Raw genomic sequence first — 57,671 nt, forward strand, 5'->3', positions numbered from 1 at the left:
AGAAATACATCGATTACTACAACAATGAACGAATTGTATCAAAACTGAAAATGAGCCCGGTACAATACCGAACTCATTCTCAAGTAATTTAATATTTAATTTTGTCTAAACTTTGGGGTTCACTTCACTTTTATAAAACCGTCCTGCTCTTTATCTTCAACGCCTTACTAAGCGGCGGAATAATTATCCCTGCGGCTGTTCCGGTAAGCGCTCCTGTCACAATCGACAGCAAAAGGTAAAGCCACACAAACGAGAAAACTCGGATATCCGACATAAGCAATGCCGCAACGGCAAGCTGCGCTGTATTATGTGCCGCTGCGCTTGCAACAGAAACGCCTACAAAGCCGAAATGCCTGCAACGAAAAAGCAAAAGCATAACGCAAAGGCTCACAAGGCCTCCTGAAAGGCTCATAAGGCCCGCAGTAACACCTCTTGTCACAAAAATAAACATAGCCTTCACAATCACAACCAAAAACGCACCGCCGGAGCCTGTTACGGGTATTGCGATTATTACTGCAAGATTTGCAAGACCCAAGCGGCATCCGGGCACAAGGAACACGGGTGCAGGCAGCATTGATTCAAGCATTGAAAGTACAACTGCAACAGCGCACAAAAGTGCACAGCGTGTTATAAAATAGGCTTTGCTGTTGTTCATCTCGTCACCCCACTGCCGCATCAATATTTTCCGAACCACCCGTAAGCGATACAGAAATTTTACCCGGCAGGCAGATTATACTCTGCCCTGCTGCGCTTATTTTACCTGTCTTTTCGCAAAGCTTATCAGGGCAACCGGCATTTTTTACTCTTACGCCGTCATGCTCAACCACAAGGGTAAGTCTTATATCGTTTTCGCCTACAATTTCGTACTCACCGACTTTATCAAGCGAATACTCTGCATAAACTCTGCCGCCAAGCTTTACGGATACATTTTCATGAGAGGTTTTATTATTGACAATAAACAGTATGGAAACAAGAGCAAGCAATGCGACAAAGAGTATTATGATTATATCCGACGTGGCAAACACAGGCGTTTTATCAAACTTTTTCAAATGCTCTCACCCCATTGGCAATGTCGTCCGTTTACTGAATTGCAGTGACTTTTGCCTGTGGCAAAGTCAGTAACATTACCTCTATTTAGAATTTAAGTTTATCACATATGGATAGAAAAGACAAGAAGCGAACAGCAATCAACAGCCGCCTTTGGTTAGCTCAAAAGCGGCTTGCCCGACATTGGCATAACACATTTGAGTGCTGTAAAAGATAAAAACGAAAACCAACGCTTGAAACGCTGTATCAAATCTGCGTTGCGCTTGATTTGAAGATAAGGAAGATTGTAGCTATAATTGAGAAAAGAATTTGAAAATTCGGCAAAAAAATATTTCCGGCGGGTAAACGTCGGAAATATATAATTTTATTATTTGTCCTGCTGTGATTTTTGCCTTTTGATTACCTTAAGGCGAGAAAACTCTTCTCTTTCCTTTTCCTCAAGCGCATCGGTAATAAACTTAACTGCCGCTTCAAACTTTGGTATCATAATATTTTTCAGTGCATTTGCACGTTTTTGGGTTTTCTTAATTGAGTCGGCAAGTCTGTAAACACTGTTCTCAACCTCGGCAAGCTCTGTTGTGAACACCTTAACCTCGTTGAACTTAAGGTATGCGTCGTCAAGCGGTGAGCTTGTGTTGAAAAGGCCATAATGCAAACCGGGTTTACTTTCCTCCTGCATTGATACTATTGGAATTTCAACGCCCATAACGCTGCGGTACGAAAGCTTAAGACTATTCTCAAGCGGAACACTGCGTGCAATTTCATCGCAAAAGCCGGAGAGAATGTTAGCTCTCTGTAAGGCAAGGTAGGCTTCACTGTAAGCATCGTCTATCTTGCCCTGTATTTCATTAGCCCTGTCAATCAGGGTCATCATTTCACGAATAAGAATATTGCGTTTTTTATCGAGCAACTCATAACCCATTTTTGCAAGTGCAAGGGTCTTTTTCGTACTCATTAAATTACCCTTTGTTGCAGTAACCTGTGAACCCACAATATTCACCACCTTAGATTAAGATATTTATTGCTTAAAGTCCTCCGGTGAGGTTTCATTATAATACTCGTCGAGAATAGCGTCGTCAACACGGTCAAGCTCTGCTCTTGGAAGTGTGCCGAGCAGCTTCCAGCCTAAGTCAAGGCTTTCATCAATTGAACGGTTGGTTGAAAATCCCTGATTTACAAAATATGTTTCAAACAATTTACCAAACTGCATATACTTTTTATCAGTAGGCGACAGTTCTTCCTCACCTATAACAGAAGCAAGGCTTCGTGCGTCATTCACCTTTGCGACAGAAGCGAAAAGCTGGTTCTGAAGCGCCGGATGGTCTGCTCTTGTAAAGCCTTCGCCGATGCCGTCCTTCATAAGACGTGAAAGTGACGGCAGAACAGAAACAGGCGGATAAAGCCCCTGACCCTGCAATGCTCTGTCGAGAACTATCTGACCCTCTGTAATATATCCTGTAAGGTCAGGTATCGGGTGAGTAATATCATCGTTTGGCATTGTAAGAATAGGAATTTGGGTTACAGAACCGGTTGAACCTTTAACCATTCCCGCACGCTCATATAAAGATGCAAGGTCGGAATAGAGATAACCCGGATAGCCCTTTCTGCCCGGAATCTCGCCCTTTGATGAGCTGAACTCACGCAAAGCCTCAGCGTATGAGGTGATGTCTGTCATAATAACGAGAACGTGCATATTAAGAGTAAATGCGAGGTACTCGGCTGCTGTAAGCGCACAGCGAGGAGTAAGGGTTCTCTCGATGATAGGGTCGTTTGAAAGGTTTAAAAACATTACAACCCTCTGCAAAACTCCGCTTTCCTCAAAGCTGCGGCGGAAGTAATCCGCTACGTCATTCTTTACACCCATTGCGGCAAATACAACGCAGAAGCCCTGTCCCGCTTCATCGGCAATCTTTGCCTGACGTACTATCTGAACCGCAAGCTCATTGTGACTCATACCTGAGCCTGAGAATATAGGAAGCTTCTGACCTCTGATAAGTGTCATAAGCGTGTCTATTGTTGAAATACCGGTGTTTATATAATTCTGCGGATAAACTCTTGAAACAGGGTTTATAGGCGTGCCGTTTATGTCTGCCTTTTTATCGGGAAAAATATCACCAAGCCCATCAATCGGTCTGCCCACACCGTCAAACACTCTGCCGATAATCTCAGGCGAGAGTGCAATTTCCATTGGGTGACCGGTAAGTCTTGTTCTTGTGTTTTCAAGTGAAAGCCCTCTTGTGCCTTCAAAAACCTGCACAACAATGCGCTGACCGTCCATCTGAACAATTCTTCCCTGACGTCGTGTGCCGTTGTCAAGACGAATTTCTACAATCTCATCAAAGGACGCATCCTGAACGCCGTCTATAACTATAAGAGAGCCATTGATTTCCTTTACGCCAACATAATCTATAATCAATTCAAAAACCTTCTTTCTCTCTTAAGCCTGTGCTGCCTGTGCAAGCTTCTCTCTGATTTCAGCTCTGTACTGATCAAACATTTCAAGCTTGTTGTTAGGTATATCGTACTTCATCTTTGTCAGCTTATCGAAAAGTCCTGTTTCAAGCACTCTTGAAATAGGAATTCCAGCGCCAACAAGATGCTTTGCCTTTTTGTGCAGATAGAGAATAGTCTTCATCATCTGCTTCTGCTTTTCAAGCGGAACGTATGTGTCCTCCGGATGGAAGGCGTTCTGCTGCAAAAAGCCAACTCTGATTACACGGCAGGTTTCGATAACAAGCTTTTGATCATCCGGCAGAACATCTGAGCCGATAAGCTTAACAATCTCCATAAGCGAGCTTTCCTCCTGAAGGAGTGCGCTTATTCTTCCCCTGTATTTTATAAAGTCCTCACCCACATTTTTTACAAACCATGGGTCAAGGTCTGTGAAGTATTCACTGTAGCTTGAAAGCCAGTTGATAGCCGGATAATGTCTTGAATAAGCCAAATCCTTGTCAAGCGCCCAGAAGCAACGTGTGAAACGCTTTGTATTCTGCGTTACAGGCTCACTCATATCACCGCCCTGTGGTGATACGGCACCTATCATTGTTACAGAACCTTGTGCTCCGCAAAGTGTATCTGCAAGGCATGCTCTTTCGTAGAACTCAGAAAGTCTTGACGGAAGATAAGCCGGGAAGCCTTCCTCGGCAGGCATTTCCTCAAGACGTCCGCTGATTTCACGCAGAGCCTCTGCCCAACGTGAGGTTGAGTCTGCCATAATAGCACAGTTGTAACCCATATCACGATAATACTCGGCAAGTGTAACACCTGTGTAAATTGAAGCCTCACGAGCCGCAACAGGCATATTGGATGTATTTGCTATAAGCACTGTTCTGTCTGTCATAGGTCTGTTTGACTTCGGGTCAATAAGCTCCGAGAACTCCTGCAAAACCTGACTCATTTCGTTGCCACGCTCACCGCAGCCTACATATATAATAATATCTGCGTCACACCATTTTGCAAGCTGATGCTGAGTCATTGTTTTACCTGTGCCGAAGCCGCCCGGTATTGCTGCTGTGCCGCCCTTTGCTATTGGGAACAGCGTGTCGATAACTCTCTGACCTGTTACAAGCGGAATAGATGCGGACAATCTGTTTTTAACGGGACGTGGGGTACGGATAGGCCACTTTTGGCAGAGCGTAAGCTCCATTTCCTTACCGTTTTCGTCCTTTACAGTTACTATTGTATCGTGAAGGGTATATTCGCCGTCCGGTTTAACGCTTATTACCTCGCACTCCTTAACAAGAGGAGGAACAAGCAGACGGTGCTCAATTATCGGTGTTTCGGGGAGTGTTGCGTAAATTTGTCCGCCAAAGAGCTTGTCGCCCGGCTTAACCTTTATTGTAACATTCCACTTTTTATTAGGGTCAAGCGAAGGTACGCTTGCACCTCTTGAAATAAATGCACCCGAGCTTTTTTCAATTTCCGACAACGGTCTTTCAATGCCGTCAAATATGTTGTCTATTATTCCGGGACCGAGAGTTACGTTCATTGGCGCACCTGTGCCAACTATCGGGTCACCCGGCTTTAAGCCCGAGGTTTCCTCATAAACCTGTACGGTTGTGGTGTTGTCTGTTATTCCGATGATTTCGCCGACAAGCCTTTCCTCGCCGACATAAACCATTTCCATCATCGAAAAGTCCTTGGCATTTTTCACGGTAACAACAGGGCCGTTAATGCCGTATATTACATTCTTATTTGCCATCAAATTCAACCTCCGCCACATCAAAATTTGTTCACCGGGAACAAGGGCTAAATCTTAAGGTTGGAGTTTTGCAAGAACCAGCCCTTTTGGTTTTCAAGCTTTGTATCGAGGGTAAAATCAACAACAATGCCTCTGTTACCGCACTGTGCCTTGAAACCACCGATTATAATGTCTGAAGCAGCGGTAAAGCTGCAATTATTTCCAAATATAGTTGAAAGCTCACCCTCAAGCGCCATATCGTCGCTTTTGAGATAAACGGTGAGTTCCTCGCTGCCAAAGAAGTCGGCAGCCTGCTGAGCATCGTTTTTGAGAGCAGCCTTATATTCGGCTGTTTTTGTGTAATCCAAAAGCTTATCCTTGGACTTTTCAAAAATTTCTCTCACCATTTCTTCACGTCTTTTATACAGTGCACGCTTGCCTTCGTCTTCCTTTTTGGCGAGCTCGCCTGCAATACCGGCACGCATTGATGCCATTTCTCTTTGAATTAACGCATGAGCATCTCTTATGCCCTCGTCCTCAGCCTTCTTAAGCTCCTCAGCCTTAAATTTTTCAACCTCTGAACGAATCATATGTTTCTGCTCGTCAGCAAATTTTTGTATAGCGTTTAAGAAGTTACCTGTTTTTGTATCAGGCGACATACTAACCATTCCTCTCCGAATAGTTTTGAGTAATAATCTTGTAAGAGGCAAGGGGTTAAAGCTTAACCCCTATTGCCTCCTGAACATATCTTGTGATTGAGTCCTTTGTTCTTCCATTACCGTGACGGTCGGGAATTTCAACAATCAAAGGACGCTGCCTGTTAAGCTTTAAATCATAAATAAGCTCCGGACAAAGGGAAACAAGCCGTTCTGTCATCAATATAACGGCAACGTCCTCCATCTCCATTGCCTCGGTCAAAGCCTTGCGAACCTCGTCATCACTGTGGATAACAATGCCGTCAATGCCTGCAAGGCGCATACCGATTTGAGTATCTACATTGTCACTGATTAAGTAAAAACGCATTTATCTCACCAAAGCTTTCGTCTAATTCCGCTGCGAAGCGAATTAAGCAAAGAGAATAAGGATTGAAATAAGTACACCGTAAATAGCGATACCTTCTGCAAGAGCAACGAAGATAAGAGCCTTACCGAACGCCTTAGGATCCTCTGAAGTTGCGCCGATAGCAGCAGGAGCAGCACCGCAAACAGCAATACCGCCGCCTATACCGGAAAGGCCTGTAACAAGACCAGCGCCGATATACTGCAAGCCCTTGTAGCTTGCTTCGGCTGCGGCAGCAGCGTCATTGCCGGCAGCCGAGGCTGCAACCGGGAAAGCAACGCAAAGCACAAGCATAGCTGCAAAAGATAAGAGCTGTCTTAATACAGCGCTCTTTCTGCTACGACGGTGCTTGATAACCGAACGGTATGACATATACATTGAGATAATCAAGAAAAGTACCGGTAAAGTAAGAAGTATTAACTGCATAATAAATTCCTCCTGAAATTAAAATATTCTGCTCCGCTTTGCGGAGTTGTTGACATTTTATTATTTTTTATTCAGCCTTACAGGGTTAAAGGCTCTGCCGCCGCCGATGTAGTAGCGGCTGAACAGCTCGTAATATTCAAGCCTTAATACCTGAATTGTAACAAGAGTTGCCTCAAGCACAATAACAAAGGCATTGCCGAATACCACCATAATTATATACGGTATTGAACCAGGCTCGCCGAGCAACCCTGCAAGCGTAAAGAATACAAGCATCATTCCGGCGTGAACAAGTGCAAAGGTGCCGATACGCAGATATGACATTGTGTTTGTAACGTAGCTTAAAAGCGTTTCAAACAGCTCAAAGAAGCTCTGCACCAAATACTCGCCCCATTTTTCGGGCTTCCAATTTTTCTCGCCGTTTACAAGCTTTGTGAACATCTCGTTGAGATAGATAAAGATAAGCGGCACAACTATTAGGAACAGAACATACCAAATGTTCATAACGGGTATTCCAAACAGTGTGCAAAGTAAACCCGCAACAAGCGATGCGTAAAAGATTATTCCGCAGATTCCGCTCGGATGGAAAATTGCCCGTCCGAAATCACGCCGTTTTAACGACGAATAGACATTTAAAAGCATTGCAACTAACACAAGGAAAACACCTATTCCGGCGGCGACTACAACAAGCATTGTTGCGCTTTCAAGCACAGGTACAGGCTTGCCGCTTAGTCCGATTGCGTGATACAGCGGATCCAGAACATCTTCAAAGCCGAATACCGAGCCATATACAAATCCGAACAGCGTTGCCGACACTCCGCACGGCATCAGGATTTTTCCTATATCCATCTTCTTTAGCTTCCACATCAGATAGCCTGCTATAATAAGGACTATACCTTGCCCCACATCACCGAACATTATGCCGAACAGTATTGTGAAAGTGAGCGACACAAAGAAGGTCGGGTCAGGCTCGTTATAGCACGGCAGACCGTACATATCAACGAAATATTCATACGGCTTTGATAATAAGTTATTTTTAAGCTTTATCGGCGGCGAGTGCTTTAGCTCGTCCTTGCCGTCCGTAAGAGAACACTCTATACTGTCAATGCTCTCAAGCTTTGATACAAGTTCATCTGCACAGCTTGAGGGAACCCAGCCGACAAGAATAAAGCTTTTGTGGTAATACATTGCATTTTTCTTGATACTTGAATAAAGCTCAAGCTCCGAAATTTTGCTGAAATATCGGTTTATATCTGTTTTGTTATACTTGTAGTAGCTGTCAAGCTTGCTTTGGGCAACATCAAGATCTTTAAGCAGTGCGTCAAGGTGCGACCCCAGAATTTTCATACTCTGTTCGGGAGTTCCGTGGAAACCGTCTATATCGCAATGCTCAAAATACAAACCCGAGAAAATCCTGTCTATATCCTCTCTCTTGTCAATCGGAGTAACATAAACACCCCAATAGTGCGTTTCATCCTCTGTACAAATAAAGAACGATATATACGGATCATCCCTGTAATTTTCAAGCTTTTTGTAGCTGTCATGCGGCAATCTGCCGAAATTTGCCTTAATGAATTCGCAAGAGAAAATTTTGTCGAAATCCATATCCATTCCAACAAAATGAGATGCTTCTTCAATGCTGCGCTTGCATTGATCAATCCTTTGGTTTAATTCAGCCTTATCTGCAATGAGCCTTTCAAGCTCATGACTCATAGCTTCTATTCTGTCGAGCACCTGCTCGTTGCTGTCCAAAACATCGCTTACATCCACTATGTCCGGCTCAATACCGGCAAAACTTAGAGTTTCAGTAAACTCCGACAGCGGATCGGTGTAAGGGTTTTTGTCAGTTACAGGCATAAAGCCCCTTGTATCGGAATAGAAATTCAGCGGGTCATCAGGTTGAAACTGCCCGGAACTTCCGCAGATGTCGATAACCTTTTCCAGCTCCGACCTCAGACCGATTATACCAATTGATTTTATTGGAGAAACAGCCATCTGGTTACCTCCTTAAATTATTGATATATCAAAAGTTTTTTTATTGTATCAGGGTCAACCTTGTATCGTACACCCTCGATAATATTGATAATGTTAGTAAGCTCGGTTTGGACAAGGCTGAAGTAGCTCATCATTACAACAGTCGGCACGGTTGAAAACCGTATCTGCCGCTTTGCATAGCTGAAATCACCTCGTCTGTCAATCTCACCGGCGTAGCTATATTCCATTTTAGCAATTCTTTTGCCTATGCTCGACTGAGCAGCCGCTGCGAAAAGCTCCTTGGGCGAGGTTGCTTCGCACATTTGCCTCAGCACTGCTTCTCTTATAGAGCCGTGCGGCAAAAGCTGCGCTCTGATTTCCTCAGGTTCAAGGTGGTAATACTTCTGAAGTCTCAACACTCTGACAAAATTCATCAAATCAATATGAGTTGTAAAAAGCTCCGTAAGTCCTCTTTTTTCTTCGCCTTTTGTGTGGTTATTGATGATTTCAAAGAGCCGGTTGTATAAATCAGAGTAAAGTGCATTTTCAATTGCAGGAACATTAAGCTCACCGTTGTTTGTCGGGCGAAACGGCTCAAGCAGCTTTTTGTATCTTGTCTTTTCAACAGCCGCTAAAAATTCGCTGTAATTTCTCGCCTTCGCCATAGCCTGCAAGTCTATCTTGGTATGGGCGCTAAACTGCAAAGGCAAATCAAAAACATATCTTTCCGTATTACCGGAGCCTAAGAGCATTACAAAATGTGAAAGCTGCTCAACCTCCGCCCTATTTATAAGAAACTGTGAAAAAGACTCGCCTGTTGCTATTTCGTAATGTGACACTGAGGCATAATCATGAATAAGCTGCTGTTTAAGCACAGCCTCAAGCTGACCCCTGTGTACGTCACGCTCGTTCATATTATTGAGCAACGACGAATAGCTTGTGTGGGTCTTAAGGTAAGACATAACCTCGCCAACGCTTGAACATGCAAGCAGGGTCTGATAGTCCTTTTCCTTAAGTCGCCTGCCGTATTTGCATCTTGCCTTTGCTATAATAGCATTTGCTGCATATTTTGTAAAAATCATTGCTCAGGCTCCCTTCTTAAAAATATGCATAAGCTTAAGCTTACGAGTTGATTACAGCAGTAACAATGCCATCAACCCATTTATCACAATTTTCCGAGAAGGTTTTTTCAAGTCTTTCAAGAGATTCCTTTTGTTTGAGCTTAAACTTTTCAAGCTCTTCGTCCGCCGCCTTGCGTTCCGTAATTTCGTTTTTGGCGATACGCTTTCTCGCTTTTTCGATATAGTTGTTGTAAACGTCCTCCTTAGCCTTGGCTATGTCTGCCTCAGAGTTGACCTTTTCCCGGTTAGCCTCCTCAGTAAGCTCACGTGCCTTTTCGTCCATTTCAACAATCTTTGCAAGCATATCCTCCATATGAACACCTCCGTACGGGATTAAATAAATAAATGCGAGGAACGCAGTCCTCGCATTTCGTCATTGAAACGTAAAGATAACAACAGCAAAAACTATACATATTAATATGTATATGTGTTAGCGTTGTCGCTATTATAGCACTCAGAAAGAATTTTTTCAAGGTATATTTAGCATATCTTAAAAAATTTTTAAACTTTATTTACATAGAACAAATGAATGTGTGTATGCACATTAAGTTTTTACAAAACAATCAGTTTTTAAGGCTCTGCAGCGGAGCAGGAATTCTGCCGCCTCTTGAAATAAATTTTGCAGGTGAGGCTGTGTTAAGCTCCATAACGGGGCCACCGCCCAAAAGTCCGCCAAACTCAAGCCAATCTCCTGCTTTTTTGCCGATAGCAGGGATAACTCTTACAGCAGTTGTCTTGGAATTTACCATACCGATTGCCGCCTCGTCTGCGATAATAGCAGAGATAACCTCGGCTGTTGTGTCGCCTGGAATATTTATCATATCAAGACCTACCGAACATACAGCCGTCATAGCCTCAAGCTTTGTTAGTGTAAGGCAGCCGCTCTTTGCAGCCGAAATCATACCTGCGTCCTCTGTTACGGGAATAAACGCACCGGAAAGACCGCCAACGTGTGAAGAAGCCATTACACCGCCCTTCTTAACCGCATCGTTAAGCAGAGCAAGAGCCGCTGTTGTTCCGTGTGCGCCGCACTGCTCAAGACCCATTTCCTCAAGGATATGGGCAACGCTGTCGCCAACAGCCGGAGTAGGAGCAAGCGATAAATCTACAATGCCAAACGGAACGCAAAGACGCTTTGAAGCCTCCTGAGCTACAAGCTGACCTGTTCTTGTAATCTTGAACGCTGTCTTTTTGATAAGATTTGCAACCTCTGTAATATCACAGTCGCCGCACTTTGACAAAACTGCACGCACAACGCCCGGTCCTGATACGCCAACGTTAATCTCGCAGTCAGGCTCGCCGGGACCATGGAAGGCACCCGCCATAAACGGGTTATCCTCGGGTGCATTACAGAAAACAACAAGCTTTGCAGCTCCAATGCACTCTCTGTCCTTTGTCAGCTCGGCTGTTTCTTTAACAACTCTGCCCATTTTTGCAACGGCGTCCATATTAATGCCCGCCTTTGTGCTGCCTATATTAACAGACGAGCAAACGTGCTCTGTTTCGGCAAGCGCACGGGGAATACTCTCAATAAGACCATAATCGCCCTTTGCAAAGCCCTTTTGCACAAGTGCAGAGTAACCGCCGATAAAGTTTACGCCGACTGTCTGAGCGGCTTTTTCAAGAGCATGGGCAAACTTAACAGGGTCGCTTGTAGGACAAGCGGCAGCAAGCATTGCAACCGGGGTTACAGAAATACGCTTATTGATAATCGGAATACCGTACTCCTTTGAAATGTCCTCGCCCGTTTTTACAAGGTCCTTGGCATAGCGGCAGATTTTGTCATACACCTTATCGCAAGCCTTATCAATATTCTCATCAACGCAATCGAGCAGCGAAATACCCATTGTAATTGTTCTTACGTCAAGGTTTTCGTTGTCAATCATATTGATTGTTTCAAGTATATCATGTGTATTAATCATATAAATAATGCCTCCAAAAATTAAATCCTGTGCATTGAGTTGAAGATGTCTTCATGCATAATGTGAATCTTAAGTCCCATCTCATCACCCAAAGAGGAAAGGCTGTCAGCCAGTTTGTCAAACGGAATGCTCGACTTGTCGATGTCAACAAGCATTATCATTGCAAACATATCCTGCAATACGGACTGAGTTACCTCCTGAATATTAACGCCGTAATCAGCGCAGGCACATGACACCTTTGCAAGGATTCCTACTGTGTCCTTGCCGATAACAGTAATAAACGCACGCATATAAATTTCCTCCTGAATTATAGTTTTACATCTTATTATCTTATTTTTCGCTCCGCCTGTCAATAGCGCAGGCGGATTTTGTAAAATAAGTAAATTTTTATTGGTCTGATACGAAAAAACTGAATAAAGAATAGAAAATCCTTGAAAAAGAATCGGCAAGAGGATATAATTTTATAAAATGTCATATCACCATATAAGGCAATGTCATCAAATAAGCGACGTTATAATGCAATTTTAGACCTAACTTACAGCATTTGAAATATTTGCTTTGCAAATATGAATTTTGCCTTTTGGCAATGTAATGGCGGGTTTTACCCAAACACAGATTAAATTATATTTCTTATGTTTACAACATTACAAAATAAGGAGGCGGGCCAATGAAAAACAGAATTATCGTTGACAGCCATACACACAGCAATAATTCCTTTGACGCAGAAAACAGCGTTTCGGAAATGCTTAACAGAGCAAATGAAATAGGGCTTGACTATCTAACGATAACCGACCATTTCGAGTCTGCGTTCTATTTTGAGCCGGACGATGAGTTCGGCGATTTAAGGGTTCTTTTACCGCAATCTGTAAATGACGTAAAAAATCAGCAGAAAATCAATACGGGCAAAACAGAGCTTTTATGTGGAATAGAGCTTGGTGAACCGCTGCACAATATAAAGGCAACCGATGAGGTGCTCGGTCTTACAAACTTTGACTTTGTGCTGTGCTCAACGCATAATCTTAGAGATATGGGAGATTTCTTTTGGCTTGACTATAAGAGCAACGAGATACCATCGCTTATAAAAAAATATTTCCGTGAGCTTTGTGAATGTGTGCAGTGGGGCGGTTTTGACAGTCTTGCACACATTACATACCCTATGAGATATATTTGCGACAGGAGCAAAATTGCGGTTAACTTCTCTGACTACAAAAATGAGATTGACGAGTTACTCTCGCTGCTTGCAGAAAGAGACAAGGCGCTTGAATTTAACACCTGCCGCAACTGTGAGCTGTCGCTGAAAACAATAGACAGCTGCCGAGATATACCGTATTTAAAGCGTTATAAGGAGCTTTGCGGCAGATATGTTACTCTTGGCAGTGACGCACACAAAATTCAAGACCTCGGAAAGGGAATTGACGGGGCAATTGATATTTTATGTGAGCTTGGGTACAGTGAAATTACGGTATTCAAACAAAGAAAACCAATGCTTATCCCGATAAAATAAACTTGATTTCTTTATGCATATTTTCCCCATTCTTACAAACAATGAATATGGGTGAAATTTATGGAATTAATTAAAATCGCACTTGCCTCTCTCGCATCGCTTGCCGCACTGTTTATCCTGACAAAATTTATGGGCAACCGTCAGATATCACAGCTGACAATGTTTGACTATATCAACGGAATAACCATAGGCTCTATTGCCGCCGAAATGGCAACCTCTCTTGAGGATGACATATTAAAACCGCTTACTGCTATGGTAATTTATACTGTTGTAGTTGTGCTGATTTCTTTGGCTTCGTCAAAATGGTCAGGAGTAAAGCGTTTCTTCGGCGGACGTTCTCTTGTCATAATGAGCAACGGCAAAATCTTCAAAAACAACCTTAAGAAAGCAAAGCTTGATTTGAATGAATTTTTGATTCAGTGCAGAGTAAACGGCTATTTCAACCTTGATGATATTGAAACCGCCGTATTTGAAAGCAACGGCAGAATTACATTTCTGCCAAAAGCCTGCAAGCGTCCTGTCCGTCCTGAGGATGTTCATTTGTTTCCAAATAAGGCCGGCTATTACGCAACTATTATTTCCGACGGTGAGGTATTATTCAAGAATCTTCACGCCGCAGGTAAAAACGAGATTTGGCTTAAAAAAGAGCTTAAGCGCTTAGGCTACAACAAATATTCAGAGGTTTTCTACGCCGCAAGCGACGGAATTGAGCTTATGGCTTACGGATATGACCAAACGGAAAACCAAAACGATATATTTCAATAATTTTACGAGGTGCAAAATGATTATAATGTCAGTTGACTTGGGACTTGCAAGAACAGGTCTTGCTGTATGCGATAAAACCGAGCTTCTCTCCTCACCGCTGTGTGTGATTGAGGAGCGTGACTTGGATATATTAGCGGATAAAGTTGCTTTGAAATCGCAGGAGTGCCGAGCCGAACTGATAGTTGTGGGACTGCCGAAAAATATGGACGGCAGCGAAGGAGAATCGGCACAAAGAGCGAGGGAATTTGCAAAAGCCCTGTCGGTAAAGACGGGGCTAAAGTGCGATATGCAGGACGAAAGAGGCACAACAATAACGGCGCACAATTACCTGAACATTACTGACACAAGAGGCAAAAAGCGCAAGAGCGTTATAGACAGCGTTGCGGCAACAATAATACTTGAGGATTATCTGGCATACCGAAAAAACCACCGTACATAATCTTCACGTGAAAAAACTCATTTTAAACAACTGCGAGTGATCCGTATAAACCGTAAATTACGCATTGTTTCCATGTATTGAAGTGATTTTAAGCAAAAAGTAAACCGCATAGACAAGCTCTTAAAAACAGCTTATCTATGCGGCATTTTGGCGGAGAGACGGGGATTCGAACCCCGGGTACGGTTATTACCGTACACATGATTTCCAATCATGCTCCTTCGGCCAGCTCGGACATCTCTCCAATTATTAATTTTCTGCGCTCACAAGCACTTTGGTATTATACAATATTCGCTGTAAAAAATCAAGTAAAATTTTAGAATTTACAAAAAATTGCCGTAAAAATCCGAAAGCACTGTGGCTCTCGGATTTTTACTTTTATCTAATTTATCAAATAATCAAATTGTGGGAATTATCCCTCAATTTTAAACTCCTTCTTAGACACGCCGCAAATTGGACACTTCCAATCGTCCGGAAGCTGGTCAAACGGTATCTTCTGCTCTGAGTCCTTATATTCAAAGCGGCAAATCGGACAAACATATTTCAGCTGCGGGCTGTTATCTGTCTTTGCATCACTGTCCTGATATGTCGGAGCATTTTTCGGCGCTCTGCCCTTAATAACACGGTGGTAATAATCATAGGTCATCGGAACGCCAGCGACGTTATCACTTCCTGCTTTAACCTCAGCAATAAAGACAGTGTGGGTCAGGGTTTCAACAGTATTTACGACCTTGCACAAAAACCAACAGCAAATATTTTCACGCAATACCGGCACATTCTCACGCAGTAGCTTGTAATTTACATTAGCAAGCTTGTCCGCATTTCTGCCGGAATTAAAGCCGAGAGCACCGATAACCGTTCCGGAGGTATCCTCAGACAAAACGGATACCGAGAACTTTCCGGTTGCTTTAATGCGTTCGTTTGAGTAATTTTCGTGATTCACACTCACAGCAATCATCATAGGCGAGGAAGTTATCTGAATAACAGTGTTCGCAATGCAGGCTGACGGGCGGTTTTCGCCCTCAACTCCGATAGCATACATACCGTATGACAGGGTTTGAAATATTTTCGGATTCATGATTCAACACCTCTTGAGCCTTTGTGCAGCTTAGATTTATCAAAGCTGTGCAAATAGTATAACATATTTTAGCTTTGCTATGCAATAGCTTTTTATATATTATATTACAAAAAAGCCAAAACAGTTGTCGAATTTTTGTATTATGTCAGCAAAATTTTACTTGTCATCTTTATTTTTTTTGAAGCTTGTCAGCGGAACCACCTTTCCGTCCGGCATAACAGCGTCAGTGTTTTCAAGCTGTGAGCGCAGGCTTGACTTCATCTCGTCAATATATAGCCTGTAAAGCTTCTTTTGCTCTGATTGCTCCTCCTCGGTAAGTCCGACTGTCTTTTTCTTTTTAGCAAGCTCGTTTATTCTTTTCAACGATGCGTCATCCATATTAATTCTCCTTTTAATCAATATTGCTCATATAAAAAACTTATATACCGCTGCATATTTCACAAATCTTGATAGGTATTTATTTCATTGAAAAAAGCGCCCTGCGGCGCTTTTTCTGGTGGAGACGGAGAGGATTGAACTCTTGACCTCTGCGTTGCGAACGCAGCGCTCTCCCAGCTGAGCTACGCCCCCACAGCTTAATTTACATTTTATCACAATATAGACAGCAATTCAACAAAAATGTCGAAAAACAAATTAAGCCGTTAAACACGTTATTATTCACCAAAGGCTCGACTCAAAAACGTGTGCAAAAAATCTGGAAAGATTTCTCTCCACGCATTTTCGTTATGTTCATTTTCCGTAAGCACAACCTCGTTGAGCTTATCATACGGATAATTAAGCTCAATTAGCAAATCATACAACATTTCAACGCTTTCAAATATCATCTGCTCCTCCTCACCGACAGCACCGCTGTAAATATAGATATACGGCGATTCTTCAGTAAGCTTTAGCGCAAGATATCTTTCCCAGTCCTGCCTTGAATAGAGTAAAAATGCAGGAGAAAGTGCGCCGACAGCAGAAAAAAGGTCGCTGTGCTCCATTCCCTCAAAAAATGCCTGGAGTCCCCCCGATGAACAGCCACAAACAGCATTGAAGCGCTTATCACAGCTTACAGGAAAATTGGACTGAACATATGGCATAACTGTGTTTATCAAAAAGCTGTCAAAGCCTTCGCCCTCAGGCTTGAATATTTCGTTTAAAAGCTCTGTGTGAAGTACAGTCCCTATGCTGTCCGGCGTAAGCTCGCTGTCACGGTAGATATTTCCGTTGTCTATTCCGACAATAGCAGCACCCGTAATTCCGCATTTTACCTTGTTTTCAACCGCACCAATAACATCTAAGCAGCCGTACACAGTTGCGTTATTGTCAAAAAGATTCTGACCGTCTGTCATATAAATTACAGGTAAAACATCACCGTCATTATGCTGAGGAACATACACCCATATTTTTCTCTCGCCCCTGCCTTGATACGGCAGCATAGCTTCAGTTAAAATTGCATTTACCATTACTTATCACCCAATTTAATTAAAGCACAAAAAGGAAGTATATGCAATAAGGAAATAAGCTTTTAGACTGAAAAAGAAAATATTAAATTTTTGCTGTAAAATTGTTGACATTATAACAGGAGTTTGATATAATGTTATGGCAACAAAACGACAAGGACCATTAGCTCAGTTGGTTAGAGCAACCGGCTCATAACCGGTCGGTCCGGGGTTCGAGTCCCTGATGGTCCACCAGAAAAGCCGATGCATACGCATCGGCTTTTTTCAATGAAAAACGCTCTCGGAATTTGAAAAATTCACCATATAATATGTATTAACTTACGTTACGAAATACAAGTTGGCGTATTTGGGCTTGCTCTGTTTCACTTTTTCCTTCTTTCACGGCATTATGTAAAATTCTCGCAATATATAAACACTTATACATATATTAGTATAATAATCCTTGCCTGAATTGAACACAAAACCTCGGATTTTATCGACTTGTTTGGTGAAGTATATGAATTGTTTTCTGTGATTTAATATGGTAAAATAAATCTATTCGATTATATTCTAAACATAGTCGGAAATATACGAAACCGGAGAAATAATATGATTGCTAATTCAACACAGCTTGTTCAGGCTGCTCAGCGTGGCGACACAAAAGCCGTAAGCAGCCTATACAAGCAAAGCTTCAAGTCGGCATACCTTACCGCAAAGTCAATTGTTCAAAATCAAGCCGACGCCGATTCGCTTGTAAAGGAAAGCTACCTTCAGGCATTTTACAACATTAACACAATTCCCGATGTAAGCGCCTTTGACAAATGGTTCAACACAATTGTTGACAAAAAAGCGAAAGAATACTTACTCAAAACCAACTCTAACATCTTTCCTCAAAGCATAAGTTCGGCGGCCTCATCCTGGAGCGACGAGTCTGCACCTAAGCTTTCTGTTACTCCTAACCTTGCCACTGCTGCTATGAACACAATTTACGCACTGCCGGCAAACCAAAAACTCATACTTATTATGTATTACAACCAGGGGCTTAACACCGCTGAAATTGCCGACACACTTTCAATCTCAGTTGACGAGGTAAAGGGCACTCTCTACAATGCAAGGCAGGCTATTGAGCAAGATTTATCTGTAATTACACCGCCGAACATACCTGTTTCGTCAGTCATTTACTCATCCTTTGTTCAGGCATCAAACACCTGTATTGCTCCCAAGGAACAGGTTAAGGATATTATAAACACATTAACAGGCGGCAGCGTTGCTGTTCCCCCTGTTGCTCCTAATCCTACTCCCGTTCAGAATCCTACTCCCGCTCAGCCTAATATGCAGAGTGTTCAGCCGAACATACAGCACGATACGGTTAACAACGGTATGTCTCCGGACGCCGCTGCCGTAAAAAGCGGAATCTCAAAAGGAGCAAAGCTTGCTTTAATTATTGGCGGTGCGGCTGCTCTGGTTATTGCGGTAATAGTTATTATACTCGTTATTATGTTCTCCAACCAGAAAAACGGTGAGGTTATTGCAACACAGCCTACAGCAATAGCGGAAACACTGCCGGAAGAAGAAACCGAAGCAGAAACACAGGCACAGGAGGATTCAAATGTTTCAAGCAATGAAATATTTGACAGCAGTTATGCACTTCCGTCTGACTACGAGCTGAATTTGGCAAGCTTTGACAAGAAGAACGGATTTGATTCAGGCTTAGGTCTTGACGAGGTTGATACAATCAAGGAATTCGAGAAGCTGCCGGAGATAAAGGATATTGTAGATGACAAGGATTCTTATGTATCATACAATGTTGAGCAAAACAATATCTTCTTAACCCGACGTATATTTAACAGTTACATAGACGACGGCGTTTCCTATTCTGTTTTCATTAGCACAGATGAAAAAGGCAACAAAGCTCCTACAAGCCTTAGTATGATATTCAATTCACTCTCCGATGACGTGGATTTATCCGTTTTACGTTCAACTGCAAAGAAGCTTTTAGAGCTTACAAAGCTTGATTCAACGGCTATTGATGCCCTGCTTTATTCAGACAGAGAGGACTCCGATTCAATAACAGCGTCAAACGATCTTGGAAGCTACTATCTCCTCAACGAGATTGACGAGGACGAACTGAACATAAGCATTTACTTCTATCCGGAATATTCAAGCGACACACCGGAGGGAATTAAGCCGAAATACTTTGAAGACGATTTTTCAAAATATTATGACTTAAACAAGGTGTTCAACAACTCAGATGTTGACTTTAACGACGATTTATCAAAGCAGGGACTTTCAAAGCTCAGCTCTGTTGACTACGCTAAGAAGATTTCAAACGAGAATTACTATCCGACAGTATCCTACACAAAGGATCAAAACGGTAAGCTCAAAGAGGTTAGCTTATACGCATCAGACAGTTTTACATTCGACTCGGATAACGCAAAACTTGACAGCGCAGATGTAACCGTATCCTACTTAGATAGCACATTGACCGGTACAACCGGAGATATTACGCTGAAATACAGCTACACCTCTTTTGACAAAAGCATACTTAGCGACTGTGCAAAGCTTGCCGCTGAGCAGCTTAAGTTCTTTGACAAGGATATATCCGTAAGTGAAAAAGACCTTACGCTCTCAAATTCAGATGACAGCAAAGACCTTGACGTTAAAACTAAACTTAGCAAGGACGGCAAGGCAGAGCTTGAAATACTCGATGACGGTGAAAGTATAAGCTACACACTCTCATGGGATTCAGAGGATTCAGAGGATTAATAATTTAATACGCATAATATGCAATTTTAAAAGCCATACCCACAGCCTTAGGTATGGCTTTTAGTCTAACTGAGAAATTCTGAGAAATTCATGGCAACTCCTGTTGTCTTGATAGGATATTTATTTAAGCTTATTATACCATTTATTTAAATTTTTACAGAATTATTATCTTTATTGAAATTTAATCTATTGACTTTTTCTTATAAGGATATTAAAGTTATCTTATTATGATATTTTATTTCGCTAACAGGAGGATAAGACAATGAAAAACACAAGAAAATATAAGTCAAGAATCACTTCATCGTTTAAAGCCATAGTGTCGTTTGCGCTTGCTTTTGCGCTGATGCTCAGTCTTGCGGTGTTCCCAACTGCGGCGGCAGAAAACTTTGGTGATTATAAATACGAAATTTATGACGATACGGTTATAATAACAGACTACACAGGCAGTGATGCTGAGATTACAATTCCGAGCGAGATTGGCGGAAAAAGTGTTACAAGCATTGGTGATTATGCATTTGATAGCTGCGACTCTCTGCAAAGCGTAACCATCCCGAACAGCGTTACAAGTATTGGTGCTTATGCATTTTGTAATTCCCTTGAGTTGACAAGCATAACAATTCCTGACGGCGTTATAAGCATTGGCGAATCGGCATTTTCCTTATGCTTCGCCCTGCAAAGCATAACCATCCCGAACAGCGTTACAAGCATTGGTGATGGTGCATTTGAATACTGCCACTCCCTGCAAAGCGTAACCATTCCGGACAGCGTTACAAGTATTGGTGCTTGGACATTTTATAATTGCAATGATTTGACAAGTGTAACAATTCCCGACAGCGTTACAAGCATTGGCGATTCGGCATTTGAAGACTGCACCTCCCTGAAAAGCATAACCATCCCGAACAGCGTTACAAGTATTGGTGCTTGGGCATTTGGGTATTATTTTGTTCCTGACTCTGGTGATTTAAAATTTGACGACTTCACAATCTACGGATACGCTGACACAGCCGCAGAAGACTACGCAATCAACAATGGTTTTAAATTTGTTTCTCTCACATTACCCGATGTCCCCGGCGATGTTACAGGCGACGGCAAAGTAACGCTTACCGACTCGATTAACATTCAAAAGGCTGCGCTTCAAATTAAAGAGCTTACGGGTCAGGCGCTTATTAATGCTGATTTGAACAAGGACGGCAAAGTAAGCGTAATTGACGCAATTAAGGCGCAGATTGTTGCACTGCAAATGGCTGTGTAATATCCGGATTACTTAACAAATTCCTTGCAATGAATAACTAAAAGGCAACAGCCGTTCATCGGTTAAAAGATGGGCGGCTGTTGCCTTTTATAAGTATTGGTAAGAATTTGCCGGAAAAGTTATCATCCTTAAGTCACCTGCGGTGACAGCTCCCTTCAGAGTAAGCCCCGGTGTTCTGTTAAAAATTACGTCCGGCAATTATTGCTCCCTGCAACAGCTCTTGGCCCATAGCCTTTCCGCAGGCAAGACTGCGGATATCTGCGGCAAGAATGTCCTTTTCAAAAAACTCTGCGGCTTTACCGTCAAGCAGTTTTTTGTAGTGCGCAGGCTTTGTTATAATCGGCAATGCACATTTTTTCTTCATAAGCTTAAGCACCTGTGTACCGTTTGAATTAAAACCTAAAACACGGATATACGGCGGCATAGCAGACTGCATTTCATGACTGATACCGAGCACCAGTGAGCAGAGCACCCTGCGGATTCTCGGTGCGGAATAGCGTCGGCAGACCGCCTTGCTAATAAGCTCGTCAATGCTTTTTGAGCCTTTGAGCGACTGTTTAAGCCTGTTTTCAAGTCCTTCGGATACCTCCGGTAGACTTGACAATTCGCTTAGGCTTGCACTGCGCAGAGAATACATCAAAATCCTTTCAAGGCTGTTCATATTGGCAACATCGCCTGAATCCGCTGCGTTTTCAATAATTGGGATTGAATTTTTGGGAATATAGTTTCGCACAAAGTCAGGCTCGCCTATTTTTTCACGCAGCATTGAAGCCGAGGCAAATGCACCGCTTGCGGCATTGCTGTCATGCTCTGCTCCTGTGCGGCTGATTGTTTCAGCCTTAACATCGGCATTTTGCAGTATAATCTCCTTAACGTACTCAACGGCAAGCAGGTTATTTGGTGAGGATAGTATTTTGCCGCACTCATCCCCTGCTGTTTGCGTTACGGATTTCTGAACAGCAGCGGCGTATGACGGCATATTATTCACGTCTTGCGAAAGAGCTGTCTTGAATTTTTCTGACAGCATAGCCTTGGCACAGTCACTTATCAGCTTAATATTGCCGCACTCACTGCCGAAAAAAACACTGTCGGCAACACCCATTGATTTTATTATTGATACTCCTCCCCTTGCAAACACAGGAGCCGCCGCACACGCCCACACAGCAGGAAGCTCAAGCACCAAATCAACGCCGTTTAAAATTGCCGCCTTCGCCCTGTCAAGCTTGTTAAGCGCAGCACACTCTCCCCTTTGCACAAAGCTTCCGCTCATAACAGCAACAATGTGGGTTGCACCGTTTTGTCGCTGCTTTTCAATTAAATATCTGTGTCCGTTATGAAAAGGATTAAATTCGCTTATCACACAACTTATTTTCATACATAATCACCGTAATTTCATACATTTTTTACAAACAACGATATAAAAAGGTTGAATTTCTTACTCTTATGTACTATTATATATTAGTATAGAACTTATATGCAACTATGAGGAGGATAAAAATGAAAATTTTGGTAATCAATGCAGGAAGCTCTTCACTTAAGTATCAGCTTTTTGATATGGACAATGAAACGGTTCTTGCAAAGGGAAACTGCGAGAGAATTGGCATTGACGGCATTTTCACTCATAAGACTTCGGACGGACGTGTACTTAAAAAGAATGTTGATATGCCTGACCATAAGGTAGCATTTATGCAGGTTAAGGACGCACTTATTGACAATGAGTACGGCGTTATTAAGACTCTTTCTGAGGTTAGCGCACTTGGTCACAGAATCGTGCAGGGCGGCGCACTGTTCAGCAAGAGTGAGCTTGTAACTGATGATGTTATTAAGGGCATTGAAAGCCTTATTCCGCTTGCACCTCTCCACAACAAGGGTCACGTTCAGGCTCTCAGAGCTTCACAGGAGGTATTCGGCAAGGATGTTCCGCAGGTTGTTGTATTTGACACTGCATTTCACTCAACCATGCCGGACTATGCCTACATCTATCCTATCCCCTACGAGTATTACGAGAAATATCAGATTCGCCGCTACGGCTTCCACGGCACATCACACCGCTATGTTACACACCGCTGTGCCGAGCTTATGGGCGTTGACATCAAGGATATCAAGATTATCTCCTGCCACCTCGGCAACGGCTCATCTATCACTGCAGTAGAGGACGGCAAGGTTATAGACACAAGCATGGGTCTTACACCGCTTGACGGCTTTATGATGGGAACAAGAACAGGCACACTCGACCCGTCTGTTGTTACCTTCCTTGCAGAGAAGGAACACCTCTCGCCAGAGGAAATGAGCGATTTGCTCAACAAGAAGTCGGGACTTCTTGGCATTTCCGGCGTATCCAGCGACGACCGTGACGTTACAAAGGCAGCTGAAGATGGCAACGAGAGAGCTATTCTTGCTCACCAGATGCTTGTATATGAAATTTCAAAGTTTATCGGCAGCTATTATATAGCTTTAGGCGGCTGCGACGTTATCACATTTACAGCAGGTCTTGGCGAAAACCAGGCTCACCACAGAGAGAGAATCTGTGATAACCTCGCTTGTCTTGGCGTTAAGCTTGACAAAAAACTGAATGATGAGATGATTCTCGGCAAAGAGGGTCTTATCTCTGCGCCGGACAGCAAGATTAAGGTTTATGTTATCCCAACAAACGAGGAGCTTGTTATTGCAAGGGATACAAAGGCTATTGTTGAGAAGTAAAAAATTCAACAAAGCTTCATTACATAATTTAACGGGTTGACAAAAGTCAGCCCGTTTTTTGTATTATAAATTTAAAACACTTTCATCTTTCCCTGAGCAATACGGCAAGAGGAATTCTTTCGGTTCGGCGTGTTGCGTTAACACAAATAATAGTAATTATCAAAAGAAACGCACAGAACACAAGCGCAATGCTGAGAAAATCAAGCTGAACCTGCATAGACATAATTCCGCCGCCGATAGTTTTATCAAGATACGGATTGATAAAAATAGTTGCAGCAGCAAAAGAAATCAGCACAGAGGCTATTGTCGCTGCAATCAGCATAAGCAGATATTCTGTAAAAATAATAATAAAGATATGGCTGTATCTATACCCGAGAGAACGGTACAAGGCAAGCTCACGTGTTCGGCTTGACACACAGTTTGACACAAAAACAGATGTGCCGATAACAACCATTGCCAAGAATACCGTCAAAACAATAAGCAGAACTATCATTGACATATTAAAATTATTCAAATCAATCTTAAACGAATTTGTGTAACTGTATTCTGCTATATTGTCACAGGCGCTTTGAACCGAGTTCATATTTCTGTAATTGTCGATAATAACGCAGTAGGGTTCTGTATTTCTGTCATTGTTTACGTTGGTCTGATAAGCGTTAAGCTGCTCAACATCAAGGATAATCTCCTCCGTATCAAGCGCAGGGTCGGTTACGTTGAACGTGCCGACTATATTAAGCTCATATGTATTTTGGTTTTCATCACTTAACTTCAGCACCTGCCCGACAAGCGTTTTGCAGTCAAACTCAATACTAAGCTGAGTTTCAGGGTCATTCATTTTAACAAACTCCGGCATAACCGCTGTGTTTTTCTCGCCTTCGTTTACATTTCGACCGTATGTTATTTCAGGTATGTAGCCATTGTGAAAATATGAAAGGAAAAAGCTTAAATTCATTTTTCCGTCGGCGTCAAACACTCTTATTGTTTGAGGTGCTTTATAAACATCGACAACGTGTGGAATCTTCTTCAATTCTTCAACATTTCTTTCCACAGTGTCGCCCTTGCTAAGCTCTGCGGTCAGTTCAAGGTTATATGGATGTTGGTTAACCTTAAACTCCATATTATAGCCCATCGGCAAAATAATCGACGTTGTAAGCAATATACAGGTAATACAAAACAGAATAAAGATAAAAAACACAGCTGTTCTTGCCCTGCTGTTTTTAACCGAGGATTTCACAAGAGGCATAAGCCTGAGCGCTCTCATATTCTTTCCTCCGCCAAAGTGCCGTCCTTCATATAGTAAACCTTGTCTACATAGTCAAGTATAGCCTCGTTATGCGACACAACCATAACTCCCTTGCCGCTTTTGGCAAGTTCCTTCAGCAGTTCAAATATATTCGCCTCGTTATCAGAATCAAGATTACCTGTCGGCTCGTCGGCTAAAATAAAGTCAGGGTCATTAGCCAATGCTCTTGCTATTGCTACTCTCTGCTGCTCTCCGCCTGAAAGCTCATTCGGGTAATGCTCGGCACGCTCGCTTAGTCCTACTTTGTCTATCAGCTTTCTTGCATGCTGTTCAATTTCCGACTTCTTTTTATATTCAGGATTTATCAGCATCGGCAGCATAACATTCTCATACGCCTTAAGCTGAGGGTTTAAGTGAAACGCCTGAAACACAAAACCGATTGTTTTCATTCGCACGTTTGCAAGCTCGTTCTTTTTAAGGCTTGACACCTCTTCGCCGTTTATTACAACACTGCCCTCACTTGGCAAATCAAGAAGTCCTGCCATTTGCAGAAGTGTGCTTTTGCCTGAACCGGAGTGACCCATAACAGCAATAAAACTGCCCTCTTCTATACTGAGAGTTACGTTTTTCAAAGCGGTAACTCGGTTATCATACACCTTGGTTAAACTTTTTACACAGATTGATTTCATATTTTAAGCCTCCGTTGCATTCATTAAGAATTCATAGCTTCCTGCGGCTGAATTCTTGTAATTAGCGTTGTCATAATGAGCTGGCAGACAAGTGGAATAACAAGAATTAAAGCAAAAGCGATGAGAATATAAAAACCAAACCTCGTCCACGGAATAATAAGCATTCTGTATTGAAAGACAACACTGTTTAGGTTAATTATATTTGCTGTCAAAACAATTCCTGCCGAGACAACTCCGCCAATAATAATAGCCCTGACCGCTTGAATTACATTCTCAAGATACATACTAAGGAAAATCCGGCGGCTTTTGTAGCCTATCGCTTTTAGCAGCCCTATCTCCGCTTTGCGTTCATTTATGTTGCTGTATACGCTTAAGAAAAGGTTAATCGTCGTAAGCAAAAGTACAGCAACAAGCAAAAAGGTTCCGCCTCCGCTGAACATAGTGGCAAACTGCTCAAAGGATGGGTCCATTATGCCCCAGATGAACGGGCGATACCCAAGCTCTAATAGCTCGGCTTCAACCTCTGCAACATTTTCTCGGCTGTCAACCGTAACCATAAATCTTCTTGCATATGGGTCGCTCACATATTCATCAACTGTATTCGGCATTGTTTTCTTCGCTTCTTCAACCGCCATATTCTCAATAGTCTGCGCTGTTTCGGGCGAAACAAGCAAGGTATTTGCGCCTGTGACCGGAGCATACTCCGACAATGAATAGACACCAACAACCTTTAGCTTAAGCGTTAACTTTGCAAGCTCTACTGTTTCATTGGAATAACCGCCTTCTTCAAAGCCCTGACCGTCAGCCTTGCTAAATACTAAAGCATTGTACAGACATTCAACTGTAAGTGTTTTGCCGTAAAGATATGAAATATCATAATCGCTCATCGTGAAATTTTCCTGATTAAAAAGCATACCTTTGTCCGGAATAATGCAGGACATTACAGGTGAGTCCTTTAACGATTGACCTACAGCGCAATTTACTGTCAGTTCCTCATCAACTCTGTATTCCCCTAACACTCTTTCAATCTTCTCTAAATCTATTTCATTGCCGTTTACGGTAACATCGTTTCCATTATCATCTTTTATATCAATAATATCAAAACTTTGATATTCATTGTACCTAATCGGTTCACAGGATACAACGTGTTCAATTGAAAGAACTTCGTCTATTGTTTTATCATTTACACCCTTATAGCTGTGAGAAGGATAAACAACCTCGGGGTCAACCTCAATCTGTCTAAACTCAATTGAGTTTAGTTTTGTGTTATAGTTGTAAGCAATAAGATTTAAAAAGTTTGCGAGAACCGCAACGGATATTACAGCCAAAACCATCATAACCAGTACTGTCTTTTTACGCTTTGCGCCTTTAAGATTTGCTCTTGATACAAATAAAAGCTTAGATATATTCATATTGCACCTCGATATTTTGGCAGTCCTGTGCCCTGTTCGCACAGGACTGCTCTGCTAAATAGACTCACGTATATAGAGTACAAGTAAGAGTTGTTCTGAACCCACCGCCGCTGCAATTAAACCACCGATGCTCCAGCAAGCCGGAACTAACATCTGCATATCTTAAATCAACCGGCGCAGGATAATTATATTGCACATAGTAATTCGTTTTTCTTCCGTAATATTTTCCTTCTGTCTTATTGAATATATATGCGTAACCTTCGGAGTAATCATAACAATCATCAAGAATCGTTGGATAAGAACCTAACTGATCAACAACCATACCTTTTGAGCTGGTGTTGGTATATGTATAATAATCATCTCTTGATTGTAACAAAAAATCAGAGATAAAGCCTAAACGAGTTGTCGCAGCATACGCTGAAACTATTGTTCCGGCAGCCAGTATTGCAACGGCAGAAATTGTAATTATAATCTTTTTAAATATTGACTTTGTTTTCATAATGTTTTGCCTCCTTAAAATCGAATTATAATAATTAATTATATATTTTTATCCGGCAACATAAAACGGATAACACTTCAACAGAACATCGGTATCTCCTCCTTTTGGTCAATCAATATATAATCAGCTGACTATAAATAGCTAACTATTAAGCGCATATCAGAACAATTAACATATCAGAATATTAAATGTCATAATATTAATTCTATCGTGTTTTCTTAAAAAAAATAATAAAACACAAGTTTATAGCTACTATAATTAAAAAATCATATCTGTTTATCAATATTATAACATATATAAATACGCATTTCAACATTTTCTAATATTTATTTTTATAATTTTATTTTATTTTTATCCATAATAACAAAATCTTTTCTTCTTTAGATAAATTATAAACCGTCAAAAGATTTTTACGCTTTTGCCTCAAAGAATTTTCGCAGATAGTTAAAAAATTAACAATTTCCTCTTTATTTCACCGCACACTTGTATTATAATAAGTATAGATTTTTGAGAAGGGTGACCTTATGGCAAAAAGAGACAACATATCTATGCTGGTAATAAGACGACTGCCTCGCTACTACCGCTTTTTGACCGAAATACAGGCTGAAGGCGTTATGCGCATTTCTTCAAAAGAACTTGCTGACAAAATGAACCTGACTGCCTCGCAGGTAAGGCAGGATTTCAACTGCTTTGGCGGCTTCGGACAGCAGGGGTACGGATACAGCGTTGAACAGCTTAAAAATGAAATAGAGTCTATTCTCGGTCTGAGCAAACCGAAAAAGGCTATCCTTGTCGGAGCAGGCAACCTCGGCAGAGCCGTAGCGTCGCATATGGCGTTTGAGCCTAAGGGCATAAGTCTTATCGGGATTTTTGATAAGAACGAGAAGCTTATCGGCACAAAACTGAGAAACGTAATTATCGCCGACACAAACCAGATTGAGCCGTTTTGCAAGAGGAATCTTCCAAATTTGGCTATCCTCTGCGTACCAAAGGAGGCAGCTGAACATCTTTGCCGCCGACTTTACAACTTGGGAATAAGATATTACTGGAATTTCAGCCATTATGACCTTACAACAGACTATTCAGATGTTGTGGTTGAAAACGTACATATGTCAGATAGTCTTATGACTCTATGCTACCGCATAAGCGATGATATCGAATCTCATAACAAACTCCGTCACTGAAAAAATTAAGGCTTTAGCATTTTGTTTGCTAAAGCCTCATTTTATATCTTTCTTTTATTACATACTCTCTTTTAATATCTCAACAATGTCATCGTGGTTAAGCACCTTGTAGCCGCCGTCCATAATGAACGAGCCGTCAGCTATTCCGTCAAGCATATCCTCGGTTACGCCAAGCTCCTTAATGCTCATTACAAGTCCAAGCTGTTTCATATATTGTTCCATACGGGCAAGGCCCTCATCGGCTATCTGCTCGTCTGTTTTTCCGTCAGGCGCAACATCCCATACATTTATTGCATAGCGTTTAAACTTTTGCAGTCCGTAAGGCATAATGAATTTATAATATGGAATTGATACAGCCGCAAGAGTCATACCGTGCGTAGCGTCTGTATACGCACCGACAGACTGACCAATCATATGCACCATCCAGTCGGTTGTCTTGCCCTTAGCAACAAGCGTGTTTAGCGCCCATGTTGCAATCCACATTATGTTGCTTCGTGCCTCATAGTCCTTTGGGTTTTCAACAGCAATCTTTGAGCTGTGTATAAGAGATTTGAGCAAACCCTCCATTAAATAATCAGAGGTGTTGTCATCATCACCTGAGAAATACTGCTCCAAAATGTGCGACATAATGTCAAAAAAGCCTGCAACCATCTGATATTTCGGAAGTGTATAGGTAAACACCGGATTAAGAATTGAGAATTTCGGGAATACATTGTCGCCGAAAACATGACCGATTTTGAGCTTTTGTGAATGGTTTGTAATAACCGAGCCGCCGTTCATCTCGGAACCTGTTCCAACCATTGTCAGAACACAGCCAACGGGAATGATTTTATTGTCAACCTCTTCCATACGCAGATAGTATTTATCCCATGGGTCATCGTCACAGTATGTTGAAACAGAAACAGCCTTTGCATAGTCGCAAACAGAGCCGCCGCCTACGGCAAGAATCAAGTCAACCTTACCTTTTCTTGCACGTTCACATCCTTCGTAAAGCTTTTCCGATGTTGGGTTCGGCATAACACCGCCATCCTCAAACACTTCTTTGCCGCAGGAGTGAAGAATTTTGATAACCTTGTCATAAATTCCGTTTTTCTTGATTGAGCCACCGCCGTAAACCAGCAGAATACTTTTGCCGTAGTTATTTAGCTCAGATGCGAGATTATCAAGTGCGTTCTCGCCGAAATACAGCTTTGTCGGGTTTGAATAAGTAAAATTGCCTAACATATTAATGTTCCTCCTTTGCAGGCTGAACGCCTGCTTGACATTTGTTTTTAGTGTTGATATACTATCTTAATTATATTATATAAGTTAAAGTTAACTTTAAGTCAATACCCTTTCAGAAAAAATCGGAGGAATTTTTATGCTTTACACAATCGGCGATATGGCGAAGCTTCTCAGCATTGCTCCCTCTACCCTGCGTTACTACGATAAAGAAGGCTTACTGCCCTTTATGGAACGCTCAGAGAGCGGAATCAGGGTGTTTCATGACAGCGATTTAGAATTTCTAAAAATCATACACTGTCTTAAAGCGACAGGTATGCAGATTAAAGATATTCGGGAGTTTATTTTATTAGTTATGAAGGGTGATGAAACTATCGATGCACGGCTTGAGCTTTTTCAAAAGCGCAAGGCTGAGGTTGAAAAGCAGATAGCACAGCTTGAGCAAACGCTTGACACCATTAATTTCAAGTGCTGGTATTACGAAACAGCAAAAGCAGCAGGCACCACCGCAGTACCGGATAACATGGCAGATGATGAGCTTCCCTCGCATCTGCGTGAAACAAGGGCAAGGCTCCGCAGATAGATAAACGGAAAACAAGTTTGATTTTCACTTGAAGAAATTCTTTAATAATGATATAATATATTTTGAATTAATTTATGCAAAAATGGCAAACTACTCCTTGTAAGCTAAAAAAACGCTGAAAGGGAGAGTTGAGATGAGCAAGGAAAACCGGTCTGCTGTATGCGACAATGAAAACAACGGCGCACAGGGCGAGGAAATAAACGACAGCGCAAGAGCAACAGGCACAGGAGCTGTTCTTGTAAAAATCGGAGGGCATATTGTTTACTGCCTTACAATAATAGGTCAAATCGAGGGTCACTCAATTTTGCCGAATGACAGCAAGACAACGAAATATGAGCACGTTATTCCCCAGCTTGTTGCGGCGCAGCAGAGCGACCGTGTGGAGGGAATTTTACTGCTTTTAAATACAGCCGGAGGCGATGTTGAGGCAGGACTTGCCATAGCCGAGCTTATCTCAGGCATTGAAAAGCCTAAGGTATCGCTTGTTCTCGGCGGGGGTCATTCAATCGGTATTCCTCTTGCCGTATCTGCTGATTATTCCTTTATTTCAAAAACAGCCTCGATGACAGTTCACCCGATAAGAACCACCGGTCTTACTATCGGCGTGCCGCAGACCTTTGAATACTTCAAGCGACTTCAGCAAAGAATCAATGGCTTTGTGGCTGATAATTCCAACATTTCTGCTGACAGATACAACAGTCTTGCTATGAACACAGGGCAGCTTGTGCTTGATGTCGGAACAATTCTTGACGGCGAGGAGGCTACCGACGAAGGTCTTATAGACGATGTTGGGACATACAGCGACGCCGCAAAAAAGCTGTGCGAGCTTATTGAGAAGAAGCAAAAAAGCAAAAAGAAGAAATAGCCGCACGGGTTAAAAGCTATAAATACTTTGCGACTGTACAAAACAGCCTTAAGTACAGCCGCTACATATCTCGGAGGATAAAATGACTGTACTTGACGCAATAATTCAGGGCGCCGTTCAGGGGCTTACAGAATTTCTGCCTGTTTCCAGCAGTGGTCATCTGGCAATTTCACAGCACATTTTAGGCGTTACCGACTCAAACTTGTTCTTTAATGTAATGCTCCACGTCGGCACACTGTTTGCAGTGCTTGCCGTATATCGCAAAACAGTGGTTGATTTGATTAAAGGCTTTGTCAGCCTGTTAAGCGACATTGCTAAAAAACGATTCAGTTACAAAAATATGACGTATCAGCAAAATATGGTTGTTATGCTGGTTATAGGCTTATTGCCGCTCTTTCTGCTTTTTCTGCCTGTTCCCGGCAGTGGCGGAATAAGCGCAAAGGACTTGGCCGAAATATGGTCGGGCAACACGGGCTATTTCTTTATTGTTGGAGCGGCTCTTTTGTTCACAAGCATACTGCTTTCAGTCGGCATAGCCGCTGACAGGCAGATGAAATTAAAGGAAAGAAAACTACGTCACAGCGACGAAACAAGAGCGTCACGGAGAAGTCATAGCTCCAAGGGTGTCGGCAGACACAGACTAAAAGCCGGCGACGCCGCATTAATCGGTGTAGCACAGCTTTTTGCGGCGATATTTCCGGGTCTTTCACGTTCAGGCTCAACGCTTGCAATGGGGCAGCTGTGCGGTCTTAACAAACAAACTGCGCTTGATTACAGCTTTGTGCTTGGTATTCCGTCAATTTTGGCGGCGGCCATTTTAGAGGGAAAGGACGCAATAGCCTCCGGCGCTGTGCAAAATATTGAAATATTACCGCTTATTATCGGCGTTGCGGTATCAGCTGTTGTCGGTTTCTTTGCTATTTTGCTTTTCAAATGGATGCTTGCAAAGGACAGAATGTACATATTTGTTATCTACACGGCAATAGCAGCGGCGGCTGTTATTATTATAAGTATTATCGAGCTGCAAATGGGGACTAACATCTTTACAGGCGAACAGCTTCAATTTGTATAAATTTTGATTGTCAAATTTGAATTGTTGAATTTCGGGGGTAGAAATATTGGCAGAAAAAAGGAAAAACACAACGGCAAAAGGCAAAAGAACACAGAGCAAAAAAACTGCCGCTAAGGGAAGTTCAAAGCCGGCTTCAAAACGCAGTCAAACTAAGGCTGCGCAACAAAACGAGGAAAAAAGAGGGCTTTCATCACAAACTAAAGCAATTATAATGTTTGCGGTTGCGGCGCTTATGCTCTGCATTATTATCTTTAAGAACGAGAGCGTTTGGCTTGAGGTTCATAACGTATTCAGCGGTCTGTTTGGATTCTGCGGCTTTGTTTGGCCGCTGCTGCTTGCGTATGTTGCTACTATGACTGCGCTCGAACGAAAAATTCACGGCAAGGTTGCAGGCAAGCTTTTATTGGCTATCGGCACTGCTGTGTGTATTTCAACACTTATTTATGTTTTTAACGCAGACAGTCACAGCGGTTTGAATTATCTTGAGGAGCTTTCACAGCTTTATATAAGCGGTGTAAACGGCTCAGGAGCCGGACTTTTAAGCGGTGTTCTCGGCATTCCTCTTGTAATGCTCGGCGGTACGCTCGGTGCGCAGATTATCACCGTTATTGCACTTATAACGCTTCTGCTTCTGCTTTTCGGCGTATCAATCAAGAATGTACTTTGCGCTGTAAAAAAGCCTGTATATAAAGTTAAAGATGCGGCTGCTGCGGAGCGTGAACGCCGCCGTGCTGAGCAAAAACGACGTTCAAGTATCAAGAAAAACGAAGAGTCATATGAAAATGAGCCTTTTTCATACGACGATTATCCGCAGCAGAATGACAGCTTTCAATATGAGATTCAGCACCAAAGGGACTTTCAGGTTGATGTTCCGCTTGATTCGCCGAAAAACAGCGGCAAAAAATCAAAAGGCTCAAAGCTTGACGAGCTTCAGGCTGCATGGGCAAATGTTAATGCAAATTCTGATTCACCAACTAAGCAAGACAGCAGAAATGTCCCCGCTGCAACAGCTGCTGCACAACAGGTAATGGATAAAAAGAAAAAGCCAAAGAAATCTAATCCCGACCAGCTTCAGCCGGACCCGCAGACAGTGCCTGTTGAGATAGAAAAACTGAGCGAAAGAGAAGACGACAGCAGCGGATACCGCTATCCTCCGATTGAGCTTCTCGCACCAAATCCTAACGAATTCGCAGACAACGGCAATTTTGCAAGAGAGTTGCGTGAAAGCGGCGACAAGCTTGTATCAACACTTGAAAGCTTCGGCGTCAGGTCAAAGATTACCGACATTGCAAGAGGTCCTGCGGTAACACGCTTTGAGCTTCAGCCTGCGGCAGGCATTAAGATAAGTAAGATAACAAACCTTGCAAACGATATTGCGATGAACCTTGCCGCTGAAAGCGTAAGAATTGAGGCGCCTATACCGGGCAAGGCAGCAGTCGGCATTGAAATTCCAAACAAAAGCGTTAGTATGGTAACAATGCGTGAGCTTATAGCATCGCAGCAATTCAGAAGCGCAAAGAGCAAGCTTGCGGCTGTGCTCGGCAAGGATATTTCGGGAAATATAGTAATTACCGACCTTGCAAAAATGCCTCACTTGCTTATCGCAGGTACTACCGGCAGCGGTAAGTCAGTGTGCGTAAACTCACTTTTGCTGAGTATCCTCTACAAGGCATCTCCGGACGAAGTAAAAATCGTGCTTATTGACCCTAAAATGGTTGAGTTTTCAAAATACAAGGGTGTTCCTCACCTGCTTATTCCCGTTGTATCCGACGTTAAAAAGGCGGCGGGTGCGCTCAACTGGGCGGTAAGTGAAATGCTCGACCGCTACAAGACCTTTGCGGCTTACGGTGTGCGTGACATTGAAACCTACAACAAGATGGTTGATACATATAAGGAAAAGTACAAGGACTTGCCGGAGGACACACCGAAGGAGGATTTGCCTCTGACTGAAAGCGGCTTGCCTATTCCGGAAAAAAGACTTGAGAAGATTGTTATTGCAATTGACGAGCTTGCCGATTTGATGATGGCGGCGCCAAACGAGGTTGAGGAGGCTATCTGCCGTTTGGCTCAGATGGCACGTGCCGCAGGTATGCATCTTGTAATTGCAACGCAAAGACCTTCCGTCAATGTTATCACGGGCGTTATTAAGGCGAATATTCCAAGCAGAATTGCTCTTAAGACCTCCTCGCAGGTTGACTCAAGAACAATTCTTGACTTAAGCGGAGCTGAGAAGCTGCTTGGCAAGGGCGATATGCTGTTTGCCCCTATCGGCTGTTCAAAGCCTCTTCGTGTTCAGGGAGGATATGCCTCGGATGAGGAAATAGAAAACGTAACTTCTTTCACAAAGCAGTCAGCACGTTCAGATTATGACGAAAACATTGTTGAGCAGATTGAAAAAATCGCAAGCACTGAGATTGCTCAGGGCGGCAAGAAAAACAGCGATATGTATTCAGGCAGTGATGATAACAGCAACCGTGACCCTATGCTTGACGAAGCTATAAAGCTTGTTGTTGAAGCAGGACAGGCGTCAACCTCACTTCTGCAAAGAAGGCTTCGCCTTGGTTACGCAAGAGCAGGCAGACTTATTGATGAAATGGAGCAGATGGGCATTGTAGGTCCTCATGAAGGCTCTAAATCACGTCAGGTGCTTATGTCGCATCAGGAATGGCTTGAGAGAAACAATTATCTCAGCGAATAAGTGCTGTTATTCCCCTTTTTATTACGCATATTGACAAATTCAGAAAAAAGCATACAATAGTATAGGTTAAAATCGTTCTTTAAAAATTAAGGATGTGAAGTATTTGTTTGATATTTTCAAGGAGCATAAGGGCTTTGGCAGGCAAATTGTGCTTTTGGCTAAAAACGAGCTGATTAAAACCTACAAGGGTTCAGCCGTTGGTCCTCTTTGGGCAGTTGTAAAGCCACTGTTCACCCTGTTTGTATATTGGTTTGCGTTCAGCATAGGACTCAGAGGCAACAAGGTGGTTGAGGTTGCAAACATTCACGGCGAAACAATCGGCTACCCGATATTTATATTTATACTTGTCGGCTTTGTTCCATGGTGCTTTATAAGCGACTCGATTATTTTCGGCGCCCGAAGCATACGTGACAACAGGCAGTTTGTCACAAAGGTTTCATTCCCTGTGTCGACAATAATGTCCTTTACAGTACTTTCAAAGCTGTTTGTGCATTTTCTGCTTGTCGGCTGTATGTATATTTACGTTATCTTCACAACAGGCGGTCCGTCAATCTACAATATCCAATTCATAATGTACTGTCCGCTGATGTTCCTTTTCTTCCTTGTGCTGTCTTGGTCAACGGCGCCTATGAGTGCTTTCAGCCTTGACTTCTTCAACATAATAAACTCTATTATGTCAGGTCTTTTCTGGTTGTCGAGCGTCATCTATTCAAGCTATGACCTTGAAGAGGGCTGGCTCAGAGTAATAATGCTTTTTAATCCGATAAACTACTTCACAAACGGCTACCGCAACGCTTTTCTATATAAGCGCTGGTTCTGGGATTATCCGCAGTTCCCGCTTGAAACGCTTATCTTTGTTGCGGAGTTCGCACTGTTATTTGTGTTAGGACTTTACAACTACAAGCGTTTGAGAAAAAAGATTGCCGATGTGCTTTAAAGGCTGAAAGGAGAGCGTTATGGAAGAACCGATTATTTCATTTGACAATGTTTCAAAGGTTTACACTCTTTACAAAAATGACCGTGACAGAATGAAAGCTCTTTTCGTGCGCCCGAAAACTGCGAAAGATCACAGGGCGCTTTCAAAGGTTAGCTTTAAGATAAACCGAGGCGAAAGCGTCGGAATAATCGGCGACAACGGCGCAGGAAAGTCTACCCTGCTTAAGATGATAACAGGCGTAAGCTTCCCCACCGAAGGCACGGTTACGGTTAACGGCAAGGTTGCGGCTCTGCTGGAGCTTACGGCAGGCTTCTCTCTTGAAATGACAGGAAGAGAGAACATATATCTCAAGGGCTATATTCTCGGCCTTAAGGACGACTTCATAAAGACGATTGAGGAGGATATAGTTGATTTTGCGCAAATCGGCGATTATATCGACCAGCCTGTACGTACCTATTCAAGCGGTATGAAAATGCGCCTGGGCTTTGCAATCAACGTCAATATCGACCCTGATATTCTCGTTATTGACGAAGCGCTAAGCGTAGGCGACGCTAAATTTAAAAAGAAATGTAAGGACAAAATTTCGAGCATAATAAAAGAGGGAAAGACTGTTTTGTATGTAAGCCATTCCAAGGAAAGCGTTAAGGAAATGTGTCCCCGTTCTATTTACCTCAAAAAGGGCGAATTGATTTTTGACGGTCCCACAGTGGAAGCATTAAAGGTTTATACGGAACAGAAAAAATAAAAACAGCAGGTGATAAAATATGGTTACAGCTATGATATTTGCAGGCGGCGTAGGCGCAAGAATGAAGTCGGCGGAGATTCCGAAGCAGTTTATTGAGGTGGACGGAAAGCCGATTATCATAAGAACATTGATGAACTTCCAGCTTCACACACAGGTTGACGAGATTGTTGTAGCCTGTCTTGAATCGTGGATAGACAAACTTCAGGAGCTTGTACTTCAGTATGGTATTACTAAAGTGAAGGCCATAGTGCCGGGCGGTGAAAACGGTCACGGCTCTATACACAACGGACTTGTTAAGGTCAATGAAACCGCTCTGCCCGATGACATTGTGCTTATATGCGACGGTGTTCGTCCTTTGTTAACTGAAAAGCTCATTTCCGACTGTATCGCAACGGCTCGTGCATATGAAACGGCTGTTCCGGTTACACCGAGCATAGACTCAGTTCTTGAAAGCTTTGACGGCAAGACCTGCAAAAGGTCACTACAAAGAAAAGAAATGTTCATCACTCAGGCTCCGCAGGGATACACTATGAGAAAAATTATGTGGGCACACGATGAGGCTGAAAGAAGAGGTATAACTAACCCGATTTCAAGCAGTGAGCTTTTGATTGAGCTTGGCGAAGAGGTTCATATCTTCATTGGCGAGCGTGAGAACATTAAGGTTACCACTCCTGAGGATTTAAGATTTTTACGCTCATACTACTATTACCGCAGCTTTGAAAACTTCGCAAAGGAGCTGAATATCGGTGATTAAGGTTGAGCAGGCGCTTATAAGACCGGTGTATGACGATGTTCTTGACGTTGCTACTGCGGCTCTCCCATGGGAAAAAATGAGAAATAAAACCGTTCTGATAACAGGCGGCGCAGGCTTTATCGGTTTTTATCTGGTAACGGCGCTTCTTATTAGAAACGATTTGTACGGTGACGGCATAAACGTAATCGCTCTTGTGAGAAACAACAAAAAATGTGAAGCACGCTTTGGTGATTTGCTTATGCGTGAGGATTTGACAATTGTTGTGCAGGACGTATGTGATGAAATCAAGCTTAAGCAAAAGGCTGATTTTATCATCCACGCAGCAAGCCAGGCAAGCGCATATTTCTTTGAGCATGACCCTGTCGGCACGATTGACGCAAACCTTACCGGAACAACAAGAGTTCTTGAATATGCCGAGAGATGCAAGGCTGAATCAACTCTTGTTATTTCAAGCCTCAAGGTTTACGGCGCTCTTCACAACGGCAAGGACTCGATAAACGAGGACGATATAGGTTATATAGACCAGACAAACTACAAAAACTGCTATGCTGTCGGCAAAAGAGCAAGCGAGGCTTTGTGCGCCTGCTACTGCCGTCAGAAAAACCTATCGGTTAAAATTGCAAGACCAAGCTATATCTACGGTCCGTCAAGCCTTGATGATGACAGGGTTTGGGCGCAGTTCATAGCAAATGTGGTTAAGGGTGAGGACATTCTCCTAAAAAGCAACGGTGCGGCTCTGCGCTCATTCTGCTATGTAAGCGATACAGCCGAGGCATTGTTCACTATACTTTTATGCGGAGCAGATGTTTACCCATACAATATTTCAAGTGAATACTCAAATGTTACTATCAGAGATTTTGCAAAGGCGGCAGTTGAAACCTTCCCCGAAAAGATGATGAAGCTGAAATTTGCAAATCCTGAGGATGAAAAAGAACCTCAGCGCTCATATCTTGGCGCAACACCGGAAATTCTTGACAACAAGCGGCTTAAGGATTTAGGCTGGGTCGGAAGAACAACACTTAAGGACGGCATAGCCAAATCGGTTAGAATTGTTTCGGCACAAAACGGCTATGATGGAGTATAAAAATGGAAGTAAAAAACCTCTTAAATGAGTACGAGTTTGATTGGGCAGCATTCCCCTCTATGCAGGAGGATTTCCCGTATAATCAGCTTAAGGACAAGAGCATAATAATAGCCGGCGGACAGTCAAATCTTGCCCGTGCACTTTTGTATGCGCTTCTTGCTGCAAATGACTTAAAAGGCACAGGCATATCGGTTTCGCTTTTAGCTGACGATGACTATATCGACAATATTCCCGACGGCTTAATCGGCAGACGTGACTTCCGATTTTTTGTGTTTGGTCAGCAGCCGGAAAAACTTCCGAAAGCAGATATAGTTATCTCAACCGGCATATGCAATACAGCGTTTAGCAAATCGCCCGAGTTCTTCAGCGATTGTATCAGCAGGTCAAAATATACTCTTGAGGTTGCCGAAAAAACAGGGGCACAGCATTTTATTCTCCTATCGGATTACAGAGCCTATGGCAAAGCAGAGCGTGGAGTACTTATGTCGGAATACGAAAACGGCAGAGTAAGCTTTTCTCTGTCCAGCGGTCTTACCTCAATGCTTACTCAGGCTATTGAGGCTCAATGCGCCGCATATGCAAAGCAAAAAGATTTTGACTTTACAATTCTGCGCTGTGCTATAATTTTAGGAGCCTGTGCACAGCTTGATGACAGCATTATTTCGGATATGCTTAAGGCTGTTGCCATAGGCGATGAATATACTATTATCAACAGTAAGAATAAGTACTCCTTCGTATACTTAAGCGACGTATTAAACGCTGTTTTTCATGCCGCTTCGCTTATGCGGAGGAACACAACGTATAATGTAGTCGGCGCTGACAGCACTGTTTCAACAGGTATGCTTTCAGCTATACTGCATGACCTCTACCCTGAAAGAACCAAAATAACTCTTGAGCAAAGCGACAAAGACCCTGCCTACGGCGTTTCTATGAACAACCAAAAGATAGTTAACTTTGGCGGCTGCAAGCCTAAAATTACTCTTGCGCAGGCTGTTGAGCTTGTTGTAAAGAGCTTTTCCCATCAGGAAAAAACGTTCGTCTTTGACGATTCGTATCAGGGCAAAATTAAGTCTATACAAAATATTCTGCTTTTGTATCTGCTTGAAATCGACCGAATCTGCCGCAAGCACAACATAAAATATTTCTTAGCAGGCGGCACACTTTTAGGCGCAATACGCCACAAGGGCTTTATCCCTTGGGATGATGACGCCGACGTTATGATGCTCAGAGAGGACTACAACAAATTCCTTGAGGTTGTTCAAAGCGAGCTGCCGGGCAATGTTAAGCTTCACACGGTTGACACCGACCCGAAAACGCACAACATTTTCACTAAGCTCAGAATTGACAACACAATGTTTGCAACAAAATGGACAAGCAAATTTCCTGATATGCACAATGGAATTTTCTTTGACGTTTTGGCACACGATAAGACAGCAAACAGCAAGCTTGGCAGGAAAATTCACCTTCAGCTTACGCTTATGACTCGCTCGCTTGTGTTCAACAAGTGGCACGGCAGAAAGGTAAACAACGGGCATAAATTCCAGAGCGCCGTTACCGATATGATTAAAAAAATTCTGCCCCTTAAGGCTTCGGAAAAACTCCAGTTTAAGTGTCTGCGTTGGTTTGAAAAGAAAAAGGACGCAAAATACCTTTATGACGGTATGGGCAGAAATGTATATAAGGGTGACTTCCCAAAAAAATGGCTTAAGGATACTGTATATTGGGATTTTGAGGGCTACCGCTTCCCTGTTCCAAAGGACTATGACAAATACCTCAGATACCTTTACGGCGACTACAAAAATATGGTGCTTGCAAGTGAAAGGCAGACAAGCCATGATATTGTGGTTATGGATTTGGGTGAATACTTAAATGCACAAAGACCCAAGCATATCTACCACAGTATTTCGGTTTCACAGCCGATTAGCGACAAGCATGATCTGCCAAAAAAATACCCAAAGCGCAGCGAATCGAGCAATGCTCAGTCAAAAAAAGGCTCTCCTGACGAAAACACGGTTAATGCTGAGGACAGCGAGGACGTAAAGGTTTTTGTTCCAAATTCAAATAAGACAAAGCAAAGCACTGTAACCGAAGAGACGACTACGCAAACCGAAAAGAAAACGTCGGAGAAAAAAATCTCCGACAATAAAGCAGCTTCGAGCGAACAACCGACAGAGGTACAGGCTCAGTCAGCATATTCAAATGAAAATCCGCAGACTGAACCGGAGTCTTTACAACAGACAGAGGAAGCACAAGCCGAGCCTGAAGTAAAGCACAACCCTCAGTTTGACGAAACGATTGAGTTTTCTCTGCGTGAAACCGATATTTCAAAATATTCGAGCAGTGAGGCAAAACGACGACTTGCAGACACAAGGGAGTTTGAACTGCCGGAAAAGACAAATGAATAACGATTGAAGAAAACATCTTAAGTGTTTAGCTTCAATTGTAAAAAAATATTAAAATTTAAAGGAGAAATACAATGATACTTACAACAACAGACAGCATAAAAGGAAAAAATGTTACAGAGCTTGGTCTTGTAATGGGCAACACCGTTCAGAGTGTTCACGCAGGAAAGGATATTCTTGCAGGCTTCAAAAACTTGGTTGGCGGCGAGCTTACCGCCTACAACGAAATGCTCACTAACGCCCGCCAAACAGCTACACAGAGAATGTTTTTGCAGGCTCAGCAAATGGGAGCTGACGCAATTGTAGGTATTCGTTACACATCAAACTCTATTACCCAGGGTGCGGCTGAGATTTTGGCTTATGGAACAGCAATTAAATTTATTTAAGCGATGATTTTACGGTAATACAGCAAACGGGCGGTTCAATGTGACCGCCCGTTTTTTTGTTATTTGTTATTTTTATAATTCTTTAGATTCTATTTTATTAACAACCTCGTCCTTAAATTTATATATACTGTTCTCCGGAACATATCCCCTAACCATAGAAACAGGATAGATTGTTGTGTTTCTGCCAATTACCGTACCGGGGTTGAGTACTGAGTTACAGCCAACCTCAACATTATCGCCCAAAATAGCGCCAAGCTTCTTACGGTTAGTGCAGAGCTTTTCGCCGCCTATACCCAAATGCACAATTGTTTTATCAGACTTGAGATTAGAGGTTATCGAGCCTGCGCCCATATGCGATTTATAACCTAAAATTGAGTCGCCTACATAGTTGTAATGTGGCACCTGAACGCCGTCAAACAGCAGCGTACCCTTAAGCTCGGTTGAGTTGCCCACAACTGCACCTCTGCCGACAATTGCTACACCTCTGATAAAAGCACAGTGCCTTATCTCAGCGTCCTCGCACACAATCAGCGGACCTGTTATTGACGCACTCGGCGCAACGGTTGCGCTCTTTGCAACCCAAATGTCATCACCAATTTTATCATATTTATCCTGCGGCAAGGTTTTTCCAAGCTCTAAAATAAAGTCCTTAAGACCGTCAAGAGCCTCCCACGGGTATGTTGTATTTTCAAGCAGCGGCTTTGCAATAGTCTTGTCTAAGTCGCTGAATAACGCCTTTGTTGTTACTTGTTCAAACATAAAAATATTCTACTCCTTGATTAAATATATGAGATTATTATTAGTTCTCGTAGTCAAAAAATCCCCATTTACCGCTATAAAGCTTGCCGGCTACAAAGCTAAGCGTTGTTCCGTTGACCTCAATTTTATAGGCTGAAAAGCTCAGCGGCTGTTTTGTGTCCGGGTCGATAACAATAACGACATCACCTATCATAATCCACTTGTACTTAAAAACATCAATGCCCTTAATGCAGAATTTGTCAGAAGCACAGCTTCCGATAAATCTGTGTTTTTTCATAGTGTTACACCTCGGTTTTAAATTTTATTTTTCTTCTTATAGAATTAAGCCTGTTTGAGTTTTTAAAAACTCCATTGCCTTCTCAACAAGAATATCAACGCCGCCTTTGCTGTCGCTTTCAACATTCATCGGCATTATCGGGTCGTGAACGCTTAAGCGAAGCATAAACCAGCCGTCGCCGTCATCCTTTGAGAAGGAAATACGGACACCCTCTCGGCTGTCATCGGCAAGAATCCAGCCGGACTGCTGCTTTGCGTACTCCTCAAGGTTTTTGAGTATTCTGTTACCGCAAGCCTTGAAATCCTGCTCTGTTATCTTAAAGCGGATTTCACGACCTTCAACAGGCTCCTTGAGCGTTGCAATAAGCTGCTCAAGCTCCTTGCCCTCAGCTTTGAGCTGAGCCATCTTTATAATAAGCTTTGTGCAAAGGTAAGCGCCGTCATCAAGGAAATAATTCTCACGCATTGCGGCGTGACCCGATGTTTCAATGGCAAGAGGGCAATTCACACCCTCGCCGTTTAAGCGAATAGCCTCGTTGATAACATTTTTATATCCTCGTTTAAAGCGATGATGAACTCCACCCAAATCATTTTGAATAAATTCCTTGAGTCCTGCTGAGGTTGTAGAGTCTGTAACAACTGTTCCGCCTGCATTGCCCTCAAGCGCAATAGCCGCCGCCATAGCAACAAGTCGGTTACGGTTTATCTCGTTGCCCTTGCTGTCAACGGCTCCTCCTCTGTCAACGTCTGTGTCAAAGATAACGCCCATATCAGCGTTTGATTCAAGCACAGCACGGCTTATAGAAGCCATAGCCTCCTCATTTTCCGGGTTTGGAATATGATTAGGGAACATTCCGTCCGGCTCCAAGAAGCAGCTGCCTGTTGTGTCTGCGCCAAGAGGAGCCAATACCTTTTCGGCATAAAAGCCGCCTGCACCATTGCCTGCATCAACAACGATTTTAAAGCCTTTAAGCGGATGCTCATAATCGTCTGCATTTACCCCTTTACAAATCATATCTCTAAGGCGAGCCGAATAGTCGCTCATATAATCTGTCTGTACAATTTCACCGCCGCCACAGCTACCGGGTGTGTCCCCGTTTTGAGCATAAAGAAGAATCTCCTCTATGTCGCTGCCCTCAAGACCGCCGTCACGTGTGAAGAATTTAAGACCGTTTCTGTTAAACGGGTGGTGGCTTGCAGTTATTTGCAGTGCGCCGTCACAGCCTAAGTCAACCGTTGTCATAAACATTGACGGAGTTGACGCAAGAGAACAGTCAAGCACACGCACACCGGCATTTTTCATAACATCACTGCATTCACCGACGATTCTTGGTCCTGAAACACGGCTGTCACGTCCAATTGATATCACAAGCTTCTCAGGCTTTTTGCCGCACTTTTTTGCAAGCCAAAGCACAAAACCGGCGCTCATAGCTCTTACAGCCTCGTTTGTAAGGTTTACGTCTTCACCCTCAACACCCTCGGTTGCAATTCCTCTTATATCAGTGCCGCTTTTAAACTGCTTCCAGTAATCATTCAGCATTTTTTGCCTTCCTTTCATTGTGCTGCCGCAATACAGGGCATACACAAATTATCTCTAAAATTTTACAGTATCATTATACACATTTTTGATACGAAATTAAATAGAAAAAAGAAATTTTGGCAATAATTAAATTGAGGATGTGATTGAATGTCTTTGCTGAGGCTGCAAAATGTCAGCAAAATATATAATCAAGGCGAAAATCGGATTTTTGCGCTTAACGATGTATCTCTTAAAATTGAAAACGGAGAGTTCACCGCCATAGTTGGCAAAAGCGGTTCGGGCAAGTCAACGCTTTTGAATATCTTAGGCTGTCTTGATACACCCGACAGCGGAGAATACTTTTTGAGCGGAAGAAGCGTTGGACGGCTTGGCGAAAACGAGCTGTCACGAATACGCAACAGAATGATAGGCTTTGTATTCCAAAGCTTCAATCTGATTCCAAGCCTTTCCGCCTGCGAAAATGTTGAGCTTCCGCTGAAATACAGAGGAATAGCTAAGGATGAAAGAAAGCACCTTGCGCTAACTGCACTTGACGAGGTTGGTCTGTTTGAAAGAGCACAGCACAAACCAAACCAACTATCCGGAGGTCAGCAGCAAAGGGTTGCCATTGCACGTGCTATTGCAGCTCAACCGCAGCTTATTCTTGCCGATGAGCCGACCGGTAATCTCGACACAAAAAGCGAAAATGACGTTATTAGGATATTAAAACGTCTGAACGAAAGCGGTAAAACGGTTGTCGTTATCACGCATGGCAAAAAGCTTGCAAAGATTGCCAACAGGCGGATAACAATAAGCGACGGAAAGGTAAGCGATTAGCTCACATAAAGATAGAGCCTGCCACAATGAAGTAAGCCCTAAAGTTTAGACACTTTTGGATGTTCATATCATTGCGGCAGGCTCTTTATAATATTACATTTTGTACATAATATTGGACAGCGTTTAATTCTTTACGTTTGCCTCAAGCATTTCTTTGACCTCTTTTTCGGTCTTGAGCTTCATAACCTTGTCGGCAAGAGCTTGTGCTTCGGCTAAACTCCACTGCGATATAGTTTTTCTTGCTGATAAAACCGAAGTTGGGCTTACGCTGTATTCATCGAGTCCGAATGCAATAAGCATTGGTATAAGAAGCGGATCTGCGGCGGCTTCACCACACATACCAACGGGTATTCCTGCCTTTTTGCCCTCAGTAATAATATTCCTTATCATTCTGAGCACAGCAGGATTATATGCGGAATAGAGGTAGGCAACCTTTGAGTTTCCTCTGTCAACGCACATTGTGTAGCCTGTTAAATCGTTTGTTCCTATACTGAAAAAGTCACATTCCTCGGCAAGTAAGTCAGGAATAACGCCTGCTGCTGCTGTTTCAGCCATTGCGCCGATTTTAACGTCCTTCTTGTATTTAACTCCTTCGCTGTCAAGCTCAGATTTAATCTGCTCAACAAGAGCTTTAACCTGACGCATTTCCTCAACCGTTGTTACAAGCGGAACCATTATTCTTATATCTCCATATACAGCGGCACGCAGAAGCGCCCTAAGCTGCGGCTTGTAAACATCGGGTCTTGACAGGCAGTAGCGAACTGCACGGTAGCCTAAGAACGGGTTATCCTCACTTTCGAGTCCAAGATATGGTACATCTTTGTCGCCGCCTATGTCAAGTGTTCTGATAATAACAGGCTTACCGTTCATAGCCTTTGCAACCTTGCTGTAAGCTTCAAACTGCTGCTCTTCGCTTGGAAGAGAGGTTGAGTCCATAAACAGGAATTCCGTTCTGAAAAGTCCTATTCCTTCGCCGTCACTTTCAAGCACATTGTGAACATCCGTCGGCTTGCCAATATTGCAGCACAGCTCCGCTTTTACGCCGTCAGATGTTGCGGTCTCCTTACCAATAAACGCCTTGAGCGCCTCCTTATCAGCTAAATATTTATTACGCTTTGAAGTATATTCCGATTTCTGCTGTTCGCTCGGACTCTTTATTACAACGCCCTTTGAGCCGTCAACAATAATCTCATCGCCATCACTTGCCTGCGACAAAATATCACTAACGCTCAAAACTGCCGGAATCTCAAGAGCTCTTGCCAGAATTGCGGAATGAGAGGTGTAGCCGCCTGTTTCGGTAACAATTGCGGCAATATTATCCTTATTGATGCTCGCTGTCATTGACGGGGTTAAATCACCAACAACTATAACTGTTCCTTCAGGGCAGGTGGAAATATCAGCCTCTTCCCTGTCAAGCAGTATTGACAAAATACCCTTGCGTATATCCTCAATGTCAGTTGCACGCTGCATTGTAAGCTCGTCACCTGTTGAAGCGAACATTGCGGCAAACATGGAGCATATTTCGTCAAGAGCTTTTTCAGCACAGTCGCCTGCTTTTATTTTATTCTCAATCTCGCCGCTTACAAATGGGTCTTGAATCATCAGAATATGTCCTCTGATAATTTCAGCTTCCTTCTGCCCTACGTTCTTCTCTATATCTGCCGCCTTTTTCTCAGTGTCTGTTGAAAATTTAGCAACAGCCGCTTTGAAGCGTTCAACCTCCGCTTCTGTGTCAATAACACTGTTCGCCTCATAAGACAAATCCTGCTCCTTAATAATAAGCACTCTGCCTATTCCGATTCCCTTAGAAGCCGCTATACCCTTAAACATAATCATCCGTCCCTTCTGTTTTATTATTGTTATAAAGCCCTTTAAAATGTGCTGAAATCTTATAAATCAATTTTGCCATTTTCTTTCAATACAATTCTAAGCTATTTAACAATATTTGTCAATTCTTTTTCATTAACTTTGGACGATTTAACAATTTCCCCTTTTATTTTTTGACCGTTTTTTCTCATTTTTGATTATTTTTGACAAAATCAAAACCCTCTGCGCCTAACCTGAAGCTAAACACAGAGGGATAAAACTATATTTTATTCTTAGCAGGGCACGCAAAATCACTTATTTTCTCAAAATTCTCATTGAATTTAGCACCGCAAGAAGCATAACGCCAACATCGCCGAACACAGCCTCCCACATTCCTGCTATGCCGAATGCACCAAGGACTAAAAACGCTGCCTTTACACCGAGAGCAAATATTATATTCTGCATTACAATGCGCCTTGTTGCCTTTGCAGTTTTCACAGCGTCAATAAGCTTTGACGGCTCATCTGTCATAAGCACAACATCCGCCGCCTCGATTGCAGCGTCTGAACCTAAGGCGCCCATTGCAATTCCTATATCAGCTCGTGCAAGCACCGGCGCATCGTTGATACCGTCGCCGACAAACGCAAGCTTACCTTTCTTGCTCTTTTCGCTGTCAAGGCGCTCAACTATTTCAACCTTCTGAGCGGGTAAAAGCTGAGAGTAATGTTTATCAATACCAAGCTCTTGGCTCACTGCTTTTGCAATATCTTCATTATCACCGGTGAGCATTACTGTATTCTTAACTCCCAAAGCCTTAAGCTTAGCAATTGCCTTGCAGCTGTCCGGCTTTATTTCATCTGATATGAGAATCGAACCGGCAAAGCTTCCGTCACAGCCAACATAAACAACTGTTCCTGCTTTTTCGCATTTCAAAAAGTCTATTCCGTATTTTCTCATCAGCTTATCATTGCCAACAAGAATATGTTTACCGCTTATCTTGGCACTAATGCCGTGACCGGAAATCTCGTTGTAAGCAGTTATCGACTTCTCGTCAATTTCTTTTCCGTATTCTTCAATTATAGAGCGTGCAATCGGATGGTTTGAAAGGCTCTCTGCTGCTGCGGCAAGGCGCAAAACCCACTCCGCAGTAAAGCTGTTTTCAGCATTAATTTCGCTCACTCTGAACACGCCTTTTGTTAGCGTCCCTGTTTTGTCAAAAACAACGGTTTCCAGGTTGTTAAGCGCTTCAAGATAATTGCCACCCTTAACAAGTACACCCTTCCTTGATGCCGAACCAATACCGCCAAAGAATGTAAGCGGTATTGAAATTACAAGCGCACACGGGCAGGATATAACGAGGAATACAAAACCACGGTTTATCCACTCCGCCCAGTTTCCTCCAAATAGCAGCGGCGGAATAACGGCCAGCAAGGCTGCTAAGCCAACGACAATTGGCGTATAGTAGCGTGAAAATGCAGTGATGAAGCTCTCAGTCGGAGCCTTACGGCTTGCGGCATTTTCGACTAAATCTATAATTTTCGATGCAGTTGAGTCACCGTAAGCCTTTGTAACCTCGATTGTCAAAACTCCGCTTTGATTGATGCAGCCGGACAGAACAACGTCGCCGATTTTTGCACTTCTTGGCACAGCCTCGCCTGTAAGTGCCCTCGTGTCGAGCATAACGTTTCCGTCAAGCACAATTCCGTCAAGCGGTATTTTCTCACCCGGCTTTACAACTATTGTTTCACCAACGGCTATCTGCTCCGGCGATACTGTTACAATAGCACCGTTCCTTACAACATTTGCGCTGTCAGGTCGGATATCCATAAGGCTTGAGATTGATTTTCTTGAACGCTTCACAGCCAACCCTTGGAAGAATTCGCCAATCTGATAGAAAAGCATAACAGCTACTGCCTCAGGATATTCGCCAATTACAAAAGCTCCGATTGTTGAAACAGTCATCAAAAAGTTTTCATCAAAAACTCTGCCCTTTGTTATATTTCTGAGCGCCTTAAGCACAACATCTGCACCGAGTATGATATATGCCAATATCAAAACAGCAAGAGTAATATATTGATTTATGCTTGTGAAATATTCAAAGGAAATTCCAACGGCAAAAATTACAGCACCAACAACGAGGCGAATAATTGTTGCTCTGTCCTTTTTCTCTTTCTTAGGCTTTTCTTCTTTGCCTCCTTTTGCAATTACCTCAACATCACTTTCGTGATTATGGACAATTTTGCTTATGTCGTTAAAGACATCGCCACTGTAATTTTCAGATAGGCTGACGGTCAGCGTTTGTGTTACAAGATTTATTGACGAGCTTGAAACGCCGCTTAATGCGCCGACCTCACGTTCAATTTTAGCAGAACAATTCGGGCATGTAAGCCCCTTTAACAAAAACACCCTTTCCATAGTGCGCCTCCTTATATTTAGTTGTTGCTCAACCGTTCAACTAAGAGGGTAAAAAAACAATGCAAGCTTATGCAAAATCAAAAATCACTCACGCAAATGTTCAAAGCCCTTGTCTAAAATCTCCTTAACATGAGAATCCGCAAGCGAATAATACACTGTTTGAGCTTCACGGCGGAATTTAACAAGGTTTGCAAGTCTGAGTGCCTTTAACTGATGAGAAACAGCAGACTTTGTAAGTCCGAGCAGTACCGCAATATCACATACGCACATCTCGCTTTGCTCCAAAGCGTGAAGAATCTGAACCCTTGTTCCATCTCCGAAAAGCTTGAACAGCGACGCAAGCTCAATATATTCGTCTTTTGCACACATTTGCTTGCTGACAGAATTTACAATATCACTGTGAATTACATCACAGTCGCAAATCGGTTGTTTCTCCATTGTGTTCCTCCTGTATTAGTTGAGCAATCATTCAACAATGCTATTATATTCCTTACGCAAGGTTTTGTCAATACTTTTTGCTGTTATTTTTTATATCTTGTATAACTGTCTTGATAATCCTGGGTACTAACTTATTATTACTCATCGTCCGAAGAATAATAAAATGCAATCGGGCCGTCACTGCTACCAATTACAGCAACATTTTCATTGCCGCAGTTACCTTTTCTTTTTGATAAATCACTTAAATATCCTTCTGCCCAATTAGCAGTAACTTCTTCGTCATAAGGTGCAAGGTCTTCAAAATATTCAGTCTTAAATTCTAAATTCGAGTAATCAAAGCCTGCTTGTAGATTTTTGATATATTCAAACGGCTTGTCCACTGCCTGCAAACCGAGCTTATCCTTAAGTGTACACAGTACATTTTTCTGTTCATCACTCAGCGGATATTCCAAAAGATATGAATCAAACTCATCGCTGTTCCAACCGTGCACCTGCTCGACTGCGTCAGCTGAACCACATGATAAAATCAAGCGCAAAAACATCTCAAAGTTTTCGGCTATCGGGTGAACGCAATCTCCTTTTAACTCCGTTGGATTTACAGAGAAAACCGTATCGCCAAAGCCTTTTACAAAGCAATAGTGTATTCCGTCAACTCCTGCCCAACCGATTATTTCAGCACCGACAGGCGTACAGAATTCCTCACAGTCCTCACCACCGAGAATAAAGCCAACAGGTTCGGTATTGATATTCATTTCTTTAAAGCGTTCGTATGTAATCATATTATTTATCTTTCTCCATCTTTACTGTAATAATTTTTTGTTATACCTTAAAAAAACAACATATAGCCCCGAAAATTCAGCTGTCATGCGAATTTAAGGGGCTGTATTTGTTATTCCCACTTGCTCCTGAAAACCTTAACTTAAACAATTTTGTGTAGGCGTTTTAGCACAAGCTATCGGGATTATCTGTATTATCCATAAAGTATGGTCTATCAAGATTTTTGTTGCCATAGTGTTGCCACGCTGACAAGGATATTATAAATAATTTTACTTGAAAATTCAAGTGTTTCTACTTTAACTGTATAAAGAATTTGAAAATTTCTTTTGCCCAGCATAGCCAAGACGGTACATTTGCATCGAGCCATTCAACCACAGTTGGTATATCTGCCGTAGTCAGATCTCCGATGTGTCTGTAAACACTTCCATCTGCCACCGTTTTACCAATGGCAACCATGGCGTCTGCGTGATCGCCAACTGCGGCATATTTACCAATAGCAAGCGCACCCGTTGAGAAACACCCAACAGAGAGAGCTCCGAAAGATATAAGTCCTACGCTGATTGCGCCTGCCGCAAATAAGCCGAGAGCAATCGTACCGACTGCAAGAAGTCCGGCTGAGAACACACCTGCAGAAATAAAGCCGAGGGACAACAGTCCAATGGAAATTACTCCGAGCGAGAGCAGACCGACCGAGAAAACACCTCGTGACATTAGACCGAAGGAAAATACTCCACGAGCCTTAAATCCGATTGCAAAAAAGCCGTGAGCGTTTCTTCCGATATGATAAAGAGGCATACCGAAGATCATCTTTTCGCTCTTGCGTTCGTGAAGCTGCTTTTTGAACATATCCCAAATGCTTTCTGTTTCAGTAGGTTGTAAACCTTGCTTTTCGGTAATATCCTCGTTGAGAAGATAATCCATTGAACATTCAAAGAGCTTTCCCATTTTTATTAGTTTGTCAGTTTCGGGATATGCGATATCCGACTCCCACTTGCTGATTGACTGACGGGAAACACCGAGGATGCCGGCAAGCTGTTCTTGTGTATAGTTGTATTCTTTTCTTAATTTTGATAGCTTTTCGCCAAGTGTCATAATCATTTCTCCTTATGTTTTCTAACTCTGCGTTGTCTTTATTGTAGAACACTCAGCGAAAACATACCACCAATCTGGCGTTTCTAAATGTAAACTTTAGGTTGCCTTACCCAATTTAAGCTTATTATATCACCAAATATGAAAAAAATCATTTCTTGTTTTTGCAAATAATCACACAACTAACAGCCACGAATAATCCCAATAAAATTCACGGAAGTGCTGCTACTAAAAATTCGTACATTTATATTTACCTCTTGCTTGAATTATTTTTTGTTCTTATACTGATTGTATTTCACAAAGCACATAGCGAATATCACAATATACCAAACTAAGATACCACCAATAATGGATGTAATAACATAGTTATGAGTGCTCAAAAGGTTAATAAGAAACAGCGGCAATAGTGTTGCAAAGAAAATAACCAACAGAGGCAACATTCTGCCTTTCAATGCACGTTGCATCATTTGAAGTCTTGATTCTTCATCACAGAAGATTTCTTCTGCTACACCATCTACAGCAGCGACCGCTTTTCTAAAATAACTGTAGCCGATATAATCCTGTATATATTCCCAACCGCAATCATCAAACATTTTCAAGTATTCATCTTTATACTTAAGTCCGTCTTCGTTATAGTCAAGCTGATACACTACGTCTTGAGGAGTGCATTTTTCAAAATAATATATTCCAAATTTTACTTTAATAAATTTCCAACCTGCCTTGTGCATTTCTCGCAGATAATCCTGCTCTTTTTCATATTCAAATATTGTAAACCATTTGAATTGCTTTTTAGTTTTCATTTTACATTTCCTCCTTCGCTATTTTATATAAGCGTTCAATTCGCTTTAATTCAATCTGTAAAACCTCTAATCCCAAATCAGTAATTTGATAGCTTTTTCGTTTATCTTCTTCACGAACAAAACGGATTACCTTGTCTTTTTCCATTTTTGATAAGCTACCGTACATTGTACCGGGTGTAAGTTTAATACAACCGTCTGTCATTTTTTCAACCATTTGAACAATGCCATATCCGTGATTAGGCTTTCGCAAACACAATAAGATGAAAAAAGCAGTTTCCGTCATAGGAACATAAACTTTTTTTATATGCTGATCCATAACATCAACCTCCATTAAACTTCAGTGCGATATATCTCACCTCGATATATTCAAGTATATCGCAGTACGATATACTTGTCAATACTTTTTGCAAAAAAAACGGCAGAGAGAAAAATCTCCCTACCGCCGTTCTCGGTTCGTTGTAAATTATATCGTTATTTACGATTTATGTGGCTCTATTGCGGATGTTATTCATCCGAGCAACCTACTCCATTTGATTGTCTGCTTTTAACTGTTCGGTCACGCCTTGCCTGTCGGCATATTCCTTTACCAGCCGAGCGAACATATCCTCTGCCTGTTCATCTACACTTGCAAGGTATTCATTCAGTCTGCCACATCATTAAATAATTATAAGATGTTGTCGATTTGCCTTTTGGACTCTTTAGCCCGTTTAGATATCCCCTCAAGGCTTCTTGATAATACAGATCCTTTTTTATAGAACTGATGTCTAAAAGCTTTAGCATTATCGTGATGTATTATTCCCACTCGCTCCTGAAAACCTTAACTTAAACAATTTTGTGTAGGCGTTTTAGCACAAGCTATCGGGATTATCTGTATTATCCATAAAGTATGGTCTATCAAGATTTTTGTTGCCATAGTGTTGCCACGGACAGCAAAAAATTATAAACGATTTTGCTTAGATTTTCAAGATATTCACCGCAATTACTCGTTGAGATCAATAAATTGCTTTAGGTTGCTTACGGTTTCCTGCTGACAATTCAGACATAACAGGGGTAAATTTTTGATTTCCGTATCCTCCCGTATTTTAACACGTGTTTTATTTTGATATATAGGACACAGCAAGCCAAAGAAACTGTCTTTTATGCTGATAAAATGTTAGTTTCCCTTTACATATAAAGAAAAGAATTATCAATAATAGGCTGCCGATCAGGGCGTGAAGCACATCGGCGGTGGTATTATACTCAAGCACCGTTGCTTCGGGGAATATTTTGTCTGCAATAGTTGCTTGTTAGCTTCCCGTCATAACGCCAACCTTTGCATTCTTATAATTCGACAGGCTTTTTTGTCGTTGTCCGCCGACTTGTGAGAGCACCCTTAGCGAATCGCGAGTGTGACAAGCAGAGTCAACAGCACGCATAAATGCCTCTTTGTTTTCATCTCAGTTTTTCTCCATCCAATCTAAAAATTCATTGGTTGTCTTCGTCCATTCCACCTCAATCACCGAGTCGGCAAGAACAAGAAATTCGGAAAGGCCGTATTCGTCATCGTCATCTGCCCAATCATAAGTATAGCCGAGTCCTGTCCATGGGTACGGAGTGTCTTCTGAATAAGAATACTCGGCGTTATCATCAAACCAGGGCTTGTACGCACCGAGCCCTGAGCCGTCCAAAAGCGCAGCCGACATTTGTTTGGTAACATCAATCTGATATGCAGGTCTAATTACTTCCTCAATATCTACCCAGAATGCTGAAACATGAGTGTATTCCGAGCTTGTGGGGAGTCCGATCAGCTGCTCAAGTCGCAATTCCCAATCCTTTACACCTTTGGAATTTTCGTCATACCAGGAAAGAATTTCTTTATCGGTAAACGTCCAAATATCTCCATCTGTGCAGGTAACGCTTTCACCGGCGATGTATCTGTCGGGGTACTTATGCCACGATAGAAGCAGAACCTTCGTACCGTCGGCATTCCAAGTGACCATATCCGAGTCGGGCGTGAGGGTTACGAGCGGAAGAATTTCGTTTTCTTCGGCATGCCTTGCGTCCTCCACCGATGCCGCATACAATTCCTTTGTCGTTTTTTCCACACAGCCAGAGAAAGAGAAAAGAAGGACAAGAATAAGCACCCATGCCTTTAACATTTTAAACTTCCTATTTTGCATTTTTAGTCACCACATATTAAATAAATGATAATAAAGCAAAATTTATAATAAATAATGCTGTACATCCCCATACAATCGGATGTATATCTTTAATTTGCTTACGGCAGATTTTTACGATGCAGTAGAATATAAATCCTGCCGCAATACCATCTGAAATGCTATAACAAAACGACATAAATATTCCTGTAAAAAATGCAGGAATCGCTTCGCTTAAGTCGTCCCAGTTGATATCCTTAAAAGATGCGGTCATAAGTATTCCCACAAGTCCCATAACCAAAGTTCCTATAACGGATGAAATAATCATTGCAAGGAAAACCGCACATTTCTCGTAGTTGTGTCTTGCTTATTTCTCTATCGAGCAGTAACTTAAATAACGGTTTGTATGATACAAATTTCATATTCTTCACTTCATCGATGGTATGATACATATTATTATAACTCTCTTTTCCCTGATTATCAATTAATATCGATAAAAAGTTCGATTTTTCTTACATTTTTAAATGTAAAGCAATGTTATTCATAGGCGAAATTCGATGTGCATCTCCAAGAGTATTTGAAGGCATTACAGGCAGAAAAAAGATGTTCTGCCGAAAAAAACAGAGCATCTCAAAATCTAAATGTAGTCGGGAATTCAAAAAAAGTAAAAATCAAGTTTTTTTTGAGGATTTATTGTCATTCCCACTCAACAAGGCTTAAACAATCCCGTTTAGGAATTGTTATCCGCCATATCTGTGTGTCTTTTGATTATTTGAATTATCCATATTATACAGCCTATATACCCTCCTGTTATCATTTTGTTATCGCTATTGATAACAGGAGTCGTTTCGCTGTGGATAAATCACCATCGGTGACAAGCAATATTATAAACTATTTTGCTTAGATTTTCAATGAATTTCAGAAATATAGAATGGGAGATTTTATATCCTGCTTCAATAAATCAAAATGCCATATACCTGATCGATGTTCAAAAATTAGTCTGCATAAAAGATTTTACTTTCTTCCCATCGGCATACCCTTTCTCGTAAAGGCGCTGCATATCTGTAGGGTTACGAGATAGGGTGCTGACGCCGCAAGTATCATCCGGCGCAACGATCAGCGCTTTCCCTTGTTTTGCATATTCCTGTGCCAGCGCAACGCCTGCATTGTATCGGTTTGCTCTCTGGCGCAGTTTTTCCGCTGCGTTGGGATATTTTTTGCGGATTCGGGCAGCCAGCTTCTCGTCCTGTTCAGAGGTCCGAAGGACATTCTCCGGCTTTGTCAGCAATACAACGACCCGGTCACACCCGGAATCGAAAGCCTTTTCTACAGGAATCGGGTCGCCGAGCGCCCCGTCATAATAGGGCGTCCCCTGAACAAAATAGGGTTTGCAGATGAAAGGAATGGATGAGGACGCCTTAAATACATCGTATTCGTCCTGTCGTATATCCTGTTTATCAAAATACTTTGCGTCTCCCGTCACGGCGTTTGCGGCTACAACAATAAACTCCATCGGGTTCTCTCTTATGGCGATATAATCAAGAGGATTCTCTCCGTCGTGATTGCTGAGCGTGCCGTAGACATAGTCCATGTCAATAAAAGACCTTTTCCGAATGAAATTTCGCAAGCTTGCATATTGCTTTCTGAGACCGTATTCCGTATAAAACTGATAGTTACGTCCTCTCTGACCGGCAATGAAGGACGCTAAATTTGCGCTTCCGGCGGAAATGCCGATTCCAAGATCGAACCGGATATTTTCATCTAAACAGTAATCCAATACACCGCAGGCGTAAATTCCTCGGAATCCACCTCCTGCATCGATAACACCAATTTTCATAAAATAATCACCTTATCTCATCTTCATAGGAAATATTGCCGGCGAAATCCGTCATGATTTGTATTTTACGCAATACTCCCATACTCTCTTTACAAAAACAGCTCATTCTCTTTTCTGACTGAGCAGGCTTTTTTGATAGCAAGCGCCGCAACAGATACCATCATACCGTTGACTTTCCTTGCATTTTTCGGACACTGTTTCATGCAGCGCATACACGAGATACAAGCTTTGGAGTCCGCCGTAAAGTTCACTGGATCAATGGCATGCACAGGGCAAGTTTCGGCACACGCTCCGCATTTCACGCAGGATTTATCCGGCTTCGGAACAAGTCCTGCGCCGCCAGCCTTTTTATAGGGGCGATTCCCCGGTATGGCGGAGACAATCCCCGCTTTATCTGCAATTTGATTGGCATAATCCGTTAGCTGTTTTTGATCTGTCGCATCTGGTCTGCCCGCAGCATACTGCGGCATAATGGAATGCTCAGCAACAGCGGCGATTGCCGCAACCACCTGAAAACCGCACTCCTTTGCTGTGTCTTCCATCTCCACAAGCGTATCTTCATAAGCACGGTTTCCATATACGCAGACAAGCGTACATTTTGCTCCGTTCCCGGCAATCTGTTTCAAACGACTGATCGCTACAGCGGGCGCACGTCCGCCAAAGGAAGGCATAGCAACTAGAACCATATCCTGCTCTGTGATTTTACATTTAGAAAAGTCTGCCTTTGCATCGCTCAAATCAATTATTGCAGGTTTTTCGCTCCACTGCTTTCCAATGATATGGGCGACTTTTTCAGTACCTCCTGTGGGGCTGAATACGATCTCTACTACGTTCATAAGAAAATCCTCCTGTATGTGATTTCTGATTTTAATATTAACTTTCCGATTCTGATCTTTTGCGAATCCCGGCGGTACAGTCAGCTAATGTTTTGTTTGCAAGCGCGTGGGCAAAAGCATCTTCCATTTCCGCAAACAATCCGGTCAAAACCGGCTTTATGTGACGTCCGACGATACATTTATCGTTGGGATTTTGATGCAGGTCAAACAGGCTGGGGCGTTCCGTTTCATTCACAGCTTGATAGATTTTGAGAAGCGTCAAATCTTCGGATCTCGGCTTTAATGAAAATCCGCTGACGCCGCGATGACTTTCAATAATATCTTTTTTCTTAAGCAAGCCGAGGATTTTACGAATATAGCTGGCATTTGTACCAACGCTCCCGGCAATATCCTCAGATGTGAGCGGTTTATCTGATTCTGCAATCAAAACCAGCGTATGAATCGCAGAAGAAAATTTGTTATCCATCAGTGCTTCACCTCATAGGTTACGATATACTCTATCGAATCGTCTGTTGCAAATCCATAATCGCCTACAGCAAAACTCCCACTGATCCCGCTTTCTTTCAGCGTCAGATCAAAATGGGCAAGCGCAATCCCTACATCCACTTTCTGAATATCTCCAAGTGGATTGTTTGACATTGCTTTTGTCTTTTTCTCGTAGAAATGCACCTTGTCGCCGCACACTATGGCTCGCCAAGGCTGCTTGTTTCCGGCAGAAGGTGCAA

Annotated in this window: 59 protein-coding genes and 3 tRNA genes (1 of these 62 running past the window's edge); 20 read left to right on the top strand and 42 right to left on the bottom strand. The window is 42.4% G+C overall.

Translation table 11 applies throughout. The features are described from left to right. On the top strand, window positions 1-92 hold a 92-nt coding region (locus GMA13_RS07635; RefSeq protein WP_255883785.1), incomplete at its 5' end, for an IS3 family transposase. A 38-nt stretch (window positions 93-130) separates the two neighbouring features. Here GMA13_RS07635 and GMA13_RS07640 read toward each other — a convergent pair. The 13 genes from GMA13_RS07640 to GMA13_RS07700 all read right to left on the bottom strand — a co-directional run bounded on the left by GMA13_RS07640 (window position 131) and on the right by GMA13_RS07700 (window position 12,016). Further along, window positions 131-676, bottom strand: coding sequence for a Gx transporter family protein (locus GMA13_RS07640; protein ID WP_255883776.1), 546 nt, complete (start codon window positions 674-676; stop codon window positions 131-133). Next, on the bottom strand, window positions 660-1,049 hold the full coding sequence (locus tag GMA13_RS07645; RefSeq protein ID WP_255883774.1) for a NusG domain II-containing protein: 390 nt from the start codon (window positions 1,047-1,049) through the stop codon (window positions 660-662). The genes GMA13_RS07640 and GMA13_RS07645 overlap by 17 nt, the downstream gene beginning before the upstream one ends. A 365-nt stretch (window positions 1,050-1,414) precedes the next feature. After that, window positions 1,415-2,038: a V-type ATP synthase subunit D gene (locus GMA13_RS07650; RefSeq protein ID WP_255883772.1), complete on the bottom strand. Its 624-nt coding sequence runs from the start codon at window positions 2,036-2,038 to the stop codon at window positions 1,415-1,417. Window positions 2,039-2,065: 27 nt separating this feature from the next. Then, window positions 2,066-3,463, bottom strand: coding sequence for a V-type ATP synthase subunit B (locus GMA13_RS07655; RefSeq protein WP_255883770.1), 1,398 nt, complete (start codon window positions 3,461-3,463; stop codon window positions 2,066-2,068). 21 nt (window positions 3,464-3,484) lie between these two features. Next, the gene (locus GMA13_RS07660) at window positions 3,485-5,248 is read right to left on the bottom strand and encodes a V-type ATP synthase subunit A (RefSeq protein ID WP_255883769.1); all 1,764 of its coding nucleotides are present in this window, start codon (window positions 5,246-5,248) and stop codon (window positions 3,485-3,487) included. A 47-nt stretch (window positions 5,249-5,295) separates the two neighbouring features. Next, complete coding sequence (locus GMA13_RS07665; protein WP_255883767.1) at window positions 5,296-5,895, bottom strand: V-type ATP synthase subunit E; 600 nt, start codon at window positions 5,893-5,895, stop codon at window positions 5,296-5,298. Between the two features lie 46 nt (window positions 5,896-5,941). Next, on the bottom strand, window positions 5,942-6,250 hold the full coding sequence (locus GMA13_RS07670) for a V-type ATP synthase subunit F (protein WP_255883766.1): 309 nt from the start codon (window positions 6,248-6,250) through the stop codon (window positions 5,942-5,944). A 42-nt stretch (window positions 6,251-6,292) separates the two neighbouring features. Further along, window positions 6,293-6,712: an ATP synthase subunit C gene (locus GMA13_RS07675; protein ID WP_255883765.1), complete on the bottom strand. Its 420-nt coding sequence runs from the start codon at window positions 6,710-6,712 to the stop codon at window positions 6,293-6,295. Between the two features lie 60 nt (window positions 6,713-6,772). Further along, a complete protein-coding gene (locus GMA13_RS07680; protein WP_255883763.1) occupies window positions 6,773-8,704 on the bottom strand; it encodes a V-type ATP synthase subunit I in 1,932 nt (643 codons plus the stop codon). Between the two features lie 17 nt (window positions 8,705-8,721). Beyond that, the gene (locus tag GMA13_RS07685) at window positions 8,722-9,765 is read right to left on the bottom strand and encodes a V-type ATPase subunit (protein ID WP_255883762.1); all 1,044 of its coding nucleotides are present in this window, start codon (window positions 9,763-9,765) and stop codon (window positions 8,722-8,724) included. A 40-nt stretch (window positions 9,766-9,805) separates the two neighbouring features. Continuing rightward, window positions 9,806-10,117, bottom strand: a complete 312-nt coding sequence (locus tag GMA13_RS07690) for a hypothetical protein (RefSeq protein WP_255883760.1) — start codon at window positions 10,115-10,117, stop codon at window positions 9,806-9,808. Between the two features lie 250 nt (window positions 10,118-10,367). Then, window positions 10,368-11,726 (bottom strand): PFL family protein, encoded by a 1,359-nt coding sequence (locus tag GMA13_RS07695; RefSeq protein ID WP_255883758.1) that lies wholly within the window; start codon window positions 11,724-11,726, stop codon window positions 10,368-10,370. A 20-nt stretch (window positions 11,727-11,746) separates the two neighbouring features. Then, complete coding sequence (locus tag GMA13_RS07700) at window positions 11,747-12,016, bottom strand: ACT domain-containing protein (RefSeq protein ID WP_255883756.1); 270 nt, start codon at window positions 12,014-12,016, stop codon at window positions 11,747-11,749. A gap of 377 nt (window positions 12,017-12,393) precedes the next feature. On the opposite strand from GMA13_RS07700, the gene GMA13_RS07705 reads away from it, so the two are divergent. The 3 genes from GMA13_RS07705 to ruvX are packed head-to-tail and all read left to right on the top strand — an operon-like array spanning window position 12,394 to window position 14,434. Then, window positions 12,394-13,230, top strand: coding sequence for a histidinol-phosphatase HisJ family protein (locus GMA13_RS07705; RefSeq protein WP_255883754.1), 837 nt, complete (start codon window positions 12,394-12,396; stop codon window positions 13,228-13,230). Between the two features lie 60 nt (window positions 13,231-13,290). Beyond that, the gene (locus tag GMA13_RS07710) at window positions 13,291-13,995 is read left to right on the top strand and encodes a DUF421 domain-containing protein (protein WP_255883753.1); all 705 of its coding nucleotides are present in this window, start codon (window positions 13,291-13,293) and stop codon (window positions 13,993-13,995) included. Window positions 13,996-14,011: 16 nt separating this feature from the next. Next, window positions 14,012-14,434, top strand: a complete 423-nt coding sequence (gene ruvX / locus GMA13_RS07715) for a Holliday junction resolvase RuvX (RefSeq protein ID WP_255883751.1) — start codon at window positions 14,012-14,014, stop codon at window positions 14,432-14,434. Window positions 14,435-14,582: 148 nt separating this feature from the next. Here ruvX and GMA13_RS07720 read toward each other — a convergent pair. The 5 genes from GMA13_RS07720 to GMA13_RS07740 all read right to left on the bottom strand — a co-directional run bounded on the left by GMA13_RS07720 (window position 14,583) and on the right by GMA13_RS07740 (window position 16,954). Then, window positions 14,583-14,675: transfer RNA gene (locus GMA13_RS07720), tRNA-Ser, on the bottom strand. Window positions 14,676-14,843: 168 nt separating this feature from the next. Continuing rightward, window positions 14,844-15,509, bottom strand: a complete 666-nt coding sequence (locus GMA13_RS07725) for a flavin reductase (protein ID WP_255883749.1) — start codon at window positions 15,507-15,509, stop codon at window positions 14,844-14,846. Window positions 15,510-15,665: 156 nt separating this feature from the next. After that, window positions 15,666-15,887 carry a DUF896 domain-containing protein gene (locus tag GMA13_RS07730; RefSeq protein WP_255883747.1) on the bottom strand — a complete coding sequence of 74 codons (222 nt, stop codon included), beginning with the start codon at window positions 15,885-15,887 and terminating at the stop codon, window positions 15,666-15,668. Window positions 15,888-16,003: 116 nt separating this feature from the next. Continuing rightward, window positions 16,004-16,079 (bottom strand) — tRNA-Ala (locus GMA13_RS07735). 83 nt (window positions 16,080-16,162) lie between these two features. Beyond that, on the bottom strand, window positions 16,163-16,954 hold the full coding sequence (locus GMA13_RS07740; RefSeq protein WP_255883746.1) for an esterase family protein: 792 nt from the start codon (window positions 16,952-16,954) through the stop codon (window positions 16,163-16,165). Window positions 16,955-17,108: 154 nt separating this feature from the next. Here GMA13_RS07740 and GMA13_RS07745 point away from each other — a divergent pair. The 3 genes from GMA13_RS07745 (at window position 17,109) to GMA13_RS07755 (ending at window position 20,948) form a co-directional block, all read left to right on the top strand. Then, a tRNA-Ile gene (locus GMA13_RS07745) sits at window positions 17,109-17,185 on the top strand. Window positions 17,186-17,539: 354 nt separating this feature from the next. Then, window positions 17,540-19,696 carry an RNA polymerase sigma factor gene (locus tag GMA13_RS07750; protein WP_255883744.1) on the top strand — a complete coding sequence of 719 codons (2,157 nt, stop codon included), beginning with the start codon at window positions 17,540-17,542 and terminating at the stop codon, window positions 19,694-19,696. A gap of 262 nt (window positions 19,697-19,958) precedes the next feature. Beyond that, window positions 19,959-20,948 (top strand): leucine-rich repeat protein, encoded by a 990-nt coding sequence (locus tag GMA13_RS07755; RefSeq protein ID WP_255883742.1) that lies wholly within the window; start codon window positions 19,959-19,961, stop codon window positions 20,946-20,948. 178 nt (window positions 20,949-21,126) lie between these two features. Here GMA13_RS07755 and GMA13_RS07760 read toward each other — a convergent pair whose 3' ends face one another. Then, entirely contained in the window at window positions 21,127-22,323 is a 1,197-nt protein-coding gene (locus GMA13_RS07760; RefSeq protein ID WP_255883740.1) for a nucleotidyltransferase family protein, read from the bottom strand. A 122-nt stretch (window positions 22,324-22,445) separates the two neighbouring features. Between GMA13_RS07760 and GMA13_RS07765 the strand changes: the two genes are divergently transcribed. Further along, entirely contained in the window at window positions 22,446-23,648 is a 1,203-nt protein-coding gene (locus GMA13_RS07765) for an acetate/propionate family kinase (protein ID WP_255883739.1), read from the top strand. Between the two features lie 82 nt (window positions 23,649-23,730). Here the strand turns inward: GMA13_RS07765 and GMA13_RS07770 are convergent, their stop codons facing one another. The 4 genes from GMA13_RS07770 to GMA13_RS07785 form a co-directional block, all read right to left on the bottom strand. Beyond that, the gene (locus GMA13_RS07770) at window positions 23,731-24,909 is read right to left on the bottom strand and encodes an ABC transporter permease (RefSeq protein ID WP_255883737.1); all 1,179 of its coding nucleotides are present in this window, start codon (window positions 24,907-24,909) and stop codon (window positions 23,731-23,733) included. Further along, window positions 24,906-25,580, bottom strand: coding sequence for an ABC transporter ATP-binding protein (locus tag GMA13_RS07775; RefSeq protein WP_255883735.1), 675 nt, complete (start codon window positions 25,578-25,580; stop codon window positions 24,906-24,908). The genes GMA13_RS07770 and GMA13_RS07775 overlap by 4 nt, the downstream gene beginning before the upstream one ends. Window positions 25,581-25,603: 23 nt before the next feature. Next, window positions 25,604-26,992, bottom strand: a complete 1,389-nt coding sequence (locus tag GMA13_RS07780) for an ABC transporter permease (protein ID WP_255883733.1) — start codon at window positions 26,990-26,992, stop codon at window positions 25,604-25,606. Between the two features lie 64 nt (window positions 26,993-27,056). After that, the gene (locus GMA13_RS07785) at window positions 27,057-27,491 is read right to left on the bottom strand and encodes a hypothetical protein (RefSeq protein ID WP_255883731.1); all 435 of its coding nucleotides are present in this window, start codon (window positions 27,489-27,491) and stop codon (window positions 27,057-27,059) included. Window positions 27,492-28,015: 524 nt separating this feature from the next. Here GMA13_RS07785 and GMA13_RS07790 point away from each other — a divergent pair. Next, complete coding sequence (locus tag GMA13_RS07790; RefSeq protein WP_255883729.1) at window positions 28,016-28,675, top strand: redox-sensing transcriptional repressor Rex; 660 nt, start codon at window positions 28,016-28,018, stop codon at window positions 28,673-28,675. A gap of 57 nt (window positions 28,676-28,732) precedes the next feature. Here the strand turns inward: GMA13_RS07790 and GMA13_RS07795 are convergent, their stop codons facing one another. Next, window positions 28,733-29,899 (bottom strand): iron-containing alcohol dehydrogenase, encoded by a 1,167-nt coding sequence (locus tag GMA13_RS07795; protein ID WP_255883727.1) that lies wholly within the window; start codon window positions 29,897-29,899, stop codon window positions 28,733-28,735. A gap of 136 nt (window positions 29,900-30,035) precedes the next feature. Here GMA13_RS07795 and GMA13_RS07800 point away from each other — a divergent pair, with 136 nt between their 5' ends. The 10 genes from GMA13_RS07800 to GMA13_RS07845 all read left to right on the top strand — a co-directional run bounded on the left by GMA13_RS07800 (window position 30,036) and on the right by GMA13_RS07845 (window position 41,422). Beyond that, entirely contained in the window at window positions 30,036-30,479 is a 444-nt protein-coding gene (locus GMA13_RS07800) for a MerR family transcriptional regulator (RefSeq protein ID WP_255883725.1), read from the top strand. A gap of 133 nt (window positions 30,480-30,612) precedes the next feature. Next, a complete protein-coding gene (locus GMA13_RS07805) occupies window positions 30,613-31,344 on the top strand; it encodes a ClpP family protease (RefSeq protein WP_255883723.1) in 732 nt (243 codons plus the stop codon). Between the two features lie 82 nt (window positions 31,345-31,426). Further along, window positions 31,427-32,416, top strand: a complete 990-nt coding sequence (locus GMA13_RS07810) for an undecaprenyl-diphosphate phosphatase (RefSeq protein WP_255883721.1) — start codon at window positions 31,427-31,429, stop codon at window positions 32,414-32,416. 46 nt (window positions 32,417-32,462) lie between these two features. Further along, window positions 32,463-35,114: a DNA translocase FtsK gene (locus tag GMA13_RS07815; protein WP_255883719.1), complete on the top strand. Its 2,652-nt coding sequence runs from the start codon at window positions 32,463-32,465 to the stop codon at window positions 35,112-35,114. Between the two features lie 103 nt (window positions 35,115-35,217). After that, on the top strand, window positions 35,218-36,051 hold the full coding sequence (locus GMA13_RS07820) for an ABC transporter permease (RefSeq protein ID WP_255883718.1): 834 nt from the start codon (window positions 35,218-35,220) through the stop codon (window positions 36,049-36,051). 19 nt (window positions 36,052-36,070) lie between these two features. Next, window positions 36,071-36,796 carry an ABC transporter ATP-binding protein gene (locus GMA13_RS07825; RefSeq protein ID WP_255883717.1) on the top strand — a complete coding sequence of 242 codons (726 nt, stop codon included), beginning with the start codon at window positions 36,071-36,073 and terminating at the stop codon, window positions 36,794-36,796. 19 nt (window positions 36,797-36,815) lie between these two features. Then, window positions 36,816-37,550: a 2-C-methyl-D-erythritol 4-phosphate cytidylyltransferase gene (locus GMA13_RS07830; RefSeq protein WP_255883716.1), complete on the top strand. Its 735-nt coding sequence runs from the start codon at window positions 36,816-36,818 to the stop codon at window positions 37,548-37,550. Next, the gene (locus GMA13_RS07835) at window positions 37,543-38,634 is read left to right on the top strand and encodes an NAD-dependent epimerase/dehydratase family protein (RefSeq protein WP_255883715.1); all 1,092 of its coding nucleotides are present in this window, start codon (window positions 37,543-37,545) and stop codon (window positions 38,632-38,634) included. The genes GMA13_RS07830 and GMA13_RS07835 overlap by 8 nt, the downstream gene beginning before the upstream one ends. Window positions 38,635-38,636: 2 nt before the next feature. Further along, on the top strand, window positions 38,637-41,039 hold the full coding sequence (locus GMA13_RS07840) for a LicD family protein (protein ID WP_255883713.1): 2,403 nt from the start codon (window positions 38,637-38,639) through the stop codon (window positions 41,037-41,039). Between the two features lie 71 nt (window positions 41,040-41,110). After that, window positions 41,111-41,422 carry a YbjQ family protein gene (locus tag GMA13_RS07845; protein WP_255883712.1) on the top strand — a complete coding sequence of 104 codons (312 nt, stop codon included), beginning with the start codon at window positions 41,111-41,113 and terminating at the stop codon, window positions 41,420-41,422. Window positions 41,423-41,494: 72 nt separating this feature from the next. On the opposite strand, the gene GMA13_RS07850 is transcribed toward GMA13_RS07845, so the two are convergent. Genes GMA13_RS07850 through GMA13_RS07860 form a run of 3 tightly spaced genes read right to left on the bottom strand, consistent with a single transcriptional unit; the run spans window position 41,495 to window position 43,997 of the window. Continuing rightward, entirely contained in the window at window positions 41,495-42,181 is a 687-nt protein-coding gene (locus GMA13_RS07850) for a UDP-N-acetylglucosamine pyrophosphorylase (protein WP_255883710.1), read from the bottom strand. A 40-nt stretch (window positions 42,182-42,221) separates the two neighbouring features. Further along, the gene (locus GMA13_RS07855; RefSeq protein WP_255883709.1) at window positions 42,222-42,458 is read right to left on the bottom strand and encodes a hypothetical protein; all 237 of its coding nucleotides are present in this window, start codon (window positions 42,456-42,458) and stop codon (window positions 42,222-42,224) included. Window positions 42,459-42,494: 36 nt separating this feature from the next. Next, window positions 42,495-43,997, bottom strand: coding sequence for a phosphomannomutase/phosphoglucomutase (locus GMA13_RS07860; protein WP_255883707.1), 1,503 nt, complete (start codon window positions 43,995-43,997; stop codon window positions 42,495-42,497). Window positions 43,998-44,144: 147 nt separating this feature from the next. On the opposite strand from GMA13_RS07860, the gene GMA13_RS07865 reads away from it, so the two are divergent. Next, the gene (locus tag GMA13_RS07865; RefSeq protein WP_305119720.1) at window positions 44,145-44,813 is read left to right on the top strand and encodes an ABC transporter ATP-binding protein; all 669 of its coding nucleotides are present in this window, start codon (window positions 44,145-44,147) and stop codon (window positions 44,811-44,813) included. Between the two features lie 123 nt (window positions 44,814-44,936). Here GMA13_RS07865 and ptsP read toward each other — a convergent pair whose 3' ends face one another. The 15 genes from ptsP to GMA13_RS07940 all read right to left on the bottom strand — a co-directional run. Further along, entirely contained in the window at window positions 44,937-46,643 is a 1,707-nt protein-coding gene (ptsP, locus tag GMA13_RS07870; protein WP_255883705.1) for a phosphoenolpyruvate--protein phosphotransferase, read from the bottom strand. A 291-nt stretch (window positions 46,644-46,934) separates the two neighbouring features. Further along, window positions 46,935-49,034 carry a heavy metal translocating P-type ATPase gene (locus GMA13_RS07875; protein WP_255883703.1) on the bottom strand — a complete coding sequence of 700 codons (2,100 nt, stop codon included), beginning with the start codon at window positions 49,032-49,034 and terminating at the stop codon, window positions 46,935-46,937. A gap of 84 nt (window positions 49,035-49,118) precedes the next feature. Continuing rightward, a complete protein-coding gene (locus tag GMA13_RS07880; protein WP_255883702.1) occupies window positions 49,119-49,472 on the bottom strand; it encodes a metalloregulator ArsR/SmtB family transcription factor in 354 nt (117 codons plus the stop codon). Window positions 49,473-49,609: 137 nt separating this feature from the next. Continuing rightward, complete coding sequence (locus GMA13_RS07885; protein WP_255883699.1) at window positions 49,610-50,251, bottom strand: hypothetical protein; 642 nt, start codon at window positions 50,249-50,251, stop codon at window positions 49,610-49,612. 289 nt (window positions 50,252-50,540) lie between these two features. Next, window positions 50,541-51,341 (bottom strand): helix-turn-helix domain-containing protein, encoded by an 801-nt coding sequence (locus GMA13_RS07890; RefSeq protein ID WP_255883697.1) that lies wholly within the window; start codon window positions 51,339-51,341, stop codon window positions 50,541-50,543. Window positions 51,342-51,604: 263 nt separating this feature from the next. Then, window positions 51,605-52,138 carry a DUF2812 domain-containing protein gene (locus GMA13_RS07895; protein ID WP_255883696.1) on the bottom strand — a complete coding sequence of 178 codons (534 nt, stop codon included), beginning with the start codon at window positions 52,136-52,138 and terminating at the stop codon, window positions 51,605-51,607. Between the two features lies 1 nt (window position 52,139). Then, window positions 52,140-52,454 (bottom strand): PadR family transcriptional regulator, encoded by a 315-nt coding sequence (locus GMA13_RS07900; RefSeq protein WP_255883694.1) that lies wholly within the window; start codon window positions 52,452-52,454, stop codon window positions 52,140-52,142. 205 nt (window positions 52,455-52,659) lie between these two features. Further along, window positions 52,660-52,782: a TnpV protein gene (locus GMA13_RS07905; RefSeq protein ID WP_255883781.1), complete on the bottom strand. Its 123-nt coding sequence runs from the start codon at window positions 52,780-52,782 to the stop codon at window positions 52,660-52,662. A gap of 335 nt (window positions 52,783-53,117) precedes the next feature. Further along, entirely contained in the window at window positions 53,118-53,255 is a 138-nt protein-coding gene (locus GMA13_RS07910; RefSeq protein ID WP_255883780.1) for a cysteine-rich KTR domain-containing protein, read from the bottom strand. A 319-nt stretch (window positions 53,256-53,574) separates the two neighbouring features. Continuing rightward, a complete protein-coding gene (locus GMA13_RS07915) occupies window positions 53,575-54,276 on the bottom strand; it encodes a hypothetical protein (RefSeq protein WP_255883693.1) in 702 nt (233 codons plus the stop codon). A gap of 37 nt (window positions 54,277-54,313) precedes the next feature. Continuing rightward, window positions 54,314-54,568, bottom strand: coding sequence for a hypothetical protein (locus GMA13_RS07920; protein ID WP_255910926.1), 255 nt, complete (start codon window positions 54,566-54,568; stop codon window positions 54,314-54,316). A 693-nt stretch (window positions 54,569-55,261) separates the two neighbouring features. Next, entirely contained in the window at window positions 55,262-56,110 is an 849-nt protein-coding gene (locus GMA13_RS07925) for a patatin family protein (protein ID WP_255883691.1), read from the bottom strand. Between the two features lie 89 nt (window positions 56,111-56,199). After that, window positions 56,200-56,946 (bottom strand): 4Fe-4S binding protein, encoded by a 747-nt coding sequence (locus GMA13_RS07930; protein WP_255883690.1) that lies wholly within the window; start codon window positions 56,944-56,946, stop codon window positions 56,200-56,202. Between the two features lie 37 nt (window positions 56,947-56,983). After that, complete coding sequence (locus GMA13_RS07935) at window positions 56,984-57,412, bottom strand: Rrf2 family transcriptional regulator (protein WP_255883689.1); 429 nt, start codon at window positions 57,410-57,412, stop codon at window positions 56,984-56,986. Then, on the bottom strand, window positions 57,412-57,671 hold the final stretch of the coding sequence (locus GMA13_RS07940) for a nitroreductase family protein (protein WP_255883688.1). Its footprint extends 562 nt past the window's final position; 260 of the gene's 822 nt are visible here — the last part of the coding sequence; its start codon lies off the right edge, out of view; it ends in the stop codon at window positions 57,412-57,414. The genes GMA13_RS07935 and GMA13_RS07940 overlap by 1 nt, the downstream gene beginning before the upstream one ends.

The sequence above is a fragment of the Ruminococcus sp. zg-924 genome, assembly GCF_024433635.1.
Lineage (GTDB): Bacteria > Bacillota > Clostridia > Oscillospirales > Acutalibacteraceae > UBA7067.

Bases quoted from the DNA above. Each gene is read 5' to 3' on its own strand.
- GMA13_RS07640 (WP_255883776.1), bottom strand. From the start codon at position 676: ATGCGGCAGTGGGGTGACGAGATGAACAACAGCAAAGCCTATTTTATA.
- GMA13_RS07660 (WP_255883769.1), bottom strand. From the start codon at position 5,248: ATGGCAAATAAGAATGTAATATACGGCATTAACGGCCCTGTTGTTACC.
- GMA13_RS07665 (WP_255883767.1), bottom strand. From the start codon at position 5,895: ATGGTTAGTATGTCGCCTGATACAAAAACAGGTAACTTCTTAAACGCT.
- GMA13_RS07670 (WP_255883766.1), bottom strand. From the start codon at position 6,250: ATGCGTTTTTACTTAATCAGTGACAATGTAGATACTCAAATCGGTATG.
- GMA13_RS07675 (WP_255883765.1), bottom strand. From the start codon at position 6,712: ATGCAGTTAATACTTCTTACTTTACCGGTACTTTTCTTGATTATCTCA.
- GMA13_RS07680 (WP_255883763.1), bottom strand. From the start codon at position 8,704: ATGGCTGTTTCTCCAATAAAATCAATTGGTATAATCGGTCTGAGGTCG.
- GMA13_RS07685 (WP_255883762.1), bottom strand. From the start codon at position 9,765: ATGATTTTTACAAAATATGCAGCAAATGCTATTATAGCAAAGGCAAGA.
- GMA13_RS07690 (WP_255883760.1), bottom strand. From the start codon at position 10,117: ATGGAGGATATGCTTGCAAAGATTGTTGAAATGGACGAAAAGGCACGT.
- GMA13_RS07695 (WP_255883758.1), bottom strand. From the start codon at position 11,726: ATGATTAATACACATGATATACTTGAAACAATCAATATGATTGACAAC.
- GMA13_RS07700 (WP_255883756.1), bottom strand. From the start codon at position 12,016: ATGCGTGCGTTTATTACTGTTATCGGCAAGGACACAGTAGGAATCCTT.
- GMA13_RS07705 (WP_255883754.1), top strand. From the start codon at position 12,394: ATGAAAAACAGAATTATCGTTGACAGCCATACACACAGCAATAATTCC.
- GMA13_RS07710 (WP_255883753.1), top strand. From the start codon at position 13,291: ATGGAATTAATTAAAATCGCACTTGCCTCTCTCGCATCGCTTGCCGCA.
- ruvX (WP_255883751.1), top strand. From the start codon at position 14,012: ATGATTATAATGTCAGTTGACTTGGGACTTGCAAGAACAGGTCTTGCT.
- GMA13_RS07725 (WP_255883749.1), bottom strand. From the start codon at position 15,509: ATGAATCCGAAAATATTTCAAACCCTGTCATACGGTATGTATGCTATC.
- GMA13_RS07730 (WP_255883747.1), bottom strand. From the start codon at position 15,887: ATGGATGACGCATCGTTGAAAAGAATAAACGAGCTTGCTAAAAAGAAA.
- GMA13_RS07740 (WP_255883746.1), bottom strand. From the start codon at position 16,954: ATGGTAAATGCAATTTTAACTGAAGCTATGCTGCCGTATCAAGGCAGG.
- GMA13_RS07750 (WP_255883744.1), top strand. From the start codon at position 17,540: ATGATTGCTAATTCAACACAGCTTGTTCAGGCTGCTCAGCGTGGCGAC.
- GMA13_RS07755 (WP_255883742.1), top strand. From the start codon at position 19,959: ATGAAAAACACAAGAAAATATAAGTCAAGAATCACTTCATCGTTTAAA.
- GMA13_RS07760 (WP_255883740.1), bottom strand. From the start codon at position 22,323: ATGAAAATAAGTTGTGTGATAAGCGAATTTAATCCTTTTCATAACGGA.
- GMA13_RS07765 (WP_255883739.1), top strand. From the start codon at position 22,446: ATGAAAATTTTGGTAATCAATGCAGGAAGCTCTTCACTTAAGTATCAG.
- GMA13_RS07770 (WP_255883737.1), bottom strand. From the start codon at position 24,909: ATGAGAGCGCTCAGGCTTATGCCTCTTGTGAAATCCTCGGTTAAAAAC.
- GMA13_RS07775 (WP_255883735.1), bottom strand. From the start codon at position 25,580: ATGAAATCAATCTGTGTAAAAAGTTTAACCAAGGTGTATGATAACCGA.
- GMA13_RS07780 (WP_255883733.1), bottom strand. From the start codon at position 26,992: ATGAATATATCTAAGCTTTTATTTGTATCAAGAGCAAATCTTAAAGGC.
- GMA13_RS07785 (WP_255883731.1), bottom strand. From the start codon at position 27,491: ATGAAAACAAAGTCAATATTTAAAAAGATTATAATTACAATTTCTGCC.
- GMA13_RS07790 (WP_255883729.1), top strand. From the start codon at position 28,016: ATGGCAAAAAGAGACAACATATCTATGCTGGTAATAAGACGACTGCCT.
- GMA13_RS07795 (WP_255883727.1), bottom strand. From the start codon at position 29,899: ATGTTAGGCAATTTTACTTATTCAAACCCGACAAAGCTGTATTTCGGC.
- GMA13_RS07800 (WP_255883725.1), top strand. From the start codon at position 30,036: ATGCTTTACACAATCGGCGATATGGCGAAGCTTCTCAGCATTGCTCCC.
- GMA13_RS07805 (WP_255883723.1), top strand. From the start codon at position 30,613: ATGAGCAAGGAAAACCGGTCTGCTGTATGCGACAATGAAAACAACGGC.
- GMA13_RS07810 (WP_255883721.1), top strand. From the start codon at position 31,427: ATGACTGTACTTGACGCAATAATTCAGGGCGCCGTTCAGGGGCTTACA.
- GMA13_RS07825 (WP_255883717.1), top strand. From the start codon at position 36,071: ATGGAAGAACCGATTATTTCATTTGACAATGTTTCAAAGGTTTACACT.
- GMA13_RS07830 (WP_255883716.1), top strand. From the start codon at position 36,816: ATGGTTACAGCTATGATATTTGCAGGCGGCGTAGGCGCAAGAATGAAG.
- GMA13_RS07840 (WP_255883713.1), top strand. From the start codon at position 38,637: ATGGAAGTAAAAAACCTCTTAAATGAGTACGAGTTTGATTGGGCAGCA.
- GMA13_RS07845 (WP_255883712.1), top strand. From the start codon at position 41,111: ATGATACTTACAACAACAGACAGCATAAAAGGAAAAAATGTTACAGAG.
- GMA13_RS07850 (WP_255883710.1), bottom strand. From the start codon at position 42,181: ATGTTTGAACAAGTAACAACAAAGGCGTTATTCAGCGACTTAGACAAG.
- GMA13_RS07855 (WP_255883709.1), bottom strand. From the start codon at position 42,458: ATGAAAAAACACAGATTTATCGGAAGCTGTGCTTCTGACAAATTCTGC.
- GMA13_RS07860 (WP_255883707.1), bottom strand. From the start codon at position 43,997: ATGCTGAATGATTACTGGAAGCAGTTTAAAAGCGGCACTGATATAAGA.
- GMA13_RS07865 (WP_305119720.1), top strand. From the start codon at position 44,145: ATGTCTTTGCTGAGGCTGCAAAATGTCAGCAAAATATATAATCAAGGC.
- ptsP (WP_255883705.1), bottom strand. From the start codon at position 46,643: ATGTTTAAGGGTATAGCGGCTTCTAAGGGAATCGGAATAGGCAGAGTG.
- GMA13_RS07875 (WP_255883703.1), bottom strand. From the start codon at position 49,034: ATGGAAAGGGTGTTTTTGTTAAAGGGGCTTACATGCCCGAATTGTTCT.
- GMA13_RS07880 (WP_255883702.1), bottom strand. From the start codon at position 49,472: ATGGAGAAACAACCGATTTGCGACTGTGATGTAATTCACAGTGATATT.
- GMA13_RS07885 (WP_255883699.1), bottom strand. From the start codon at position 50,251: ATGATTACATACGAACGCTTTAAAGAAATGAATATCAATACCGAACCT.
- GMA13_RS07890 (WP_255883697.1), bottom strand. From the start codon at position 51,341: ATGACACTTGGCGAAAAGCTATCAAAATTAAGAAAAGAATACAACTAT.
- GMA13_RS07895 (WP_255883696.1), bottom strand. From the start codon at position 52,138: ATGAAAACTAAAAAGCAATTCAAATGGTTTACAATATTTGAATATGAA.
- GMA13_RS07900 (WP_255883694.1), bottom strand. From the start codon at position 52,454: ATGGATCAGCATATAAAAAAAGTTTATGTTCCTATGACGGAAACTGCT.
- GMA13_RS07915 (WP_255883693.1), bottom strand. From the start codon at position 54,276: ATGTTAAAGGCATGGGTGCTTATTCTTGTCCTTCTTTTCTCTTTCTCT.
- GMA13_RS07920 (WP_255910926.1), bottom strand. From the start codon at position 54,568: ATGGGACTTGTGGGAATACTTATGACCGCATCTTTTAAGGATATCAAC.
- GMA13_RS07925 (WP_255883691.1), bottom strand. From the start codon at position 56,110: ATGAAAATTGGTGTTATCGATGCAGGAGGTGGATTCCGAGGAATTTAC.
- GMA13_RS07930 (WP_255883690.1), bottom strand. From the start codon at position 56,946: ATGAACGTAGTAGAGATCGTATTCAGCCCCACAGGAGGTACTGAAAAA.
- GMA13_RS07935 (WP_255883689.1), bottom strand. From the start codon at position 57,412: ATGGATAACAAATTTTCTTCTGCGATTCATACGCTGGTTTTGATTGCA.